This window comes from Curtobacterium sp. MWU13-2055, assembly GCF_023242305.1.
Taxonomy (GTDB): Bacteria; Actinomycetota; Actinomycetes; order Actinomycetales; family Microbacteriaceae; genus Curtobacterium.
In genome coordinates this window covers 280063-335871 of record NZ_JALLIO010000002.1, presented here as the reverse complement: position 1 = coordinate 335871, position 55809 = coordinate 280063, and the positions used below count along the sequence as shown (strand labels likewise).

The 55809-nt window shown below is 70.9% G+C and carries 57 protein-coding genes, 2 tRNA genes and 1 pseudogene (1 of these 60 only partly in view); 36 read left to right on the top strand and 24 right to left on the bottom strand.

Annotation, left to right across the window (positions count from 1 at the left end; genetic code table 11):
• Positions 1-169: 169 nt before the first annotated feature.
• Both M4960_RS06315 and M4960_RS06310 read left to right on the top strand, forming a co-directional pair.
• Entirely contained in the window at positions 170-1369 is a 1200-nt protein-coding gene (locus tag M4960_RS06315) for an LCP family protein (RefSeq protein ID WP_248703775.1), read from the top strand.
• A gap of 457 nt (positions 1370-1826) precedes the next feature.
• Positions 1827-1915 (top strand) — tRNA-Ser (locus M4960_RS06310).
• Between the two features lie 233 nt (positions 1916-2148).
• Here M4960_RS06310 and M4960_RS06305 read toward each other — a convergent pair.
• Positions 2149-3345, bottom strand: coding sequence for an MFS transporter (locus M4960_RS06305; protein ID WP_248703774.1), 1197 nt, complete (start codon positions 3343-3345; stop codon positions 2149-2151).
• 171 nt (positions 3346-3516) lie between these two features.
• Here M4960_RS06305 and M4960_RS06300 point away from each other — a divergent pair, with 171 nt between their 5' ends.
• Positions 3517-3966 (top strand): MarR family winged helix-turn-helix transcriptional regulator, encoded by a 450-nt coding sequence (locus M4960_RS06300; RefSeq protein ID WP_111084650.1) that lies wholly within the window; start codon positions 3517-3519, stop codon positions 3964-3966.
• A gap of 64 nt (positions 3967-4030) precedes the next feature.
• On the opposite strand, the gene M4960_RS06295 is transcribed toward M4960_RS06300, so the two are convergent.
• The gene (locus tag M4960_RS06295) at positions 4031-5026 is read right to left on the bottom strand and encodes a LacI family DNA-binding transcriptional regulator (protein WP_123291869.1); all 996 of its coding nucleotides are present in this window, start codon (positions 5024-5026) and stop codon (positions 4031-4033) included.
• Positions 5027-5124: 98 nt separating this feature from the next.
• Between M4960_RS06295 and M4960_RS06290 the strand changes: the two genes are divergently transcribed.
• From M4960_RS06290 to M4960_RS06270, 5 genes are all read left to right on the top strand, one after another.
• Positions 5125-6345: a Gfo/Idh/MocA family protein gene (locus M4960_RS06290; protein ID WP_248703773.1), complete on the top strand. Its 1221-nt coding sequence runs from the start codon at positions 5125-5127 to the stop codon at positions 6343-6345.
• Positions 6342-7346 (top strand): sugar phosphate isomerase/epimerase, encoded by a 1005-nt coding sequence (locus tag M4960_RS06285; protein ID WP_248703772.1) that lies wholly within the window; start codon positions 6342-6344, stop codon positions 7344-7346. The genes M4960_RS06290 and M4960_RS06285 overlap by 4 nt, the downstream gene beginning before the upstream one ends.
• A 172-nt stretch (positions 7347-7518) precedes the next feature.
• Positions 7519-8511: a MoxR family ATPase gene (locus M4960_RS06280; RefSeq protein ID WP_235035938.1), complete on the top strand. Its 993-nt coding sequence runs from the start codon at positions 7519-7521 to the stop codon at positions 8509-8511.
• A complete protein-coding gene (locus M4960_RS06275) occupies positions 8511-9842 on the top strand; it encodes a DUF58 domain-containing protein (RefSeq protein WP_123673877.1) in 1332 nt (443 codons plus the stop codon). The genes M4960_RS06280 and M4960_RS06275 overlap by 1 nt, the downstream gene beginning before the upstream one ends.
• The gene (locus M4960_RS06270; RefSeq protein WP_248703771.1) at positions 9839-12184 is read left to right on the top strand and encodes a DUF3488 and transglutaminase-like domain-containing protein; all 2346 of its coding nucleotides are present in this window, start codon (positions 9839-9841) and stop codon (positions 12182-12184) included. Before M4960_RS06275 ends, M4960_RS06270 begins: the two co-directional genes overlap by 4 nt.
• Before the next feature lie 131 nt (positions 12185-12315).
• On the opposite strand, the gene M4960_RS06265 is transcribed toward M4960_RS06270, so the two are convergent.
• Together M4960_RS06265 and M4960_RS06260 are read right to left on the bottom strand one after the other, a co-directional pair.
• Positions 12316-12924, bottom strand: coding sequence for a TetR/AcrR family transcriptional regulator (locus tag M4960_RS06265; RefSeq protein ID WP_159573171.1), 609 nt, complete (start codon positions 12922-12924; stop codon positions 12316-12318).
• A gap of 258 nt (positions 12925-13182) precedes the next feature.
• On the bottom strand, positions 13183-13968 hold the full coding sequence (locus tag M4960_RS06260) for a trimeric intracellular cation channel family protein (RefSeq protein ID WP_123291876.1): 786 nt from the start codon (positions 13966-13968) through the stop codon (positions 13183-13185).
• Positions 13969-14037: 69 nt separating this feature from the next.
• Between M4960_RS06260 and efeU the strand changes: the two genes are divergently transcribed.
• From efeU to efeB, 3 genes are read left to right on the top strand one after another with little or no spacing between them, the layout of a single operon-like run.
• On the top strand, positions 14038-15633 hold the full coding sequence (gene efeU / locus M4960_RS06255; protein WP_248703770.1) for an iron uptake transporter permease EfeU: 1596 nt from the start codon (positions 14038-14040) through the stop codon (positions 15631-15633).
• Positions 15620-16840 (top strand): iron uptake system protein EfeO, encoded by a 1221-nt coding sequence (gene efeO / locus M4960_RS06250; protein WP_248703769.1) that lies wholly within the window; start codon positions 15620-15622, stop codon positions 16838-16840. The genes efeU and efeO overlap by 14 nt, the downstream gene beginning before the upstream one ends.
• Entirely contained in the window at positions 16837-18138 is a 1302-nt protein-coding gene (efeB, locus tag M4960_RS06245; RefSeq protein WP_248703768.1) for an iron uptake transporter deferrochelatase/peroxidase subunit, read from the top strand. Before efeO ends, efeB begins: the two co-directional genes overlap by 4 nt.
• Positions 18139-18467: 329 nt before the next feature.
• Here efeB and M4960_RS06240 read toward each other — a convergent pair whose 3' ends face one another.
• The 3 genes from M4960_RS06240 to M4960_RS06230 all read right to left on the bottom strand — a co-directional run bounded on the left by M4960_RS06240 (position 18468) and on the right by M4960_RS06230 (position 23002).
• Positions 18468-20816 (bottom strand): bifunctional UDP-sugar hydrolase/5'-nucleotidase, encoded by a 2349-nt coding sequence (locus M4960_RS06240; protein WP_248703767.1) that lies wholly within the window; start codon positions 20814-20816, stop codon positions 18468-18470.
• Positions 20817-20924: 108 nt separating this feature from the next.
• Positions 20925-21848 (bottom strand): sugar phosphate isomerase/epimerase, encoded by a 924-nt coding sequence (locus M4960_RS06235; RefSeq protein WP_248703766.1) that lies wholly within the window; start codon positions 21846-21848, stop codon positions 20925-20927.
• Complete coding sequence (locus M4960_RS06230) at positions 21845-23002, bottom strand: Gfo/Idh/MocA family protein (protein ID WP_173169152.1); 1158 nt, start codon at positions 23000-23002, stop codon at positions 21845-21847. Before M4960_RS06230 ends, M4960_RS06235 begins: the two co-directional genes overlap by 4 nt.
• Before the next feature lie 76 nt (positions 23003-23078).
• Between M4960_RS06230 and M4960_RS06225 the strand changes: the two genes are divergently transcribed.
• The 7 genes from M4960_RS06225 to M4960_RS06195 all read left to right on the top strand — a co-directional run bounded on the left by M4960_RS06225 (position 23079) and on the right by M4960_RS06195 (position 28601).
• Positions 23079-24500, top strand: a complete 1422-nt coding sequence (locus M4960_RS06225) for a glucose-6-phosphate dehydrogenase (protein WP_123291881.1) — start codon at positions 23079-23081, stop codon at positions 24498-24500.
• Between the two features lie 28 nt (positions 24501-24528).
• Positions 24529-25314 carry a dienelactone hydrolase family protein gene (locus M4960_RS06220; RefSeq protein ID WP_123291882.1) on the top strand — a complete coding sequence of 262 codons (786 nt, stop codon included), beginning with the start codon at positions 24529-24531 and terminating at the stop codon, positions 25312-25314.
• 110 nt (positions 25315-25424) lie between these two features.
• Positions 25425-25497, top strand: a tRNA-Arg gene (locus M4960_RS06215).
• Between the two features lie 474 nt (positions 25498-25971).
• Complete coding sequence (locus tag M4960_RS06210; RefSeq protein ID WP_248703765.1) at positions 25972-26154, top strand: hypothetical protein; 183 nt, start codon at positions 25972-25974, stop codon at positions 26152-26154.
• 173 nt (positions 26155-26327) lie between these two features.
• Positions 26328-26786, top strand: a complete 459-nt coding sequence (locus M4960_RS06205; RefSeq protein ID WP_248703764.1) for a hypothetical protein — start codon at positions 26328-26330, stop codon at positions 26784-26786.
• A gap of 174 nt (positions 26787-26960) precedes the next feature.
• Entirely contained in the window at positions 26961-27830 is an 870-nt protein-coding gene (locus tag M4960_RS06200) for a hypothetical protein (RefSeq protein WP_248703763.1), read from the top strand.
• 441 nt (positions 27831-28271) lie between these two features.
• Positions 28272-28601: a hypothetical protein gene (locus M4960_RS06195; protein ID WP_248703762.1), complete on the top strand. Its 330-nt coding sequence runs from the start codon at positions 28272-28274 to the stop codon at positions 28599-28601.
• 8 nt (positions 28602-28609) lie between these two features.
• On the opposite strand, the gene M4960_RS06190 is transcribed toward M4960_RS06195, so the two are convergent.
• The 3 genes from M4960_RS06190 to M4960_RS06180 form a co-directional block, all read right to left on the bottom strand.
• Positions 28610-28972 carry a hypothetical protein gene (locus tag M4960_RS06190; protein WP_248703761.1) on the bottom strand — a complete coding sequence of 121 codons (363 nt, stop codon included), beginning with the start codon at positions 28970-28972 and terminating at the stop codon, positions 28610-28612.
• Positions 28969-29334, bottom strand: coding sequence for a hypothetical protein (locus tag M4960_RS06185; protein WP_248703760.1), 366 nt, complete (start codon positions 29332-29334; stop codon positions 28969-28971). The genes M4960_RS06190 and M4960_RS06185 overlap by 4 nt, the downstream gene beginning before the upstream one ends.
• Positions 29335-29706: 372 nt before the next feature.
• A complete protein-coding gene (locus M4960_RS06180; RefSeq protein WP_248703759.1) occupies positions 29707-29928 on the bottom strand; it encodes a hypothetical protein in 222 nt (73 codons plus the stop codon).
• 240 nt (positions 29929-30168) lie between these two features.
• Here M4960_RS06180 and M4960_RS06175 point away from each other — a divergent pair, with 240 nt between their 5' ends.
• From M4960_RS06175 to M4960_RS06165, 3 genes are all read left to right on the top strand, one after another.
• The gene (locus M4960_RS06175) at positions 30169-30405 is read left to right on the top strand and encodes a hypothetical protein (RefSeq protein ID WP_248703758.1); all 237 of its coding nucleotides are present in this window, start codon (positions 30169-30171) and stop codon (positions 30403-30405) included.
• Between the two features lie 21 nt (positions 30406-30426).
• Positions 30427-30621, top strand: a complete 195-nt coding sequence (locus M4960_RS06170; protein ID WP_248703757.1) for a hypothetical protein — start codon at positions 30427-30429, stop codon at positions 30619-30621.
• Positions 30622-30690: 69 nt separating this feature from the next.
• A complete protein-coding gene (locus M4960_RS06165; protein ID WP_248703756.1) occupies positions 30691-31152 on the top strand; it encodes a hypothetical protein in 462 nt (153 codons plus the stop codon).
• A 212-nt stretch (positions 31153-31364) separates the two neighbouring features.
• On the opposite strand, the gene M4960_RS06160 is transcribed toward M4960_RS06165, so the two are convergent.
• Positions 31365-31694, bottom strand: coding sequence for a hypothetical protein (locus M4960_RS06160; RefSeq protein WP_248703755.1), 330 nt, complete (start codon positions 31692-31694; stop codon positions 31365-31367).
• A 218-nt stretch (positions 31695-31912) separates the two neighbouring features.
• Entirely contained in the window at positions 31913-32074 is a 162-nt protein-coding gene (locus tag M4960_RS06155) for a hypothetical protein (protein WP_248703754.1), read from the bottom strand.
• 42 nt (positions 32075-32116) lie between these two features.
• Between M4960_RS06155 and M4960_RS06150 the strand changes: the two genes are divergently transcribed.
• Complete coding sequence (locus M4960_RS06150; protein ID WP_248703753.1) at positions 32117-32491, top strand: HIT family protein; 375 nt, start codon at positions 32117-32119, stop codon at positions 32489-32491.
• A 40-nt stretch (positions 32492-32531) separates the two neighbouring features.
• Here the strand turns inward: M4960_RS06150 and M4960_RS06145 are convergent, their stop codons facing one another.
• The 7 genes and pseudogenes from M4960_RS06145 to M4960_RS06115 all read right to left on the bottom strand — a co-directional run bounded on the left by M4960_RS06145 (position 32532) and on the right by M4960_RS06115 (position 40922).
• Positions 32532-32840 carry a DUF4190 domain-containing protein gene (locus tag M4960_RS06145; RefSeq protein ID WP_248703752.1) on the bottom strand — a complete coding sequence of 103 codons (309 nt, stop codon included), beginning with the start codon at positions 32838-32840 and terminating at the stop codon, positions 32532-32534.
• A gap of 207 nt (positions 32841-33047) precedes the next feature.
• On the bottom strand, positions 33048-35174 hold the full coding sequence (locus tag M4960_RS19640; protein ID WP_248703751.1) for an acyltransferase family protein: 2127 nt from the start codon (positions 35172-35174) through the stop codon (positions 33048-33050).
• A gap of 241 nt (positions 35175-35415) precedes the next feature.
• Positions 35416-36508 (bottom strand): annotated as a pseudogene (locus M4960_RS06135) (alkene reductase).
• A 41-nt stretch (positions 36509-36549) separates the two neighbouring features.
• Positions 36550-36762: a hypothetical protein gene (locus M4960_RS06130; protein WP_173169183.1), complete on the bottom strand. Its 213-nt coding sequence runs from the start codon at positions 36760-36762 to the stop codon at positions 36550-36552.
• Between the two features lie 51 nt (positions 36763-36813).
• Positions 36814-37254: a MarR family winged helix-turn-helix transcriptional regulator gene (locus M4960_RS06125; RefSeq protein WP_111086213.1), complete on the bottom strand. Its 441-nt coding sequence runs from the start codon at positions 37252-37254 to the stop codon at positions 36814-36816.
• Positions 37255-37541: 287 nt separating this feature from the next.
• Positions 37542-40208 (bottom strand): MMPL family transporter, encoded by a 2667-nt coding sequence (locus M4960_RS06120; protein ID WP_248703750.1) that lies wholly within the window; start codon positions 40206-40208, stop codon positions 37542-37544.
• Positions 40209-40283: 75 nt separating this feature from the next.
• Positions 40284-40922 (bottom strand): TetR/AcrR family transcriptional regulator, encoded by a 639-nt coding sequence (locus tag M4960_RS06115; RefSeq protein WP_181437610.1) that lies wholly within the window; start codon positions 40920-40922, stop codon positions 40284-40286.
• A 184-nt stretch (positions 40923-41106) separates the two neighbouring features.
• Here M4960_RS06115 and M4960_RS06110 point away from each other — a divergent pair, with 184 nt between their 5' ends.
• The 6 genes from M4960_RS06110 to M4960_RS06085 all read left to right on the top strand — a co-directional run bounded on the left by M4960_RS06110 (position 41107) and on the right by M4960_RS06085 (position 46054).
• Positions 41107-42588: a mannitol dehydrogenase family protein gene (locus M4960_RS06110; protein WP_248703749.1), complete on the top strand. Its 1482-nt coding sequence runs from the start codon at positions 41107-41109 to the stop codon at positions 42586-42588.
• A gap of 107 nt (positions 42589-42695) precedes the next feature.
• Complete coding sequence (locus M4960_RS06105; RefSeq protein WP_248703748.1) at positions 42696-43403, top strand: YafY family protein; 708 nt, start codon at positions 42696-42698, stop codon at positions 43401-43403.
• A 107-nt stretch (positions 43404-43510) separates the two neighbouring features.
• Entirely contained in the window at positions 43511-43882 is a 372-nt protein-coding gene (locus M4960_RS06100; RefSeq protein WP_248703747.1) for a VOC family protein, read from the top strand.
• Between the two features lie 38 nt (positions 43883-43920).
• On the top strand, positions 43921-44649 hold the full coding sequence (locus tag M4960_RS06095) for an alpha/beta fold hydrolase (protein ID WP_248703746.1): 729 nt from the start codon (positions 43921-43923) through the stop codon (positions 44647-44649).
• Complete coding sequence (locus tag M4960_RS06090; protein ID WP_248703745.1) at positions 44646-45497, top strand: MBL fold metallo-hydrolase; 852 nt, start codon at positions 44646-44648, stop codon at positions 45495-45497. The genes M4960_RS06095 and M4960_RS06090 overlap by 4 nt, the downstream gene beginning before the upstream one ends.
• Positions 45494-46054 (top strand): TetR/AcrR family transcriptional regulator, encoded by a 561-nt coding sequence (locus tag M4960_RS06085; RefSeq protein WP_248703744.1) that lies wholly within the window; start codon positions 45494-45496, stop codon positions 46052-46054. Before M4960_RS06090 ends, M4960_RS06085 begins: the two co-directional genes overlap by 4 nt.
• A 109-nt stretch (positions 46055-46163) precedes the next feature.
• On the opposite strand, the gene M4960_RS06080 is transcribed toward M4960_RS06085, so the two are convergent.
• Both M4960_RS06080 and M4960_RS06075 read right to left on the bottom strand, forming a co-directional pair.
• Complete coding sequence (locus M4960_RS06080; RefSeq protein WP_248703743.1) at positions 46164-46730, bottom strand: GNAT family N-acetyltransferase; 567 nt, start codon at positions 46728-46730, stop codon at positions 46164-46166.
• A 9-nt stretch (positions 46731-46739) separates the two neighbouring features.
• Complete coding sequence (locus tag M4960_RS06075) at positions 46740-47735, bottom strand: alpha/beta hydrolase (protein WP_248703742.1); 996 nt, start codon at positions 47733-47735, stop codon at positions 46740-46742.
• 113 nt (positions 47736-47848) lie between these two features.
• Here M4960_RS06075 and M4960_RS06070 point away from each other — a divergent pair, with 113 nt between their 5' ends.
• Genes M4960_RS06070 through M4960_RS06055 form a run of 4 tightly spaced genes read left to right on the top strand, consistent with a single transcriptional unit; the run spans position 47849 to position 51559 of the window.
• Entirely contained in the window at positions 47849-48760 is a 912-nt protein-coding gene (locus M4960_RS06070) for an ABC transporter ATP-binding protein (protein ID WP_131880578.1), read from the top strand.
• Positions 48757-49623 (top strand): ABC transporter permease subunit, encoded by an 867-nt coding sequence (locus M4960_RS06065; RefSeq protein ID WP_131880580.1) that lies wholly within the window; start codon positions 48757-48759, stop codon positions 49621-49623. Before M4960_RS06070 ends, M4960_RS06065 begins: the two co-directional genes overlap by 4 nt.
• The gene (locus M4960_RS06060) at positions 49620-50906 is read left to right on the top strand and encodes a sensor histidine kinase (protein ID WP_248703741.1); all 1287 of its coding nucleotides are present in this window, start codon (positions 49620-49622) and stop codon (positions 50904-50906) included. The genes M4960_RS06065 and M4960_RS06060 overlap by 4 nt, the downstream gene beginning before the upstream one ends.
• Positions 50903-51559, top strand: coding sequence for a response regulator transcription factor (locus M4960_RS06055; RefSeq protein WP_248703740.1), 657 nt, complete (start codon positions 50903-50905; stop codon positions 51557-51559). Before M4960_RS06060 ends, M4960_RS06055 begins: the two co-directional genes overlap by 4 nt.
• 27 nt (positions 51560-51586) lie before the next feature.
• On the opposite strand, the gene M4960_RS06050 is transcribed toward M4960_RS06055, so the two are convergent.
• Positions 51587-51778 (bottom strand): hypothetical protein, encoded by a 192-nt coding sequence (locus M4960_RS06050; RefSeq protein WP_146249808.1) that lies wholly within the window; start codon positions 51776-51778, stop codon positions 51587-51589.
• A 224-nt stretch (positions 51779-52002) separates the two neighbouring features.
• Here M4960_RS06050 and M4960_RS06045 point away from each other — a divergent pair, with 224 nt between their 5' ends.
• The gene (locus M4960_RS06045) at positions 52003-52863 is read left to right on the top strand and encodes a pentapeptide repeat-containing protein (protein WP_248703739.1); all 861 of its coding nucleotides are present in this window, start codon (positions 52003-52005) and stop codon (positions 52861-52863) included.
• A 14-nt stretch (positions 52864-52877) separates the two neighbouring features.
• Here the strand turns inward: M4960_RS06045 and M4960_RS06040 are convergent, their stop codons facing one another.
• Complete coding sequence (locus M4960_RS06040; RefSeq protein WP_248703738.1) at positions 52878-53807, bottom strand: NADP-dependent oxidoreductase; 930 nt, start codon at positions 53805-53807, stop codon at positions 52878-52880.
• Between the two features lie 92 nt (positions 53808-53899).
• On the opposite strand from M4960_RS06040, the gene M4960_RS06035 reads away from it, so the two are divergent.
• Positions 53900-54406 carry a MarR family winged helix-turn-helix transcriptional regulator gene (locus M4960_RS06035; RefSeq protein WP_131880603.1) on the top strand — a complete coding sequence of 169 codons (507 nt, stop codon included), beginning with the start codon at positions 53900-53902 and terminating at the stop codon, positions 54404-54406.
• Entirely contained in the window at positions 54403-54651 is a 249-nt protein-coding gene (locus M4960_RS06030; RefSeq protein ID WP_123291903.1) for a hypothetical protein, read from the top strand. The genes M4960_RS06035 and M4960_RS06030 overlap by 4 nt, the downstream gene beginning before the upstream one ends.
• 4 nt (positions 54652-54655) lie before the next feature.
• On the opposite strand, the gene M4960_RS06025 is transcribed toward M4960_RS06030, so the two are convergent.
• Positions 54656-54895, bottom strand: a complete 240-nt coding sequence (locus tag M4960_RS06025) for a hypothetical protein (protein WP_123291904.1) — start codon at positions 54893-54895, stop codon at positions 54656-54658.
• Positions 54896-54957: 62 nt separating this feature from the next.
• Between M4960_RS06025 and M4960_RS06020 the strand changes: the two genes are divergently transcribed.
• Positions 54958-55809 carry the 5' portion of a phosphotransferase gene (locus tag M4960_RS06020; protein WP_248703737.1) on the top strand. The gene runs 105 nt beyond the window's last position, so the window shows 852 of its 957 coding nt (coding positions 1-852); it begins with the start codon at positions 54958-54960; the stop codon falls past the right edge of the window.

Here is a 55809-nt window from a genome sequence, read left to right as displayed (position 1 = left end):
GTGGCAGCCTTGACCGGTTGCCACCCCGGCGCGTCCACCGACGACAGGAGAGCCCGTGAACGACGTCCGCGATCGCTCCCACCGTCTCAATCGAGCCGACGGGATCGCACGGCACGGACGTCTCCGTCGGTCCGGACCCTTCCGGACCGTCGCTGCGCTGGTCGCGAGCGTGGCCGCAGTCGCGCTCGTCAGCACCGCTTCGGTCGCCGCGATCGCCGCGAAGCAGGTGACCGACGACCTCGGTGACGGCGTGCAGATCGAGGGGCAGCCCGCGCCGCGGTCGAACGGCACCAAGGCCCCGTCGCTCAGCGCGTACAAGGGCGGCTTCAACATGCTCGTCGTCGGGACGGACAACGACCCGGACCAGTCCGCGGAGTTCGGGGAGCGCGACGCGACGCTCAACGACGTCAACATCCTGCTCCACGTCTCGGCGGACCACACCAACGCGACCGCGGTGAGCATCCCCCGCGACCTCGTCACCCCGATCCCCGCGTGCAAGAAGACCGACGGCTCCGGGACCGCGTCGGCCATGGCCGCGCAGCCGATCAACACCTCGTTCAGCGACGGCGGGCTGAACTGCGTGACCCAGACCGTGCAGGGGCTCACCGGCCTGGACATCCAGTACTCGGCCGCGGTCTCGTTCAACGGCGTCATCGAGATGTCGAACGCGATCGGTGGTGTGCCGGTCTGTGTGGCGCAGCCGATCGAGGACCCCTACACCGGGCTCGACCTGCCCGCCGGTACCTCGACCCTGCAGGGCGACGAAGCACTCGCGTTCCTCCGGACCCGGCACGGCGTCGGTGACGGTTCCGACCTCGGCCGGATCTCGAGCCAGCAGGTGTTCCTGTCGTCGCTGCTCCGGACCGTGAAGTCGAACGACACCCTCACGTCGCCGACCACCCTGTACAAGCTGGCCCGTGCCGCGGCGTCGAACATGCAGCTGTCCCAGAGCCTGAACGACATCGGGACGATGGTGCAGATGGGTCGGGCGCTGCAGGACCTCCCGCTGTCGCAGGTGAACTTCGTGCAGTACCCGGGCACGACCGGCGGGACCGGGGTCTACGAGGGCAAGGTCCAGCCGACGACGTACCTGGCCGACCAGTTGTTCGCGAAGATCAAGGCGGACCAGTCGTTCTCCCTGGGGGAGGACAGCACGGGCATCGGGTCCGAGGCGAACGCGGCGCCGTCGGCAGCGACCTCGGCGCCGGCGGCTGCTGCGCCGTCGGCTCCGGCGTCCTCACCCGCGGCTGCTGCGCCGTCGTCGCCTGCCGCCGCTGCTCCGACGGCATCCGCGACGCCGGAGACCATCGACGGGCTCGAGGGGCAGTCCGCCGACCAGGAAACGTGCTCCAAGGCCTTCGGCTACTGACCCGGCGGCTCAGGCCCCCGCCCCGCGTCTCGCGAAAGCGACAGTCTGCCGCCGAACATCCGCGGCACACTGTCGCGCTGACGGCACAGACCGCGGGCCGTGCCGGAACACTGTCGCTTTCGCGTACTGGTCGGCCGCCATGCCCGGACGCAGAAACGGGGGCGCGGTGGTGGACCGCGCCCCCGGAAGCCGCTCCCCGAGCGGGCGCCAGACAACCGGGCGCGCCGGGCCCGGCTCGGAGAGCGACGTCGGTGCTGTGTCGCGACTACGGGGACGAGCCCCGGAACGTGATCGCCGCGTCTCGATGATGCTATTCACCGGGGTACGTCGGGACAACCCTGAGGTGTCCCCACTTCGGGGGACCCGCGTTCTGCGACCGTGCCACGCGCGGGGTTCGGTCGGGTCGAGAGTGGCCCGGTCCTCCTGTATGGTGGTCGGAGCGCTCGCGAGAGTGCTTGGAGACGTCGCATAGTCCGGCCGAGTGCACCACCCTGCTAAGGTGGAGTCCCCTTTAGGGGACCGAGGGTTCAAATCCCTCCGTCTCCGCACTCCACGAAACCCCGGTCCGATCGGACCGGGGTTTCGTCGTCCCTGCGCCCCACTGGATCAGCCGCGCTTCCTGGTGTTCACATTTGGCGAGTGTTCAACCAACGTGAACACGGCGAACTATTGAACAGTGGTGTGCTCGAGCGAACCCCGGTCAGACCGCGGTACGTCGGATCGAGGCACTCACGGAGGGTTTCCTCCGCGGCGCCGACCGGTGAAGCGACGGGTGGCCATCAGGCCGTCGCGACACTCCCTGTCGAGGTCAGCTCGCCGGCCCCGCGCGAACGCCCACGCCGCACCGCACCCATGGCGACGAGCGTCAGGGCCACGGCGGCCAGGGTGATCCCGGCGCCCGCCCAGATCGGCGACGTGTAGCCGAGCCCGGCGGCGATGGTGAGCCCACCGATCCAGGCACCGAGCGCGTTGCCGAGGTTGAACGCGGCGATGTTCGCCCCGCTCGCCAGGGTCGGCGCGTGGTCTGCGTACTGCATCACGCGCGTCTGCAGGGCCGGCACGGTCGCGAACCCGAAGGCGCCCATGAGCACGAGTGCGATGACGGTCAGCACGGGCGAGGTCGCGACGAGGGCGAACAGCCCGAGCACCACGGTGAGGGCGACGAGCACGACGAGCAGGGTCCGGTCGATCGAGCGTGCGGCGAGCTTGCCGCCGACGAAGTTCCCGACGAACAGCCCGACGCCGAACACCACGAGCAGCCACGGCACCGCTGACGACGGGAACCCGGACACCGAGGTCAGCGTGTACGCGATGTAGGTGAACGCCCCGAACATCCCGCCGTAGCCGAGCACGGTCACGCCGAGCGACAGCCACACCTGGCCGGAGCGGAAGACCCCGAGCTCGCGGGCCAGTGACGGGGTCTCGGTCTGACGGACGGCGGGGACGAGCACGAGGACGCCGAGCAGGGCGACGACACCGATCGCGACGATGGCCCAGAAGGTCGAACGCCAGCCGAGCGCCTGGCCGAGGAACGTGCCGAACGGCACCCCGAGCACGTTCGACGCTGTCAGCCCCGTGAACATCAGGGCGACCGCGGAGGCGCGCTTCGAGCGCTCGACCATGTTCGCGGCGACGACGGAGCCGATGCCGAAGAACGCTCCGTGGCAGAGTGCCGCGATGACGCGTCCGGACATCATCACCTCGTAGGTCGGTGCGATCGCCGACAGCGTGTTGCCGATGATGAACAGCACGAGCAGCCCGAGCAGGACGGGCTTGCGGGGGAGTCGGGTGGTGGCGGCGGTCAGGCCGAGGGCGCCGACGATGACGGCGAGTGCGTAGCCGGTGACGAGCCAGCCGGCCGTGGTCTCGGTGACGCCGTAGTCGGCGGCGACCTCGGGCAGCAGGCCGGTGATGACGAACTCGGTCAGTCCGATGCCGAATCCGCCGAGTGCGAGGGCGATGAGTCCCGCGGGCACGGGGGTTCCTTCCGTTGTGCGGTGGCGCTGTGCCGCGTACGCTGGTTGTTGCAGACGCGCGGTATCGATAGTTGCACACGCGGGGTATCCGCGCAAGCAACTGCACGCGCCCGCAACGACCGCGGCGACCGACCGCAGCGACCGACCGCGCAGCCGACCAGAAGGAGCCCGATGTCCGTCGACGACACCTCCACCGCTGTCCGCGCCCACGGCTGGCGCACCCTGGCGGCACTGCACGGCCTGATCGAGACGCGACTCGAGCGCGCGCTGCGCGACGTCGACCTGTCCGTGGTCGAGTACACCGTGCTCGATGCCCTGCGCCGGCAGGACGGCTTCCACATGCGCATGCAGCAGCTCGCCCGCGCAGCGGCCCTCAGTCCGAGTGCCACGACCCGGCTGGTCAACCGACTCGAGGAACGTGCGCTGCTCACCCGCGTGCTCTGCGCCGACGACCGCCGCGGGCTCTACACGGAGCTCACCCACGCCGGTCAGCGGCTGCTCGACGCGGCCACGCCGATCCACGCCGCTGCGCTCGAGGGGGCGCTCGCCGAAGCGCGCGAGGTCCCGGAACTCGAGGAACTCGCGGTCGCGGTCGACCGGCTCGAGGGTGCCACGGTCTGATCCGTCGGCCGGGAGGCCCGGATCACCGCCGCCCCGCGCGCTGCGGTCGCGGGGTGGTGGCGTCTCAGGCCCGCGGCGGCGCCGTCGTGGACCGCACGACGAGCGACGGCGGCACCAGGACCCGGCTCGGAGCGGGTCGTTCGGCCGCGCCGACGAGCTCCACGAGCCGGTTCGCCGCGAGCCGCCCGACCTCGTCGTTGTGCGGGTCGACCGTGGTCAGGCGCAGCAGTGGTGAGGCGGCGAGCGGGGTCTCGTCGTTGCCGACCACCGAGACGTCCTCGGGGACCCGGAGTCCGGCTTCGCGCACGGCGGCGATCGCGCCCATCGCCATGACGTCGTTCGCGGCGAACACCGCCGTCAGGTCCGGGTGGTCCCGCAGTGCGCGGCGGGTGCCCTCGTACCCGGTCGTCTCGGACGTCGGGCCGTCGCCGTAGACCAGCGGCGCGATGCCGGACGCGACCATCCGCGCGACGGTGCCCTCGCGGCGGACCGCAGCCGGGCCTCCCGAGCCGGTGACGTGGACGATGCGGCGGTGACCGAGTCCGATCAGGTGATCCGCTGCCAACCGGCCGCCGGCGGCCTCGTCCGAGGCGACGACGTCGAGCCCGCCGGGTACGTCGGCGCGGGCGCCCGCGACGACGACGGGGGTGTCGGCCGGCACGACGAGGTCGGGGAAGCCCTCGGCGGCGAGGACGACGCCGTCGACCCGCAGTGAGACGAGGTCGTCGAACGGCGAGGAGTCGAGGTGGGCGTTCGCACGGGTGTCCGCCAGGGTGAGCCGCAGGCCGTGCGGTGCGAGCGCGTCGCGGATGCCGTCGAGCAGGGGGACGAACCACGGGTTGCGGAAGTCGTCGACGATGACCCCGACGGTGCGGGTCCGGGTGCCGGCGAGGATCGCGGCGGCGCGGTTGGGGCGGTAGCCGAGCTCGGCGGCGGCCGCGAGTACGGCCGAGCGGCGTGCGTCGGAGACACCCGGGTCGTCGCGGAGCACCATCGAGACGAGTGACTTCGAGACGCCGGCACGGGTCGCGACGTCGATGATCGTCGGGGGTCGTGACACGCGGCTCCTTGACAGGACATGGGGTGGTCGGGCTACAGTCTACCGACACGTTCTGGAACGTTCCAGAATCGGCACCGGACTTCTCGAAGGAGAGAACCATGAGCGACAGCATCGGCGTCGCCGTCATCGGGGCGGGCATGGCGGGCAAGGCCCACATGGCCGCGTGGCGGAACGCACCCTCACTCTTCGCCCCGACGCTGCCGCCCGTGCGGCTCGTGTCGATCGGCGACGTGTACGAGCCCCTCGCGGCCGAGGCTGCGCAGCGCTTCGGCTACGCCCGCCACGACACGGACTGGCGAGCCATCGCCGAGGCCGACGACATCGACGTCGTGAGCGTCGTCGTCGCGAACAAGCTCCACCGCGAGATCGTCGAGGGGCTGCTGGCCGCCGGTAAGCACGTCCTGTGCGAGAAGCCGCTGTCGGACTCGCTCGAGGACGCGCGGGCGATGGCCGCCGCGGCCACCGAGGCATCGCAGCGCGGGCTCGTCGCCCGCGTCGGGTTCACCTACCGCCGCGCCCCGGGCCTCGCCGCGATCAAGCAGCTCGTCGAGGACGGCACGCTCGGCCGCGTCCTGCACGTCTCCGCCCGCTACTGGACCGACTACGGCTCGTCGCCCGACGTGCCCTTCTCGTGGCGCTTCGCGGGTGCCCCCGGCACCGGAGCCCTCGCCGACGTCGGCTCACACCTGGCGTACGTGGCCGAGTTCCTGGCCGGCGAGGTGCAGAGCGTCAACGGCGGCATGTTCACGACCGCCATCACGAAGCGCCCGATCGCCGCCGGGTTCGCCCTGCGCGGCCAGGCCGTCCCGCTGACCGGTGAGTTCGCCGACGTCGAGAACGACGACTACGCCACCTTCAACGCACGCTTCGGCGACGGCTCCGTGGTGGGCTCGCTCGAGGTGTCCCGGGTCGCCACGGCGCACCCGAACGGCCTGGTCATCGAGGTCTTCTGCGAGAACGGTGCAGCGCGCTGGGACCAGGAGCGCGCGTCGGAGATCGGCCTCGCGCTGCAGTCCGACGGCTCCCGCCTCGGTGGGTACCGCCAGGTCGTCCTCGGCCCGGACCACCCCTACGTCGCCGGAGGCATGGCGATGGACGCGCCCGGTGTCGGCTGGGGACAGAACCAGATGTTCGAGTACCAGGCACGCGCGTTCCTCGACGAGGTCGCCGGCGTCGCGGACCCGCTGCCGGCCAACGCCACGTTCGACGACGGCGTGCACAACATGGAGATCCTCGACGCGGTGGCACGGTCCGCCGGGGCCGGTGGGGCCTCCCTCGACGTGCCGTCCGTCCGCACCACCGAAGGAGCGCACGCATGAAGCTCGGTCTGTACAACGCGATCTTCCACGACCGGCCGCTCGCCGAGGCCCTGACGGCCATCGCGGGCAACGGCCTGACCGGCATCGAGCTGAACACCGGCGGCTTCCTGCCGCCGGTGCACGTGCCGGACATCGACGCGATCCTCGAGGACGACGCAGCACGTGACGCCTTCCTCGCGCAGTTCGAGGGCACCGGGGTGTCCATGGCCGGCCTGAACTGCAACGGCAACCCGCTGCACCCGGACCGTGCGATCGGCCAGGCCCACGCGGAGGACATCCGGCGCAGCATCCGCCTCGCCGCCCGCCTCGGCCAGGACCGCGTCGTCACGATGTCCGGGCTGCCGGCGGGCGAGCCCGGCGGCACCCGACCGAACTGGATCGTGAACGCCTGGAACTCCGCCGCGCTCGACGTCATCGAGTACCAGTGGAGCGTCGCGGTGCCGTTCTGGCAGGAGATCGACGCCCTGGCGCGGGAGCACGGGGTCAAGGTCGCACTCGAGCTGCACCCGCAGAACGTGGTGTTCAACCCGGCGACGATCCGCGAGTTCGTGCAACGTGGTGGCCTGACGAACATCGGCGTCGAACTCGACGCGAGTCACCTGTTCTGGCAGCAGATGGACCCGGTGGCGGTCGTCCGCGACCTCGGCGACCTGGTCTTCCACGCCGCCGCGAAGGACGTCCGGATCAACCCGCACGCGGCGATCAACGGCGTGCTCGACAACTCGTTCCGTCGGCTGTCGCCGGACGAGCCGCGCACGAACCTCGGCGGCGATGAGTGGGCCAACGAGTGGCCGAGGCCGTCCGCGTGGGACTTCGTCGCGCTCGGCAAGGGCCACGACGAGGCGTACTGGTCGGCGTTCCTCGAGGCCCTGCGCGAGGTGGACCCGGACATGTGGGTCAACATCGAGCACGAGGACACCGAGCTCGGTCGCGAAGAAGGGGTCGCAGTCGCCGCGAAGGTCCTGCTCGCAGCCGACACGGCGCTCACGACGCGCGCGTGAGTCGCGTCTGAGACGCACCACGCGATCCGGACGGGAGGCCCGTGGGACGTGCGCTGATCGGCGCACGTCCCACGGGCCTCCCGTCCAGTGCGCATCGGTGACACGCCCACCGGGCGCTGTCACCGGACCGATGTAGCATGCACGACACCTGTCCCGAGACGAGGAGCCCTGCGTGCCGGAGCCGACCGACCCCGCCTTCCCCCTCGAGCGCATCCGAGAGGTCGGCGACGCCATCGTCGCGTCCGTCTCGACGGTCATCGACGGCAAGACCGAGGCGATCCGCACCGCCCTCACCGTGATGCTGGCCGAGGGGCACCTGCTCGTCGAGGACGTCCCCGGCGTCGGCAAGACGGTCCTGGCGAAGGCACTCGGCGCCTCGGTGGGCGGCTCGGTGAACCGCATCCAGTTCACGTCCGACATGCTGCCGTCGGACGTCACCGGGGTGAACATCTTCGACCAGTCCTCGGGCACGTTCCGGTTCTCACCGGGGCCGGTGTTCGCGAACGTCGTCATCGGTGACGAGATCAACCGCACCAGCCCGAAGACCCAGTCCGCCCTGCTCGAGGCGATGGCGGAGTCGCAGGTCACGGTCGACGGCGTGACCCGGCTGCTCGACCGCCCCTTCATGATCGTGGCGACGCAGAACCCGATCGACATGGAGGGCACCTACCCGTTGCCCGAGGCCCAGCGTGACCGTTTCATGGCGCGCATCACGATGGGGTACCCGAGCGTCGACGCCGAACGGCAGATGCTCGCGAACCGCGGCGGCGGCGACCCGCTGTCGCACCTGCGACCGATCGTCGACGTGACCACGCTGCGCGGGATCATCGAGGCCGTGGCGAACGTCCACATCGCCCCCGACGTCGAGGCGTACGTCATCGCGATCGTCCGCTCCACCCGCACCCACCCCGACCTGGTGCTCGGCGCCAGCCCCCGCGCCACGCTGCACCTGGCCCAGGCAGCCCGTGCCCACGCGGCGTTGCTCGGCCGGCCGTTCGTCACGCCGGACGACGTCGCCGCCCTGGCACCGATCGTGCTCGCCCACCGGCTCGTGCCGGTGGCGCGCGGACTCGGTGGCACGGGCGAGGACACCGTGCGCGAGATCGTCGTCCGCATCGTCTCCGACACCGCCGTGCCGTTCACGGCGACCCCCGTCCGCTCCTGATGCCCGGCCGATCGGCACCGTCGTCGCTACTGCGGCGAACCGGTGCCGCGCGCTCGACGCTCGGGCGCTTCGGCCGCCGTGGGCTGTCCCTGCTCCGGCGCACGCCGTTCCCCCGTCCGACCGTGCGCGGCTGGACCGTCATCGCGATCGGCATCGGGCTGATCGGGGGCGGACTCGTGGGCACCACCAGCGTCGCCGTCTCGGCCGGGCTGCTGCTGCTCGTGCTCGTCGTGCTCGGCATCGTGATGGCGTTCGTGGTCGCCGCACCGCTCCGGGGCAGCCGGAGCACGGCCCGCGCGATCGTGCAGGTCGGCGAGGTGTACCGCGAGCGGATCACCCTCGGCAGCACCAGTCTGCCGATCGGCCCGCGGTCGACCCTGCTCGTCCGCGAACAGCTCGAGGACGCCTTCGCGAGTGCGTCCGAGGCGGAGACCTACGCGCTCGTCGGCCCGGGCCTGCCGCCAGCGGTGCTCGACGTCGAGGCGCTAGCGATGCACCGCGGCCGCACGCTCGTCGGACCCGTCACCATCCGGGTCGAGGACCCCTTCGGCCTGCTCCGGATCGACCGCCCGGTGGTGCCGGCAGAAGAGGTCGTCGTCGTCCCCGCGAGCGCACCCCTCGCCGCGATCGACACCGGTGCCCTCGCCGGGGCCGTCTCCGCCGACGAAGGACGGGTCGGGCAGGGCGGGTCCGCCGACGACAGCGAACTCCGGCCGTACCGTCCCGGCGACCCCATCCGTCGGGTGCACTGGGCGCAGAGTGCTCGCCGCGGCGAACTGCACGTCCGGCAGACCACGCAGGCGCAACCACCCGAGGCCGTCATCGCGCTCGACGTCCGGCGCGAGTCCTACCAGGGCCTCGGGCGTGAGGACCTGGCCGAGCTGTCCGATCTGGGCGGTGACCAGGCCTTCGAACACGCGGTCGTCGTCGCCGCCAGTGTCGCCCGCGCCCTCGCCGCCCGGACCTCGCGCGTCGTGCTCGTGAGCGACGGGCCGTCGGGCAGCACCCGGCACGCCGGTGACGTCGGCGGCCTCACCGACGTGCTCGTCGGACTCGCGGACGTCCGGCTCCGCAGCGACGCCCGTCCGGTCACCGAGGTCCTGCCCGAGGTGCGTGGGCGGGACGTGCACGGCATGACCGCGGTGGTCACCGGCAACTGCACCGCCGAGCAAGCGGCTGAACTCGTGACGGCGACGAGCGGATCGAGCCGCGGGATCATGGCGACGATCGTGCCGCCGGACCCGGTGGTCCGCGGGATCCTCGACCGCGGTGGTTGGCGCACCCTCGTGGTGCCGGTCGCCGGGGCGACCGCGTCCGGAGCCGCACGGTGAGCGGCGCCGCTGCGTCGTCGCGCCGGCCCGTCGACGTGCGCGAGGTCCTGGACCGCGACGACGACACCCGTGACACCCCGAGCACCTGGGTCGTCGCGCTCGCCCCGGTGCCCGTGCTCATCGCCGCGCTCGCGATCCGCCCGCTCGTGCAGGGCACCGCCTGGTGGGTGTCCGGCGTCGTGGTCGTCGCGGTGCTCGTGGCCGTCATGCTCGCGGTGCGTCGCCGGGCCCCCGGGGTCCGGTTCGTGGCACTCGTCGCCACCCTCGTGCTGTGCTCGTGCGCCGCCGCCCTGGTCAACGACGTGCAACCCCTCGGCTGGCTCGACGCCGACGGAGCGCTGGGCGAGACGCTCGCCGCCATCCGCCTGAACCCCGCGCCGTTGCCGCAGACCGACGCGATCCGACTGGTCGTGACCGTGTCGATCGCCTGGGTGGCGGGCGTCTCGTTGTTCCTCGCCGCGATCGCCCGGATCCCGTCGCTCGCCGCCGCGCCGGCACTCGTCATCCTCATCGTCCCGGGGATCATCACCGGACAGCCGGCGGGCACCGCGCTCGTGATCACCACAGCCGTCGCCTTCCTCGCCCTGCTGTGGCTGTCGGTCCGACCCGTGCAGCGAGCGGTCCCGGCCGCGGTCGTCGGTGCGATCGGGCTCGTCGTCGCGATCGGCCTGCCCGCGATCGTGCCGCTCAACGCGAGCTGGCTGTCCGGCGTCACCGGGGCCATCCAGTCGCCGATCCAACCCGGGCGACCCGGCACCCTGCTCGAGCTCGGCAACGACCTGCGGCAGCCGAGTGAACTCGAGGTGCTCCGCTACCGGTCGTCCGACGGCCAGCCCGAGTACCTCAAGCTCGCCGACCTGGACGAGTTCGGCACCGGGGACTGGGTGCCGACGGTGACGAACGCCGCCGAGGCCGACACCGCCGACCAACAGCAGTGGGCCGAGGGCGTGAACCCCCGCCTGGCGACGCGCGGCGACGTCACGGTCCGGATCACCGGGCTGTCGAGCACGTACCTACCGGTGCCGTCCGGGGCGGTGTCGATCGAGTCGCGTTCCACCAACCTCGACCTGTCGCAGTGGCGCTGGATGGGGTCCTCGAGCACCGTGCGGTCCACCGGTCCGGCCACGCCGCGCGGTGCGACCTACGAGGTCTACGGTGCCTCGACCTTCGCGAACGCTTACCTCGACGCCGTCGCGGCCTCGGGTGTCCTGTCCCGTGCCGACGGCCGGGGGTTCCGCGAGCCGAGCGGCGACCAGCTGCAGACCGACCTGACGCTGCCGAAGGACCTGCCCGCGAACATCACGTCGACCGCGGAGCGGGTGGCCGGGGCCGCGTCCGACGACTACGCCCAGGCCCGCGCCCTCGAGCAGTGGTTCCGCAGCGACCTGTTCACCTACTCCGAGACGGCCCCCGTCGAGCAGGGCTACGACGGCGACAGCATGGACGTCGTCTCGACCTTCCTGCAGGTGCGCGAGGGCTACTGCGTCCACTTCTCGTCGGCGATGGCCGTGATGGCCCGGACGCTCGGCATCCCGTCTCGCATCGCGGTGGGGTACCGGGCCGGGGCGGCGCAGCCCGACGGTGAGTACGCGGTGTCGAACCGGCAGCTGCACTCCTGGCCCGAGCTGTACATCAAGGGGGCCGGCTGGGTCGCGTTCGAGCCCACGCCGGACTCCGACGCGGCAGCGCAGCCCTCGACCGAACCCACGGAGACCCCGACCGCCGCGACGCCCGAGTCCCCGCTGCCCGCGCCCGAGCAGTCCGCCCCTGCCGAGTCCTCGGCGACGCCGACCCCCTCGGCGTCGGCGCAGCCCGGTGCGGCCGGTGCCTCGGGCGGCAGCGGTCCGGCCGGCCTGCTGTTCGGCGCGGCACTCGTCCTCGCGTTGCTCATCGCCCCCGGACTCGTCCGAGCGCTCCGACGGCGGTCGCGGTTGTCGGCCGTCGCCGCTGGTCGCTCACCCGCGGTGAACGCCTGGCGTGAGGCCCTCGACGACGTCGCCGACCACGGATACGCCCCGGGGCTGGCACCACCCGGTGACGCAGCGGCTGCGGCCCGGACCGCGCGGGCCGTCCTCGGACGACTCCGTCCGGTGCTGCCGGCCTCGGCGCTCCCGCACCTCGACGCCGTGGTCGACGCCGTCGACCGTGAACGGTTCGCGGCTGACGGGGTCGCAGCGGTCGACGGCGAGGCGCTCGTGCAGCACGTGCAGCAGGCGCGGGAGGCGCTCGACACCTCGGTCTCCGGTGGACGGGTGCTGCGGTCGCGCCTGCTGCCGCCGAGCCTGCTGCCGTCGTCCGCGTGGTCGCACGAGGGCCGTCGGCGCTCCCGTCGCCCTGCCTGACCCCGGAGTCTCGGCTGGTGCGAGGTTGGCCACTCGGTGCGGCGCAACAAGCTCGCACCGAGTGGTCAACGCCGCACCACGCCGCAGCACCACGCCAGAGCGCCACGCCGCAGCACCATGCCGCCGCCCGGTCAGCGGCGGCGGACGACCGCCTCGACCAGGGCGGCGATGACCTCGCCGGGGTCGACCCCCGGCAGCGCGGGCCCGTCGAACACGACCCCGACGTTGGCGGCGACGAGCGCCGTGGCGAAGGCGTCGAGCGGCATGCCGGCGTCGACCTCCGGGTGCGCCCCGAACCACAGTCGCACCAGCTCGTGCACGCCGTCCTGCAGCACCCGTCGCTGCCGCACGAACTCGGGCAGCAGGTCGGTGTGTCGGATCGCGTAGGCACGGAACTCCGACAGCAGGGCGAACTGCGCGCGCTGGTCGTGCCGTCCGAAGGCCGCTCGCACGACGTCCGCGATGTCCGCCGCGGCGATGTCGGCGCGGATGAGCTCCTGCAGCGACCCGAGCACCAGGTTCGTCCCGCGCTGCATGACCTGCGCGAGCAGGTCCTCCTTCGACGAGAAGTTCGAGTAGACCGCGCCCTTGCTGAACCCGGCACGGGCGGCGACCTCGTCGAGACGTGCTCCGTGCACGCCTTGTTCGGCGAAGACGGCAGCGCCGGCGATGAGGAGACGTTCTCGGACCTCGGCCCGTGGTGTCCGCGGCGTGGGGGAGTCGGAGACGTCGTCGTTCATCGTTCCTGCCGGGGCGGGGCACCGGGGCTGGAACCCGGGCGGGCGAGCTGGGGGCGGGCGAGCTGGGGGCGGGCGAGCTTGGGGTGGGAGACCTGCCGCGCCGCGCGTCTGATCACGCGCGGCATCAGCGAAGCCCCCATCACCACGTCTGCGCGGAACCGCCGCGTTCGGGTCGCGTCGGTTCGGTGCGGACGACATGAGCCGGGTCGATACCCGACGGTAGGGATGCTACGCCGGAGCACTGACAGATGACACCCCTCAGTCGTCGAACGAGGAATCCGTTGCCGTGTCGTGTTCTTCGCGGACACTGCCCGCTCCCGTGCGCCGTCCGGGGCGTCGGAGCAGCCGGAGTGCGTCGGGTCGCAGGCTCCGCCCGCGCCGCAGCAGCGAGCCGAGCGTCGACTTCGGCTGCCAGTCACGACCGTTGGGCAGTCCCCAGCCGCGGCGGACCGCACCCCAGCGCAGCCCGAGCGACAGCGCGATCGCGGCCACGATCCCGATCGACGGCGACCCGAGGGCGGACGCGACGACCATGACGACCGACGCCGCGACGGCCACAGTGGCGTACAGCGCGTTCCCGCCGAACACCGCTGGCACTCGGCGGAGCAGCAGGTCCCGCATCGCGCCGCCGCCGACCGCGGTGATCGTGCCCATGATGATCGCGGCGGGCCACTCCAAGCCGGCGTCGTAGGTGCGCTGCACCCCGACCACCGCCCAGAACCCGATCACCGCGGCGTCGAGCACGGTGAACAACCGGTCCCAGGTGATCTCGGAGAACGACACGAAGAAGGCGATGAGTGCCCCGGCCAAGGCGACCGGCACGTAGAGCGGGTCGACGAGTGCGACCGGGGGGCCGTTCTGCAGCAGGGTGTCGCGCAGCATGCCGCCGCCGAGCCCCGAGACGAAGCCGACGACCAGGAACCCGAACAGGTCGAAGTCCATCGCGCGGGCGATCGATCCACCGAGGAGGGCGGACGCGAACACCCCGGCGAGGTCGAGCACGTTCGTGACCGACGCCAGGCCATCGACGGACAGCAGGTTCATGAGAACCATCAAACCCCACGCCGAACGACTGGCGGGCCGAACGGCGGTTAGGTTAGCCTCACCTACGTCATGCTCGCCACTCTCGTCATCGGCCTCCGTGAAGGCCTCGAAGCGACGCTCATCGTCGGCATCATCGCCGCGTTCCTGCGTCGCAACCGTGTCCCCCTCGCCCCCATGTGGTTCGGCGTCGGGGTCGCCGTCGTGCTCAGCATCGGCGTCGGGTTCGGCCTGCAGGTCGTCGAGCAGGCCCTGCCGCAGGCGCAGCAGGAGGGCATGGAGGCGATCATCGGCATCGTCGCCGTGGTCTTCGTCACCGGCATGATCGTCTGGATGCGCACCCACGCGCGCACCCTGACCAAGGAACTCGAGGCGAGCGCGACCGAGGCGCTCGGCCGCGGCACCGCGTGGGCACTGGCCGGCATGGCCTTCCTCGCCGTGCTCAAGGAGGGCTTCGAGACCGCGGTCTTCCTCCTCGCGACCTTCCAGGCGTCGTCGGACACCGGTCTCGCCGCCCTCGGCGCGGTCATCGGCATCGCGGGCGCCGTCGTCATCGGCTACGGCATCTACACCGGCGGCGTCCGGCTGAACCTGTCGAAGTTCTTCACCGGCACCGGCGTCTTCCTGGTGTTCGTCGCCGGCGGGCTCGTGCTGACGGTGCTCCGGCGCGCGCACGAGGCCGGGTGGATCGTCATCGGGCAGCAGCGGACCGTCGACCTGTCCTGGCTCGCCCCGAACGGGTCGGTGCAGGGTGCGCTCGTCACGGGCGTGCTCGGCATCCCGCCGGACCCCCGGGTGATCGAGGTGCTCGGCTGGGTCCTCTACGTGGTGCCGGTCCTCGCCCTGACGCTCTGGCCCCGCGCCTGGCGTCGGTCGTCGGCACGCGTCCCGATGGTCCGCGCCACCGTCGCCGGAGCCCTCGCGGTGGCCGCAGCCGCGCTGGCGATCGCCGTCCCGACGGGCGGCGTCGACCTGCCCGGCTCCGCCACCGTCCGCGGCGACGCCACGTCCGTCTCGGCGGACATCCACGGTGCGTCCGGCGTCCTCCGCGTCGCCGGCACCACCACCGGCCAGGAGGCACGGCTCACGTTGCCGACGTCGGCCCACCGCCGCGTGACCCGCGCGGGCGTGGCCGCCGACCGGTGGCGGATCCGCACGTCGGCCACCGCCGCGGACCGCCCGGCGACGCTGACGCTCGACGACCTCGTCGACCTGTTCGGCCGGATCCCGGTCGGCGTCTCGCCGTCGACGAACCCCGGCCCGTTCACCGCCCGCTGGGCGGTGCGCGACACCGTGACCCTGTGGACGGTCCGTGGTGGGGTCCTGGACGCCACCCGCGACGAACGCACCGTGCTGACGCTGAGCGGTGGGGGCCTCCCGTCCGCCCGCACCACGACCCTGGACCGCTCCGTGTGGTCCGTCCCCGACTCCCGCGTCGAGCGGTCCGCCACTGCGGTGGCGGCCGCGGACACGCGGGCTGCCGAGCTGCTGCTCTGGAAGGCCTGGTTGCCGATCGCCCTCGGCGTCGCAGCGGCCGCCCAGGCGCTGCTCGCGCTCCGTGACCGCCGTCGTCGGACCGTACCCGTGAACCCCACCCCCGAAACCGTCCCGACACGCGGCCCACCCGCCGGGGACCCTGCAAGGAGCAACGACTATGCCGTTCGGTAAGCCCGTTCGACCCCTGATCACCCTCGGCGCCCTCGGCGTCGTCACCGCCCTCGCACTGACCGGTTGCGCGAGCTCCGACGGTGCCTCCGACAGCTCCACCGACGCCGCGAAGGTCTCGCGCGTCACCATCACCCTGACGAACGACGGCTCGGACCAGTGCAAGGTCTCCGAGACGAAGGTCCCCGCCGGGCCGGTCACGTTCTCGGTGAAGAACGAGTCCTCGACCGCCATCACCGAGGTCGAACTGCTGCAGGACCAGCGGATCCTGGGCGAGAAGGAGAACCTCGCACCCGGCCTCGACGCCGTGCAGTTCACCGCGACCCTGACCGGTGGGGAGTACCAGGTGTACTGCCCCGGAGCCGACACCGAGCTCACCGACTTCACGGTCACGGGCAAGGTCACCTCGACCGCGAACAGCAGCGCCGCCACCCTGCTCGACGAGGGCACGAAGGGCTACGCCGACTACGTCGACGGCCAGGTCACCGACATGGTCGCCGCGGTCGAACTCCTGCAGAAGGACATCGACGCCGGCGACCTCGACGCCGCGAAGACCGACTACGCGAACGCCCGCCCGTTCTACGAGCACGTCGAGAGCGACGTCGACGGCTTCGTCAAGAAGGGCCACAAGGCGACCGACAACGCCGGCAACCTCGACTACCTGATCGACATGCGCGCCTCGAACCTCGACCCGGCCGTCGGCTGGAGCGGGTTCCACGCCGTCGAGAAGGACCTGTTCCAGGCGGGCGAGATCACCGCGTCGACCAAGAAGACCGCGGCCGACCTGACCGAGAACGTGCAGCTGCTCGCGAAGCTCGTCCCGACGCTCGACTACAAGCCCGAGGACCTGGCGAACGGCGCCGCCGGCCTGCTCGAGGAGGTCCAGTCGAACAAGGTCACCGGTGAGGAAGAGGCGTACAGCCACATCGACCTCGTCGACCTCGCCGCCAACGTCGAGGGTGCCCGTCAGGCCTTCGCGTACCTCAAGCCGGGCCTGACGAAGCTCGACCCGACCCTGACGAAGCAGATCGCGAAGCAGTTCGACGCGACGAACACGATGATGGACGGCTACCGCAACGCCGACGACCTCGGCGGCTTCGACACGTGGGACGCAGCGACCAAGAAGTCCGACGCGAACCGCATCTCGCAGCAGATCCAGGCCCTGCAGGACCCGCTGTCCCGCCTCGCCGAGAAGGTCGCCACCGCGTGACGCAGCCCGACGACGACCGCGCAGCCCGCACCGGGGTCTCCCGGCGCGGGCTGTTCGGCGCGGGACTCGCCGCGGCCGGAGCCGGAGCGGGCGCCGCGGTCGGCATCGGCGGCGCGACGGCCGCGACGGGGGTCAACCCGTTCACGGCGGCCGCCAACGGTGACGAGTCCATCGACCTGTCCCAGAGCCACCCGTTCTACGCGACCGCCGCACGGCAGCCGCAGGGCGGGGTGCAGACCACCCCCCAGCGGTACTGCGTCTTCATGACCTTCGACCTGTCCACCAGCGTCGCGACCGAGCTGCAGGTGCTCCTCGCCCGCTGGTCCGCGGCGATCGCGCAGCTGCAGGCGGGCAAGACCGTCGGCAGCGTCGAGCCCGCGCACGGTGACGGCGTCGGCGCGGACACCGGTGAGGCGCTCGACCTCGGCCCGGCGTCCCTGACGGTCACGGTGGGGTTCGGCCCCGGCGTGTTCGACGAGCGCTTCGGTCTGGCCGACAAGCGTCCGGCTGATCTCGCCGACGTGCCTCGGCTGCCGAGCGACAACCTGCAGGCCGGACTGACCGGCGGCGACCTGTCGTTGCAGGCCTGCGCCGACGACCCGCAGGTGGCGTACCACGCGGTCCGCGACCTGGCCCGGATGGCGCGGGGGACGGCGACCGTGCGGTGGACCGTGCTCGGCTTCGGTCGTGCGTCGGCCGGCCCGCACCAGACGACGCCGCGCAACCTCATGGGCTTCAAGGACGGCACCAGGAACATCACGACGGACGAGGACCACGACCGCTTCGTGTGGGTCGACGACCCGGGCGACGGCGCGGAGTGGATGACCGGCGGGACCTACCAGGTGGTACGGAAGATCCGGATGAACATCGAGATCTGGGACGCCGACGTCGTCAGCGACCAGCAGCGCGTGTTCGGTCGGACCAAGATCGAGGGCGCACCGTTGTCCGGTGGGACCGAGCACACGACGCCGGACTTCGCGGCGACCGACGGCGACGGTGCCACGAAGATCGACGCGACGTCCCACATCGCCCTGGCCGCCCACGAGGCGAACGGCGGCGTGAAGATCCTGCGTCGTCCGTACAACTACACCGACGGCCTCAACGAGTACGGCCAGCTCGATGCCGGGCTGCTGTTCCTGGCCTACATGAACGACCCGGAGCACTTCACCCGGCTGCAGCGGAAGCTCGGCGCCTCGGACCGCTTGAACGAGTACGTCTCGCACATCGGGTCCGCGGTGTTCGCGATCCCGCCGGCACCGCGCAAGGGGTCGTACATCGGCGAGCAGCTGTTCCGCTGACGGTGTCCGGAGCGCGCTGACGCCGCTGGGGGAGAGGGCGCCCTCCGCCGTTTCCCTGGAGGCGGAGGGCACCCGCGCCGCGGGGTCTCGTCGAACGGAACCACCGCCGACCTGAGAGGCGACCCGGCGCGACGCGTCGCGATGCGACAGCCCCGAGAGTACCCCGCCGGTCCCCGGATCCGCAGTGCGAGCGCTGCTATGGGACAGGGAGCGCGGCAGCGGATCCGCGCGCGGTGCGCGCCGGACGCGATCCGTGCCTCCCGGCGCGACGGAACGGGCCGTCTCACGGTGGTGAGACGGCCCGTTCGTGTCGGACGGGAGGCCCGGTGTCAGTCCGTCTGGACGCTCGCGTCGGTCCGTGCGCGCTTCCGGCGCACGGCGACGAGTGCGGTGATTCCCGCCAGCAGGAGCAGGCCCGCTGCGATCCCCGGCGCCGTCAGGTCCGCGCCCGTGTAGGCGAGGTCGCCGCCGGCGTTCGTGGAGTCGGCGGGGTCACCCGCCAGGTCCGTGCCGGTGCCGGTGCCCGTTCCCGGAGCGTTGCCGTTGCCGGCACCCGGGGCGTCCCCGTTGCCCGCGCCCGGGTCAGCCGGGTCCGTGGGGTCGGTCGGGTCCGTGGGCTCGGTCGGGTCCGTCGGGTCGACGGCCGCGGCGAGCGGGATGGTCACGGCGAGCGTGATCGTCTGGCCGCCCGGCAGGGTGACGACGAGCGGCTCGTCCGTCGTCGCGGCGGCACGTGCAGCCGTCCGGACCGTCGCTGCGTCGGCAGACGACTCGATGGTCGGCACGGCGAAGGTCAGCGTCGCGCGACCCTGCTCGTCGTTCGTGTCGACGATCGTCGGGTCGATCTCGGCGGTGGCGAGCTCGACGTCACCGGCGCTCACCGACACGGTGCCGGCTGCAGCGGGGTCGTCGCTGCTGAACACGAGCGACGACAGGTCGATCGTGACCTCGTCGCCGGGCTGGAACCCGCCCTCGGGGGTCGGCGTGACCGTGGTGCCGACGGCACGCTGGTCGGACGGCGGGGTGACCGTCGGGTTGTCCAGGAAGTAGTCCACCTGCGCCTGCAGGTCGACCTGGCCCGAGTCGGCGATGTTCGCGCCGGTCGCGAAGGCGGCGAAGTTGTCGCCACCGGTCGACAGGAACGAGTTGACCGTCACCTTGAGGGTGTCGTCGAGGGCGATCGACTCGCCGTTCAAGGTCATGCCGGTGATGCGCTCGCCACGGCCCTTCGCGGGGTCGTAGGTGTACGCGAAGCCGTCCGAGACGCCGAGCTTGAGGAACGGACGCGGCAGGCCGTCCGGCTGCCACTGCTGCTCGAGGGCGTCCTTGATCTGCTGGCCGGTCATGTCCTCGGTGACGAGGGTGTTCGCGAACGGCTGGACGAGCGCGGCCTCCTTGTAGGTCACGGTGCCGTCCGGGTCGCCGGCGCCGCTCGACGCGTAGACCATGTCCGTGCGCAGCCCGCCGGGGTTCATGAAGGCGATCTGCGAGCCGTTGCGCTCGGTCGCGGAGCGCTGCACTTCGGCGATGTAGTTGCCCAGGACGGACTCGCCGCCGCGGTTCTCGGTCGTGCGGTCCGACTGCACCGCACGACGCAGGTCGCCGGTGATCTCGCCGAGCTTCTTGCTGCCCTCGACGTCGGCGACGGCCTTCGCAGCCGTCACGATGTCGGCCACCGCGTCCACCGAGGTGGAGTCGGCCGGCACACGGGTCTCACCGTTGACCGACTTGACCTCGGACGTGATGCCGGTGAGCTGCTTGTCGGCGTCGACGGTGAGCTGCAGGTGTCCGAAGTTCACGCCGTAGGAACCGGTCTGGATCACCGGGCGGGTCGTGCCGTCGGGACCCGCGATCTGGTGGTTGTAGGTCGCGTGGGTGTGTGCGGAGACGATCGCGGACACCTTCGACGAGACGCCCGAGGTGATCGTGCCGAACACGCCGGACCCGGTCGCGTCGGCGAGGGCGTTCGTGGGAGCACCCTCGTGCACCAGCAGGACGAGCACGTCGGCCTCGCCGTTGCTGTCGACACCGTCGGTGAGCTGGTCGGCGTACTTGTTGACCTGGCTGACGATCGGGGCCATCGCGAGGCCCTCGACACCGCCGGGGCTGACGAGCCCCGGGATGAGGTCCTCGGTGGTCGCGCCGATGAAGCCGACCTTCACGCCGCCCTTCTCCACGATGGAGTACGGCTCGAACGCGGGGTCGGTCGTGCCCTGCTTGACGATGTTCGCCGAGACGTAGGGCCAGTCGGCCCGGTCCTCGATGCGCCCGGTCAGGTCGTCCTGGCCCTTGTCGAGCTCGTGGTTGCCGATCGCGCTGACGTCGAGGTCCATGGCGTTGAGCACATCGATCGTCGGGGCGTCCTGCTGGATCAGCGAGGTGAACGTCGAGGCACCGACGTTGTCGCCGACGCTGGCGAAGATCGTGTTCGGGTTGGCCTCGCGGTACGACTGCACGACACCGGCGAGCTTGGCGGCACCGGCGGCCTTGTCGACGGCGGTGCCCTCGGACTCGATGCGGCCGTGGAAGTCGTTGACGTCGATGATGTCGATCGTCGTGTCGCCCTCGGCGGCGACGGCGGTGGAGGGGACGGACAGTGCGACGAGCACACCCGCGGTGGCGAAGGCCGCGCCGCTGGTGATGCGCCGTCGGCGGCGCGGAGAGGAGTGGAGGTTCATCGTCGGAGAACCTATGAGGACGCACAGCCGACCCGCCAGTGTCGGGTCGAAGTCGTCACACGACGTTCACATGAGCAACACCCGTCGTGCTGCGTGCTCGACGTGCCGTCACTCCGCGGCGATGAGGGGGCGGAGCGTGCGGTGGGCGATGCGCAGCCCTTCGAGGACCTTCTCGTCCGTGCCGCCCCAGAGCGGGTCCTCGTGCTCGACCGACAGGGTGCCGTCGAACCCCGCTTCGTACAGGCGGTCGACGACGTGCGGCCAGTCCACGACCCCACGGCCCGGCACCCGGAAGCGCCACCAGCCCATGTCCCACGGGTCGTCGCCCTTGTCGACCTTGCCGAAGAACCCGTACGCGTCGCGCTTCCGGGGGAACAGCTCGAGGTCCTTCGCCTGCGCGTGCACGATGTGCTCGGCGAACGGCAGGATCGTCTCGACCGGGTCGATGCCGATCCAGGTCAGGTGCGACGGGTCCCAGTTCAGACCGAAGCCGAGGCCGGTGACCCAGCCCCAGAGCTCGGGGGAGTACGCCAGGTTGCCGGGGTAGCCGTCCGGGTGCCAGCCCTCCATCACGCAGTTCTCGATGATCAACCGCACGCCGCGCTCGCCGGCGTAGTCGACGAGCTCGGGGAGGACCCGGTTCCCTTCTGCCATGTTCTCCCGCACCGACTTGCTGTTGTCGCGGCCGATGAACGTGCCGACGTACGGCACGCCGAGCACCTGCGCGGCATCGATCGCGTGCTTGAGGTGGGTGCGGACCTCCTCGCGCCGGGCGAGGTCCTGGTGCAGGTTGTTCTCGTAGTACGCGAGCGCCGAGATCTCGAGGCCGGTGCGGTCGAGCAGGTCACGGGTCGCAGCGGCGTCCTCGTCGGTGAACGTCGCCACCGGCAGGTGCGCCGCCTCGAAGTCGCGGCCACCGGTGCCGGGCCACACGCCGACCTCGAGCCGCTCGTAGCCCTGACCAGTCGCGAACTCGGCGATCCGATCGAGCGACCAGCCGGGCAGGCAGGCCGTCAGCATGCCGAGCTTCACCGGATCTCCCGCCACGTGGTCTCGGCCGCGCTGGTGATCACGGCGTCGATGATGTCGGCGGAACGTGCGCCGTCCGCGAAGGTCGGCAGGCCGTCGGGGGCCACACCGGTGCGGACCGCGGTGTAGGTGTCGGCGACGAACGCGGCGAAGGCGTCGAGGTAGCCCTGCGGGTGCCCGGACGGCACGATCGCCAGACGCCGCTGGTCCGGGTACCCCTGCGACGGGTCGCGCACGACGATCTGCGCACCACGCTCGTTGCCGAACCACGCGGACTCGGGCTGTTCCTGGTCGAAGGCGGCGCTGCCCCGGGTGCCGTCGACCTCGAACCACAGGCGGTTCTTCCGACCGGACGCCACCTGCGAGATCACCACGTTGCCGATTCGCCCGGTGCCGGTGCGGAACGTCGCGACCGCGGTGTCCTCGGTGGTGACCTCGGCCCGTTCCGCGGCGTCGGCGACCGGGTCGGGGTCCGGCGAGCCGGAGAACGACGGCCCCGAGGCCGCGGGGCGGGTCGGGTAGACGATGTCGGTCGCCGCGGACACCGAGGCGAAGCGCTCGCCGGTGACGAACTCGACCAGGTCGCACCAGTGCGAGCCGATGTCGGCGAACGCGCGGGACAACCCGCTCGAGGTCGGGTCGACCCGCCAGCTCGAGGCGTCCTCGTCGAGCATCCAGTCCTGCAGGTAGTGGCCGTGCACGGCGAGGAGTCGACCGAGGTCGCCGTCGGCGATGCGCGCGCGGATCTCACGGATCATCGGGTGGTAGCGGTACACGAACGGCACCGTGGCGACGACACCGGCGTCCGCCGCCGCGGCGACGAGTTCGGCGGCCTGTGCCGGGTCGATCGCGAGGGGCTTCTCGCACACCACGTGGATGCCCGCGGCGATGACCGCCATCGCCTGCGGGTGGTGCTGGTCGTTCGGCGTGCAGATGTGCACGACGTCGGGGGCGTCCGCGATGACGTCGTCGAGCGAGGCGTACCCACGAGGCAGGTCGAGTTGCGCCGCGACCTGCTCGGAGCGCGATGCGTTCCGGCCGAGCACCCCGAGCACCTCGGCACCGGCGGCCCGGGCCGCGCGGGCGTGGACCCCCGCGATCATGCCGGTGCCGATCACGACGACGCGGAGGCGTCGTCCTTCGTACCCACTGCTCATGGTGCTCCCTCGCGCCGAACTGTCACCACCGTAGCGGCCCGGCCGTCCACCGGGGCCGATGAGTACGGTCGGAGGCATGTCGAGCCTCCAGACCAGCCTGCTCATCCTCGGAGCCAGCGGCGACCTGTCCAAGCGCCTGCTCCTGCCGGGTCTCGCGACCCTGCTCGAGGTCAAGGACGACTGGGACGTCCAGCTCATCGGGGCGGGTGTCGAGGACCTCTCCGACGCCGACTGGAAGGCGCAGGTGCGCGAGTCCTTCGAGAACGCGCAGGCGTCCAAGAACGAGGGCGACGAAGGCGCGGAGGGCGAGTCGTCGCTGTCGGAGCGGCTGCAGGCCGTGATCGACGCGTCCTCGTACCGCAAGGCCGACGTCACGAGCGCCGACGACCTGCGCGCGCTGCTCGGAGCCTGCGACCACGACCCCGCGATCTACTTCGCGCTGCCCCCGGCCGTGACCGAGAAGAGCTGCGAACAGCTCGCCCACCTCGACCTGCCGAAGCGCACCCGCCTGGCGCTCGAGAAGCCGTTCGGTACCGACGCCGCCAGCGCCGAGCACCTGAACGACCTGCTGCACTCGTTCATCCCCGAGGAGCGCATCCACCGGGTCGACCACTTCCTCGGCCGTTCGACGGTGCTCAACCTGATCGGGCTGCGCTTCGCGAACCGCATCATCGAGCCCCTGCTGTCCTCGCAGCACGTCGAACGCGTCGACATCGTGTACGACGAGACCCTCGGGCTCGAGGGTCGCGCCCGCTACTACGACAAGGCCGGCGCCCTCACCGACATGATCCAGAGCCACCTGCTGCAGGTCATGGCGGTCGTGGCGATGGAGGCGCCGGCGTCGATCGACGCCGACGACCTGCGGACCCAGAAGGAACTCGTGCTGCGTGCCGTGCGGCCGTGGGGCGGCGACGTCGTCGCCGCCGGTAAGCGTGCCCGGTACACCGCGGGCACGGTCGGCGACCGCAAGCTGCCGTCGTACGCCGACGAGGACGGCGTCGACCCCTCGCTCGGTACCGAGACCCTCGCCCAGCTGACACTGGAGATCGCGAACTGGCGATGGGCCGGCGTCCCCTTCACGCTGCGTTCCGGCAAGGCGCTCGCGAAGCAGCGCCGCGAGATCGTCATCACGTTCAAGGACTCCCCGCAGGTGCCGGTCGGCCTGTCCGGTGCCGCCCACCCGGACCGGCTCCGGATCTGGATCGCCCCGGACGAGATGCAGCTCGAGCTGAACGTCAACGGCCCCGGCGACCCGTACACGATCGACCGCACGAGTCTCGAGACGACGTTCAACCCCGGACGGCTCAGTGCCTACGGCGAGGTCCTGGCCGGTGTGCTCGAGGGCGATGCGACGCTGTCGGTCCGCGGTGACAGTGCCGTGCAGGGCTGGAAGGTCGTCGGACCGTTCCTCGAGGCGTGGAAGGCCGGCACGACGCCGCTCGACGAGTACCCGGCCGGGTCGAGCGGTCCTGAGGACTGGGACAACATCGACGCCTGAGCCGGACGGCGGCGTAGCGTCGGACGACGTGACCACCATCGACGACGTCCTGCAGACCGTTCCCGAACCCGCCGGCGCCGACATCCGTGTCGAGCCCGTCCACTACGACCACGAGGGCACCGACCTGCTCGGCGTGCTCGCGAAGGACGCGGCCGTCGCCGGTCCCCGCCCGGCCGTCCTGGTCGTGCACGACTGGCACGGCGTGAACGAGCACGTCGAGGCGCGCGTGACGATGCTCGCCCGCCTCGGCTACGTCGCCTTCGGTGCGGACATCTACGGTGCCGGCGTGCGGCCCGGTGACGACACCGCCGGCCAGGTCGCCGGGTCGTACTACCAGGACCTGCCGTTGCTCCGGGCACGTGCGACCGCCGGCCTCGAGCGGCTGCGGCAGGACCCCGACGTCGACCCTGCCCGCATCGTCGTCATCGGCTACTGCTTCGGCGGCTCCACCGCGATCGAGCTCGCACGCACCGGCGCGGACCTGGTCGGAGCGGTGTCGTTCCACGGCGGCCTCATCACGCACGACCCCGCCGACGCCTCGGCGATCCGGGCGAAGCTGCTCGTGCTGACCGGGGGAGCGGACCCGGTCGTGCCCGACGACGCCGTGCACGCCTGGCAGGACGAGATGCGCACCGAGCCCGGCGTCGACTGGCAGGTCGTCACCTACGCCGGGGCCATGCACGCGTTCGCCGTGCCGGGGACCGACGCGCCCGACCACGGCGCCCAGTACCAGGAGCGCGCCGACCGCCGATCGTGGCAGGCGCTGCGGGTGTTCCTGGCCGAGGTCTTCGACGAGGAGGCCGCGGCGCTGTGACGTCGGGGGCTCGGCTGTCGCCTCGCGACACGCCGGGTGGAGCGCCCGGGCGGCCTCGATTGGCGCCCGGGCCGGAGCTGTTGTAGAGTCTTCCACGGCCGCAAGGCCACGCGCTCGTAGCTCAATGGATAGAGCATCTGACTACGGATCAGAAGGTTGGGGGTTCGAGTCCCTTCGAGCGCACAGGAGTAGCAGGGAAATGCAGCCCCGGTGCATCCCCGCAGTAAAAACACCGAACAGCAGACGCCCCGCAGCTCCGGCTCGGGGCGTTCTGCGTTTTAGCCTTGCCGGACCCGATACCGGTGAGCGGGATGCTTGATTCCGCCGAAGTAGCATTTTCGAGGGCTGGTGGGCACGTCGGCGCTCGCTCAAACGATCCCCACCTGGCCGAGCGCAAGTGGGCTGTCCCCGAGTACCAGAGTTCGCGGTCGCTCAGTCGGACGTCGCCGTGTACCTGGAGCTCTCGTGGCAGGGGCGGCTGCAGCGTGCGTGGGTGCTGCGTTCGTCGATGACGTGGCGCAAGCTCGTGCCGCGGCGGGACTGATGGCGCGTCGGCGCCGCGACCGGTGGGCGCTCGGGCCCGCGTTCTCGCCCCCCGAGGCAGCACGCGGCGGCCCGGACTGCGACGTTGTGTCGCCCCACCCATTGCTCGCGTGGGTGCAGTTCCGTGACCGGATCCTCGAGGTCGGGACGCACGTCATCGCGTACACGCAGCGTGTGGTGCTCGTCGAGTGGGGGTTCTCGCAGGCCGCAGAGTGCGCGTGGGTGTGGGTGTGGCGCGATGCGATCCGCTCCCATAAACAGGGGTGGGTGCTCCGCGGTGCCCCGGCCGTAGAGTGAGTCTCACCATGAGGACCATCGTTGCCGTTGCTGCCAGCCTTGCGCTCGTCCTGGCAGTCGCCGGCTGCTCGTCGGACCCCGGGAGCGACGCGACGACCGCCAGCAGCGCGGATGGCGGCACTACGACGCCGACGCGGACGCCTACCGAAACCTCGTCGCCCGTGATGGTGGTCGTGCCCGATGCGTCCGTCGGCCTTACCAGCGAGGTCACGAAGATGGACGAGCTCGGCCTCAAGCCGGTCATGCTCGACGCCACCGGCGCCGACGTCACGTACTACTTCCTCTCGGACGACTTCGGCTCCGCGTCCGTCTTCGTGTCGCAGAAGCCGGAGGCGGGGACCGAGGTCGAGGACGGTGCCACCGTCACCGTGAGGGTCCGCGACCCGAAGGTGGTCATCTCGGCGGACTTCTCCGGCCCGGGTGGCACGATCACCAGCCTCGACGGCTCCTCGATCAGCCAGGTGACGGATGCGCCGCAGCACTGGGAGAAGGAAGTGCCGTACGGCGACACGACCGATTACACGTTCACGAACCCGTACGCGGCGGGGACCCTGACCTGCAATGTGACGCAGGAGGGTGAAGTCGTGCAGACCAACACCGCGTCCGGTCCGTTCGCCTCCACCAACTGCTGACCAGCGCCCCCTTAAGGTCGGAGCTAGCGTCATCCCCTGCGCGGAGCGCGCGGTACTCGTCGAGTAAGGCTTCTCGTAGGCAGCAGAGTGCGCCTGGGTGTGGCTCGTCGCGGTTCGATCCCTTGAAGATGGGACGCCGGCGGCTAAAGATTCCGCCGTAGAGTGATGCTCACTATGACTCTGAACCCGCCGGCCGCCCTCCTAGGTGCCCCCACGCGGCAGTACAGTGCCAACCAACTGAAGCGTGTAAGTAGGGCGATCCGCCAGGGCGCGACGAGTGACAGCACGGACCCGACATACGACGACGTCATGGTCTGGTACAACGATCTCGCGAGCTGGGTTCAGGCTGAGATTCGTGGCGTGGACTGGGGAGACCTCCTGCCGGGCCGAGATCCGGTAATCGTGTCACGCTCCAAGACGATCGACACCCTGAGGCAGAAGCTCCAGCGGTACCCGACTCATCACATCGGCACCGTTCAGGACATCGCGGGCGTCCGGTTCGAGGCGGAGATGACTCTCGACGAGCAGGACGCCGTGGTGGACATCCTCCTAGATCACTTCGGGCAGGACGATGACGTTGTCCACGACATGCGTGCAGATCCTCACAGCGGATACCGCGCTGTACATCTGTGGCTCCGTTTTGAGGGCGTTGGCCGCGCCGAGGTACAGGTACGGACGCATCTTCAAGGCCAATGGGCGAACCTCTTCGAGCGGGCGGCGGACGTGATCGGACGCGGCATCCGTTACGACGAGATGCCAGCAGAAGCGCAAGCTCGTCTCCTCGTTGAACGGCTCATCACGCTGTCGTCGCCAGGCGTTGCCAACATCGAACGAACTCGAAACTGGATCGCTGTACAAGACCTGCACGCCGATGATGTGAGACGAGGCCTAGTTGCCCCAGGCGTCCGTGCAATCCCATCGGTTGTCGCAGACGTGGAAGAGATCCGTGAGACGCTACGTTCTACGGAGGAGTCGTACGTGGTATCCATGAACGAACTACAGATCATGTTCGACGACGCGCAACGAGCGAAGGAGGCCCGCTGATGCCAGGGTTCGTGATCGAGTACAACCGACGACTCGGTACTCGACGGGTTACGGAGTTCGCCGGGGCAGACGGTTCCCGTGCCGCCTTGCTTCATCGTCTGCAACTCGAGCGTGAACGTGTGGACCCTGACATCGAGATCGTCTCGTTGAACGGGGCGTCTCTCGATCAGGTGCAAGAGACGCATTCACGGTACTTCCGCGGGTCAGAACTCTCTGCAGCGAGCTGAAACGACGACAGACCCCCGCAAGGTTCGCTCTGGAACCTTGTGGGGGTCTCGTCATGCTTGGCCGTCGCGGCGGAGGCGGTGGAACTCCTCCAGAGGGATCGTGCGTTCCATGTCGGGCCAGTCGGGTAGTTCGTCGCGGCTGATGCCGGCGGCGGCGATTGGCTGCACGCGCAGGTCGGCGGCGTGCTCGCGAGGCTCCGGTAGCGTTCAGAGCGTGATCAGCTTGGACGGAGCAACGCTTCTGGCGACGATCTTCCCGATCGTCATCGTCCTTCTCGTGTTTGAGCGACGCAGGCCGAAGATCCCCCGTCCCGTCGACGCATGGGTCCGTTTCTTGATTCGCTTTGCCGACTGGGCCGTCGCCACCGGTGCGATCTTCGGCTTGAGCGCGACCGCGCTGTGCATCGTCGCGGTCGCTAGCGGGGTCCCGCTGCAGGGGGTCAGTGCCGTTTGGGTCACCCTGTGCGGGAGCCTTCTCGGGATCGCCGGTATGGGAGCGGTGGGTGCTGGCCTGTCCGAGCGCATGTTCGATCCCTGGGAGTAGCTGCAAGCTCATGCTGCGTGACCTCTGGACTGTGCGGCTGCTGCCGCGTTGCTGTGTGTGAGCGCGTACCGGGCGATGGCCGCCTCGGTCTCGCTGTCCTGCCCGGCGAGCCGCTCCTGCTCCTGCTGGTCGCCCCGGTCGACGAGCTGCTGCAGTCGGCGCTCCATCCGCGCCCGGTCGACGTCGGAGAGCTCCCCGCGGACCTTCCGCCAGAAGTCCCGCCGCACGTAGTCGTGCGCGAACCGCATCTCGTGGTCCTCGCGCGACCAGGGCCGCTCAGCCCCGAGGTCCCCTGGGCCGGCGTGCTCCCGCTGCAGAACGACCGGGTCGATCGACGCGACGAAGTTGTCCCACGCCGCGTCGCCGGTCATGGTTCCCCCCGCGGCATCGGCCGCCCGACCGGGCCGACGGTCGGCGCCCGAGGAACGTCGATCACGCCGGCCCCGCCGGCCTCGATCGCGGCCGCGGTCTCCGCGAACTCGGCGCGGGCCCGTACCAGCCCCTCGGCAGCCGCCCGGGGCAGCGGATCCCGCTTCGGCCAGGACGCATCGATCAGCCCGCGAGCCTTCGCCGACCTGACGTCCTCCTCGATCGCCGTCGGCGTCTGCCGGGTGTCGACCCGGATCTGCTCGAGCGGCACGTCGAGGGACAGGTAGTCGCGGGGCGACGGCTTCCGGAAGTGGTTCCGGACCGCCTTCCAGGCGATGTCGAAGTCGGTGTCCGCGAGTTCCATCAGCCAGACCTCGGCGGTGATCGCGGTGAGCGTGCGGTTGTCGTAGCCGCCGGAGATGAGGCTGAGGAGTCGGCGGACTTCGGGTTCGTTCAGGAGGTGATGTCCTGTCGGGTGTCGGCGAGTGGGTCTGCGGCCGTGGCGAAGCCGAGAAGTTCGGCTTCGCGCTGCTGGACGCGGGACGGTGGTGCTGCGCGGCCGTGACGGACTCCAGCTCCACGATCATGTAGCTCAAGACGGCCCCGTCCTGCAGCTCCTTCGCGCTCCACGCACCCGCGAGGGTCCACAGGCCGATCGCCGCGAGACGGTCACAGCGGGGGATGCCGAGCACCTTCCGCGAGGACGGGAGTCCGTCGTCGACCTTGAACCATGGCATCAGGCGGTCCCTCCTTCCTTTCGTCTTCGCGCCTCGTCGGCGCTGATCTCGCGCCAGCTGGCGTTGTCGTCGTAGAGCATCCACGCCTGCCGGAGCGTGCCGAGCTCGGTGCGGAGCCATCGGCGGGCGGGGAACTCGAGCGGGTCGGCCCAGCGGGGACGCCCCAGCCTGGGACGCTTCAGCCGCCGTGCGCCGCGTCGACGGGGTGATCCGTCTTCCACAGGTGGCAGTCGGGGCAGAGCAGGTGCACGTTGGACAGCACGGTGAGCCCACCCTGCGACGGTTCTTCCAGTGATCCCGCTGCACGACTACCCCGCGCCAGCTCCGTTGGCACCGTTCCTTGTCCCGCTTGAGGACCATCGCGTGGGCCCGGACCTCGTCGGCGGCTGAAGGAAGCGTCGCCTTCGGGCCGATCTTCGGTTCACCTGCGGATAGCTGGGAACTGCCTGTAAGCTGGCCTCATGGTAAACGAAGCCGCGCGCGAGCGCCTCAACACCCTGCAGAACATCGTCACCGACCTCCACGACAACCTCCCGACGGTCGTGAACTCGCGATTCGAAAACCAGATCGAGGACGCGAACCTCGAGCGGATCGCCGACGCCCTTGTGCTGATCACCGAGGAGCTCCGCGACCTCTCGGCTGAGGTCCGCGACGGCGGCGGCATCACCGGGGGCGGCATCGAGGTCCCGTTCGTCTGACTTAGCCGCTACGGTGTGCACATGGCTGCGAGGGACCTCTACGAGGCGATCAACCAGGTGCAGGACGAGGTGCGTTTCCTGAACGACGCCGGGCGCCGGATGGACGAAGACGCGATGAGAGGGATCATCTACGCGCTCGGCAAGCTCACGAACATCGTCGAAGCGCTCGTGCGCGATGAGGATGTGCCCACCGTCAAGGGGCAACGCATCGAGTAGCGCGCTCACGACGCATCACCCCAGTCGAAGACGAGGCCCTGTGCGTAGTCCATCGGTACGCTGCTCCTCATGGACAGCGGGTGGGCAGTCGTCATCGGTGCTGCGATCGCGCTCGCGGGCGCGCTCATCACGCCCCTGGTGATCGAGCCGAGACGAGAGCGGGCTCGGCGAGCCCGGGAGGCCCGGGACGAGATCGCGCGTTTGGTCCCAGAATTCTTCCGATACAGCCTCGGCCACGAGGAGCAGGTCGCGGGCCGGCAGACGGAAGTGCTGACTAGGATCCGCTTCCTCGTTGCCCAGAAGGATGATCCGATCATGCGGGTGCTGGCCGGCCCGTCTGTTGTAGTCAAGGCGGATCGTCCCGCAGCTATCGCTAACGCAACAGGGGTGATTGCGCGCTGGCTCGAAGGCACATACGACGCGAAGCGGGCGCTCGTGACGTACGAGCTCGCTCGACAGATCGATCCCCACGGGGACTTCATCACCGACTGGGCTGCGAAGCGCGGTGCGGAGGCTGAAGAGCCCGCCTGAAGCTGATCTGGACGGATCCCGGACGTCGTGCTTCCTCGCCTGCTTTCCTCGGGCGGCCGGGGCCGTAGTGCGAGTCGAGGCCGAGGCGCTTCCGAGCGCGGTGCACGGTCAAAGCGGAGCGGCCGAGCTCGGCCGCGATGGTGGTGTCTCGAGCGCCGGCGGCGTGCAGTTCGGCGACCCGGCGGAGTTCGCCGGTGGTGACCGCCCGGCCGTCATGCGTTGCCGTCCAGCAGGAGTACGAGGTCGGCGAGCGTCATCGTGACGAACTGCTCGCCCGCGGCGGAGACACTGCGGCGCTTGTGGACGACAATGCCGATGCGGTCGTCGTCGTTGCCGCGCTCGCGCTCGGCCTCGGCGAGCCAGGAGCCGAGCGACATCGACTGGTGGTTCTTGCACTCGAGGACGACGCGCTCGCCGCGGATGGTGCGGACGCCGCCGATGTCGCCGCGGTCGTCGCGGCCGTCCTTGGGCCGCATGCCGATGCGGTCGTCGAGCTCGTCGAGCTCGTCGCGGAGGTAGTTCGCACCGCTGCGCTCGAACATCTGCCACGCCTCCCACAATTTCGTCAGCCTCAGCTCCAGGCCGCGGTGTGCTTCTGGCCGGCGCGTGTGCCCGTCGATGACGTGCTTCGTGACGTAGCGGACGAACGACTCGGCGTCGCTAACGACGCGCTTCGCCTCGATGTGTCTGAACAGACGAAGGGCCCCGACGGATTCCGCCGGGGCCCTTCGTCGTTGGTGGTTCGTGCGCGAGTCGTGTTTCACCGACGCTGAAGCCCGAGCAGCGCGATCCCCAGCACGACCAGCGCCACGACGACGAGCACGACGACGACGAGCAGGGGAAGCAGGTCGATCGACGCGGTGTCGTCGTGGCAGTCGACGGTCTCGACGGCACAGGAGGCGAGGGCGGTCGTCGTGGTCATGGTCATCGTCCGAGTGAAGCACGGCGAGGTTGGATGGAGAACATGACGACGACGTCCGTGTTCGAACAGGTTCCACGAGCGCAGTGGGTCGCGGACGACGAGTTCGTCTTCGTGATCCTCGATGCGCACCCGGTGTCACCTGGTCACACGCTCGTCATCCCGAAGCGGCGGATCACCAGCTGGTTCGATGCGACCGAGGGAGAGCTCGCCGCGATGACCCGGATGGTGGCGCTGCTGAAGGGCCGGCTCGACGAGCAGCACCACCCCGACGGCTACAACGTCGGGTTCAACGACGGATCCGCCGCTGGCCAGACCGTCTTCCACGCCCACCTGCACGTCATCCCGCGCTTCGACGGCGACGTTCCGGCGCCGGCGGGAGGGGTGCGGCACGCCGTCGTCGGGCGCGGCCACTACTGATCGCGGTGGCCAGTGGCCAGTGGAAGGACGGGGCGACGAGTCAGCCCCAGAGGTGGATCGTCGAGTCGACGACGCCGGACAGCGCGAGGGCTCCGGGGACGAGCACGCCGAACAGCGTGAGCGTCGCGCCGATCAGGATGGCCGCGAACGCCAGTCCGTCACCGCGCTCGCCGGTCCGTCGGACCTCGTGCCGCGCGATGAACCCGACGACGACGCCGCCGATCGGGGCGACGAAGGCGAGCCCGATCGCCACGACGGCGAGCAGGCTCAGCGGCGCGAGTCCGGGCGTCCCGTCCGTGCTCGGGGCGGAGGCGGCCGGCGCGGAACGCTCGGGGGCGAGGTCGGTCACGGGTGTCTTCCGTTCAGTCGGCGCACGTGGCGAGTTGCGGGCGTGCGAGGTCCGCTCAAGAGTAGAGCGACGGCGTCCGGAACGGAGGCCCGCATTCGGGGTCCAGCTGCCCGGTCGGGTGACTTCGTGAGCAGAAATGGTCGGGTTCATCGACGGGACTCGACCATTTGTGCTCACGAAGCGCACGCGCTCGCGAAGCGCACGCGCTCAGCGCCCGAGCGCCGTGAGCTGCTTCTGCAACCCGCGCTCGAGGTACGGCTCCAGAGACGTCGCCCACGTCGCCGTGATGTGCGTGGTGTCCCGGTAGACCAGCACGCCGCCGATCACCGCGGGGCAGGTCGTCTCGGTGCAGTAGTAGTCGGTCAGGTCGATCACCCCGGCTCGTCCTCCGGCGGCCTTGAACGCCCGCACGGCCTCGATCGAGGAGTCGGTCTGGGCGAGCGCCTCGGAGCGGGGCCGGTCGCACGACGCGTTCGTCGGCCCGGACATCTTGCTCACGCAGGCGATGACGTCGGGCCGGGGGACCGGGTTGTCGCGGACCGCGATGACGGGGAGTTCGTCGCCGGCGGCCTGCTCCCAGGCGTCGACGAGGCCGTTGCGGGTCGCGATGTCGCGTGAGGCACCGGCTGGCAGGCTGACGGGCATCTGCGTGGCGGAGTGGGTGACGACCAGGGCGTCGGCGTCGCGGTGGGCGCGGACGTAGTCGATGGCCGCGTGCTTCCACGCGTTGCAGCCGCGCAGCGCGCCGGCGTTCACCGAGTTCTGCTGCGCCGTGGTGAGGTAGCAGCCGCCGATGCCGGCCATGTCGATGCGCCACCCGTTGTCGTCGGCGATCTTCTCGTAGGCGCCGAGCAGGGCGTTGCTGTGCGAGTCGCCGATGACGATCAGGTGCTTCGACCAGCCGGTCGCCTTGCCGAGCACGCAGGTGCGGAAGGTGCCGTTCCAGCACTCGGGACGGTTCGCGTCGTCGTCCTCGGCCGCGGCGGGGGCCGGGATCCGCGTGTCGACGAGGGCCGGGTCGACGCAGGGGTCGGCGGAGCTTATCCGTGCGGCTGCTCCGATGCAGGACTCGTCGTCCTGTGCCCGTTCGGTCGCGAGCCGCTTCGTGAGCTGCTCGGTGGCGCCTTCGGCGTGGACCTCCTGCACGTAGACGGCGGTCAGGGTCGAGGCGCCGAGGGTCACGACCGTGAAGGTGCAGATGACGCCGAGGGCGACGACCCCGCGGGGCCGCAGGTCGCGCAGCCAGGTCGAGAAGCGGACGGGTTCCTCGAACCAGATGGTCGTGACGGCTGCCAGTCCGACCGACACCAGGAGGACCGAGGTGCTGGTCGCCCAGTCGAGCGGGCGTCCGAGCATGATCGGCAGGATCACGACGAGCGGCCAGTGCCAGAGGTACAGCGCGTACGAGATCCGTCCGGTGAACGCGACCGGTCCGAGCGCGCCGATCGACTCGAACACGGTGCGTCCGCCGAACAGCACCACGAGGGTCGCGCCGGCGACGGGGAGCAGCGCGGCGATCCCGGGGAACGGCGTCTCCGCCCCGATGACGAACAGGGACAGGACGAGGGCCACGGCGCCGATGCTCGTCAGGATCATGCGCACCCGCCGGGCGACCTCGGTGCGGACCTCGGGCAGGTGCACGGTCGCGGCGAGGCCGCCGAGTGCGAACTCCCACGCGCGGGTGCCGGTGGAGAAGTACGCGACGCCGGGGTTCGTGCTGGTCTGCACGATGCTCCACACCAGGGACAGCACGACGACCGCGCCGAGCAGCAGGCGTGCGGTGGTCAGCGTCGAGAGGCGCCCGCGCACGGCGACGGCCAACCCGATCAGCAGGAGCGGCAGGACGATGTAGAACTGCTCCTCGACCGACAGTGACCAGAAGTGCTGGAACGGTGAGGGGTCGTCCGCCGAGGCCAGGTAGTCGACCGAGTTCGCCGCCAGCTCCCAGTTCTGCAGGTAGACCGTCGACGCGATGAGCTCGCGGCCGTACTGCCCCCACAGTGCGCTCGGCACGGCGACGAGCACCGCTGCGCCGGTGGTGGTGATGGTGAGGAACGCGGCCGGCAGCAGGCGTTTGGCCCGGCGTGACCAGAACCGGCCGAGGTGGATCGTGCCGGTGGCGACCTGTTCGCGCAGCAGCAGCCCGGTGATGAGGAACCCGGAGATCACGAAGAAGACGTCGACCCCGACGAACCCGCCCCGCAGGGCGTGCGGCCACAGGTGGTACACGACGACGGCCAGCACCGCGAACGCGCGGAGACCCTGGATGTCCCACCGCGTCGTGTCGCGCGCGCGGTGCGCGGGGCCCCGCTCGCCCGGCGTTGCAGTGTTCACTGCGACGATCCTACGAGAAGCGCGTCACGCCCTGGGACGGCAAGCGAGAAGACGGGAGGCCCGTGGCGGTCTCGCCACGGGCCTCCCGTCGGTCGTTCGCTCGCCCCCACCCCGTGGGGTTCCGAGATCTCGGAACCTCGCGGGCATGCGCCGTCCTGATCGGAACCTCGACGGAACGTACGCGGGGTGTCGTGGAACCTCGACGCACAGGGCGCCGCGTGTCGTGGATCCGCGCGCAGCGTCAGACGCTCGCGCGCACCTCGGCCAGCGACGGGTAGTCGGTGTAGCCCTCGGCGGTCGCGCCGTAGAAGAGCTCGGGACGGGGCTCGTTGAGCTCCGCATCCTGCTCCCAGCGGTGCGCGAGGTCCGGGTTCGCGATCGCCGGACGGCCGACGGCGATCGCGTCGGCGATGTCCTGGTCGTGGACGACGGTGATCGCTTCCTCACGCGTCGTCATCGCGCTGAAGCCCGAGTTGACGATGAAGGGTGCGCCCGCGGTGCGGCGGACGTGCTGCACCAGGTCACCGGTCGGCTCGGCGTGCAGGACGTCGATGAAGGCGAGTCCGAGCGGCGCGAGGCCCTCGGCGATCGCGGTGTAGGTCGCGCGGACGTCGGCCGCGTCGTCCTCGATGACGCCCTGGATGCCGTGCTCGGGCGACAGGCGGATGCCGGTGCGGTCTGCGCCGACGGCCTCGGCGACGGCGGTCGTGACCTCGATCGCGAAGCGGGCGCGGTTCTCGGGGGAGCCGCCGTACTGGTCGGTGCGGGTGTTCGAAACCGGGGACATGAAATCGTGCACCAGGTAGCCGTTGGCGCCGTGGACCTCGACGCCGTCGAGTCCGGCGGCGATGGCGTTGCGGGCAGCCTGCGCGAAGCCCTGCACGGCGTCCTGCACCTCGGAGGTGGTCAGCTCGTGGGGGGACGGGCATGTCGGCCTTGCCGGTCGCGGTGTGGGTCTGACCGGGAGCGGCGATGGCGCTCGGGGCGACGATGCGCGGCGTCTGCGAGATGTCGGGGTGCGAGACACGGCCACCGTGCATGAGCTGCATCACGATGGTGCCGCCCTCGGCGTGCACGGCGTCGGCGACGCGGCGCCAGCCGGCGATCTGCTCGTCGGTCTCGATGCCGGGCTGCCCGGGGTAGGAGCGGCCTTCCTGCACGGGCCAGGTGCCCTCGGTGATGATCATGCCGAGGCCCGCACGCTGACGGTAGTGCTCGACGAGCAGGTCGTTCGGGATGCCGTGCTCACCGGCGCGGGTGCGCGTGAGCGGGGCCATGACGACGCGGTTCGACAGGCGCAGGGCGCCGAAGGAGGTGGGTTCGAAGAGCTTCACGAGGGAGTGGAACGTCGTGTTGCTCGGTGCAATTCCCGCCGTCAGTCGCGCGGGCAGACCAGGGTCGACGAACGGACCTGGCCCTCGGGGCGGATCACCTGGTGCAGGGAGAGGGGCTTGCCGCAGATCGGGCACCCGCGGTCCACCGATCGGTCGTCGACCCCCTCGGGGTGTCCGGCACCGATCTGCGACGGTCCCATCTTGTTGATGAGCGTCGTGTTCCACCGTTCGTACCACTTGCCGAAGCGCCCCACGGTGCGTCCTTTCGTTCGTGCACGAACCATTATGGCACCATCGGCCCTGGATCACACCTGGTCGACCCGCTCCAACAGTTCCGTCAGGTCGTCCTTGAGTGCTTCGAGGCGTTCCAACGGCCACCCGAGCCGGTCCGCGACCGCCAGGGGGACCGCTCGCGCGCGGTCGCGCAGTGCCCGCCCGGCCGTGGTGAGCGAGACCTCGAGTTGCCGTTCGTCGGCGGCGCTGCGGGTCCGGCGGACGTAGCCGGAGGCCTCGAGCCGCTTGAGCAACGGGCTGAGGGTGGCCGAGTCGAGCCGCAGTTCGCCGGCGATCTCGCGCACCGACCGGGGGTCCTGCTCCCAGAGTGCGAGCATCACGAGGTACTGCGGATGCGTCAGGCCCATCGGCTCGAGCAGGTCGCGGTACAGCCCGATGACGCTCCGGCTCGTGGCCGCGAGGGCGAAGCAGAGCTGCCGGTCGAGCGCGAGTGGGTCGGGTGCGGAGGTCATGCGCCCACGATACCGTTCGCCCACGAAGTGTTCCGGGGGCGCGGCGAGTGGTGCGGGTCGGTGTGGGTCGGTGCGACAAGTTCGACGTCGTACGACATCGATCTTGTCGCACCGGCGCGGCCGCAACAGTTGCAGGCGCGGGCTGGCGACATCCTCGGTGTCGTACGACATCGAGGATGTCGATCTGGGTCGCGGGTCGGCGTCGGCCGGGCGGGGTGGGCGCACGCACGGGAGGCCCGGTGCCGGTCTCGTGGACCGGCCCCGGGCCTCCAGGCTGGGGGCGTCGACTACGCGCGGTGCGCGGGCGGGTGCCCCGAGTCGTGCGCGTTGGCGTCCGGCGCAACGGGGAGGGCGTGCGACCCCGTGTGGGTCTCCTCGTTGCCGGGCTGACCGGGCTGGCCGGCGACCGGGTGCGACCGCTCGAGCTTCGCGCCCTCGACGTCGACGTCCGGCACGATCCGGTCGAGCCACTTCGGGAACCACCACGCGCTCTGGGCGAGCAGGTGCATCGCGGCCGGGATCAGCAGCATGCGGACGACGAACGCGTCGATGAGCACACCGAACGCCAGCCCGAAGCCGATCGGCTTGATGGTGGAGGAGTCCGAGAAGATGAAGCCCGCGAACACCGAGATCATGATGATCGCCGCTGCCGTGACCACCGCGCGACCGGCGTGCAGCCCGCGCTGGACCGCGACCTTCGCCGAGGCGCCGTGGGCGTAGGCCTCACGCATGCCGGACACCAGGAACAGCTGGTAGTCCATCGCCAGGCCGAACAGGATGCCGATCTCGATGATGGGCAGGAAGCTCAGGATCGGCGCCGGGTCGTGCACGCCGAACACGGAGCCGAGCCAGCCCCACTGGTAGATCGCGGTCAGGCCACCGAACGACGCCATCACGGACAGGATGAAGCCCGCCGTCGCCGTGATCGGGACCAGGAAGGACCGGAACACGATGATCAAGATGATGAGCGACAGGCCGACGACCACCACGAGGTAGAGCGGCAGGACGTTCGACAGCTTCTCGGACACGTCGATGTTGGCGGACGCGTTGCCCGCGACACCGAGCGTGACCGTGCCGTCGTCGGTCGTGACGGTCTGCTCGCGCAGGTCCTTGACCAGGTTCTCGGTGGAGATGCTGTCGGGACCGCCGCCGGGCTTCACCTGGAACGCGATGATGTCGCGGTCCGACGAGGTACCGATCGGCAGAACGGCCTTGACGTCGTCGTTCTTCGCCAGGGCTTCACCGATGGTGACCTCGGTCGCGGTGACGTCCGACTTGCTGATCGACTCGGGCAACGTCGCGACGACGAGCAGCGGGCCGTTCTGGCCGGCACCGAACTCCTCGTCGAGGGCCTTGTACGCCTTGTACTGGCTCGAGTCGACAGACTCGGACGCACCGGTCGGCAGGCCGAGGCGCATCTGCGTCGCCGGGAGCGCGATGACACCGAGCACGGCAACACCGGCGACGAGTGTGACGATCGCGCGCCAGGTCTTCATCGGCTTGTTCGGCACCCGGGTCGAGCCGGTGTTGCCGATCTTCGCGCGCTCCTTCTTCCGCAGGATCCGCATCCCGATCAGGGACAGCAGCGCCGGGGTGAACGAGGTGGCGATGAGGATCGCGAAGAACACCGCGACCGCACCGACCGTGCCCATCAGCCCGAGGAACGGGATGCCGGTGATGTTCAGCGCGAGCAGCGCGACGATGACGGTCGCACCGGCGAACACCACGGCGTTGCCCGAGGTGCCGTTCGCGAGGCCGATGGACTCGTGCACCTGCATGCCCTGCTTCAGCTGGGTGCGGTGTCGGTTCAGGATGAAGAGCGAGTAGTCGATGCCGACCGCCAGGCCCAACATCACCCCCAGCACCGGCGTGACCGAGATGAACTCGACCAGGCCGGAGAACGACAGCGAGGCAAGTGACGCCACGCCGACGCCGAGCACGGCGCTGACGAGCGGGATCGCCGCACCGATGACGGTGCGGAGCATCAGGAAGAGCACGAGCGCGGCGATGATGACGCCGACGATCTCGCCCGGGCCGAGGATCGACGGCACGCCCTGCGCGATGTCGTTCGACACGTAGACGTTCACGCCGCTGATGTCGGCCGAGTCGGCGTCGTCCGCGATGGCGGTCTTCGTGTCGGCGGGGACCTCGTAGGTCGACTTCGTGAACTGGACCGTGCCGATGGCGGCGCTGCCGTTCGACGACACGAAGCGGACGTCCTTCGACAGGTCGAGGAGCTTCGAGCCCTGCTCCAGCTCGTCGGCGCTGTCGTCGAGCTTCTTCGTGTTGGCGTCGATCGTCTTCTGCGCGTCGGCGATCTGCTGCTCACCGGCGTCGATCTGCGCCTGCTGGGCGTCGATCTGGGCCTGCGCCTGCTGGAGCTGCGCCGCTGCGGCCTGCGCCTGCGCTGCGGGGAGCGCTGCGCCGGCGGCCTCGCCCTGGGCCTTCTGGGCGTCGAGCTGCGCCTGGGCGTCCTCGATCTGCTGCTTGCCGGAGGTCAGCTGCGCCTTCTGGGCGTCGAGCTGGTCCTGGCCGGTCTCGAGCTTCGCGCGGCCGTCGGTGATCTCCTTGCGGCCGTCGACGATCTTCTGGCGCTGCTCGTCGAGCTGGTCCTGGGTGTCGAAGCCGCTCGTCGCGCCCTTGACGCCGTCGAGCTTCTCGACCTTGGTCAGGAAGTCCGCGACCTCCGACTTCTGCGCGTCGGTGAACGCCTTGCCGTTCTTCGTCTCGAAGACGATCGTGCCGTTGCCGCCGTTCGCCGACGGGAACTTGTCGGCGAGCTCGTCCTGCACCTGACTGGTCTTGGTGTTCGGGATCGAGATCGCCGATGAGATCGTGCCCGAGAACAGGCTGTAGGTGACGCCGGCGACGGCCATGATCACCACCCAGGTGATGATCACGAGCCAGTGGCGTCGTGCGGAGAACCGTCCGAGACGGTAGAGGAGACCGGCCATGCGGTTGCCCCGTTCCTTTCGTTGCAGGTGCTGTGTGGAGCGGGGTGCGCCGGTGGACCCCTGGGGAGGGAAGTGTCAGTCGGTGGGCATGTAGCCGCTGCGGACGCTGTGCACGAGTCGTGCCAGCAGGGCGTCCCAGTCGGCGACGGACTGCTCGTCGATCGCGGGGCCGGAGGTGGCCAGCCAGTGTTCCGCGATCACGACGATGCCGCTCATGAGCGACTCGACGAGCAGGGCGGCGTCGAGGGGATCCGCCGCCGGGTAGCGGCGTGCGACCTCGTCGCGGAGTCGTTCGGTGACCCGTGAGAACGCCGTCTGGGTGAGGACCGCGGCCTTCGGGTCGTCCTTGCCCGGGTCGCCGAGGATCCGGTACATGCTCGAGATCGCGGCTGCCAGGTCGGCTCCGCGTGCGGCGGACTCGAGCTCGTCGAACATCGAGGCCCGGCTGCCGTCACCGATCGGCGTCCGCGCCATGTCAGCGAGGAACCGGTCGATGATCACGGACAGCTCCTGCTCGCACACGGCCAGCAGGACCTCGTCGAGCGACGCGAAGTGGTTGAACACCGTCCGCCGCGCGATGTCGGCCCGTGCTGCCAGGTCGTCGACGCTGAACTCACGGCCGCCGCGTTCATCGACCAGATCACGTGCGGCCTGCAGGATCGCCGCACGGTGCTTCGCCTTGAGGGCGGCGCGGCGGTCGGTCGTGAGGGTCACGAATGAGAACACTAGGTGCATCGATGCACTCGGTGCAACGACTACGAGTGCATCCTCAGGTTCGCACCCCGCGGTGGAAACTCGGTTCTGAACAGATGTGCGCATGGTTGACTGCACCCAGCACGACCGCCGGTGCGACCGCCGGCAAGACCGCCAGAACGACCGCCGTACGAAGGAGTACCCGATGCCCGTCCGCCTGTCCCCGGCCACCCTCGACGAGATCGCCGCGAGCGGCGTCGCCGTCCCGACCTACGACCGCAGCGGGATCACCGCCGGCATCGTGCACTTCGGCGTCGGCGGCTTCCACCGCGCGCACCAGGCGATGGTGATCGACCGGCTGCTCCAGCAGGGCGAGGGGCGCGAGTACGGCATCTGCGGCGTCGGTGTCCTCGAGCAGGACCGCCGGATGGCCACGGCGATGGCGGAGCAGGGCGGCCTCTACACGCTCGTCCTCAAGCACCCCGACGGCACCCGCGAGTCCCGCGTCGTCGGCAGCATCGTCGACTACCTGCTCGCCGTCGACGACCCGGACGCCGTCGTCGAGAAGATGGCGCACCCCGACACCAAGATCGTCAGCCTGACCATCACCGAGGGCGGCTACAACTTCGACCACGTCACCGGCGAGTTCGTCGCGGACGAGCCCGGCGTCGCGGCCGACCTGCGCGGCGACGGACCACCCCGCACGGTGTTCGGCCTGGTCGTCGAAGCCCTGCGTCGACGGCGTGACCGCGGCGAGCAGCCGTTCACCGTGATGTCCTGCGACAACATCCAGGGCAACGGCCACGTCGCCCGCGACATGTTCACCGCCTACGCACGCCTGCAGGACCCGGCGTTCGCCGACTGGATGGACGAGCACGTGTCGTTCCCGAACTCGATGGTCGACCGCATCACACCGGTCACCGCCGACGAGGACCGCGCCTGGGTCCGCGACGAGCTCGGCATCGAGGACGCCTGGCCCGTCGTCGCCGAACCGTTCTTCCAGTGGGTGCTCGAGGACGACCACCCGGCCGGACGTCCGCCGTACCAGGACGCCGAGGTGCAGATCGTCGAGGACGTCGAGCCGTACGAGCTGATGAAGCTCCGGTTGCTCAACGCCTCGCACCAGGGCCTGTGCTACTTCGGGTACCTGTCCGGGTACCGCTACGCGCACGAGGCCACGCAGGACCCGGCGATCGCCACGTTCCTGCGCCGCTACATGGACGAAGAGGGCTCGCCGACCCTGCACCCCGTGCCCGGCATCGACCTCGAGGACTACAAGTCCACCCTCATCGAGCGCTTCCAGAACCCCGAGGTCCGCGACACCCTGGCCCGGCTCTGTGCCGAGTCGAGCGACCGGATCCCGAAGTGGCTGCTACCGGTGGTCCGCGACAACCTCGCCGCCGGCCGGCCCGTCACGCTGTCCGCCGGCATCGTCGCGTCGTGGGCGCGCTACGACGAGGGCACGGACGAGTCCGGCGAGCCGATCCAGATCGTCGACCGGCTGGCCGAACCGCTGCACCGCATCGCCCTCACCCAGCGCGACGACCGGCTCGCCTTCATCGCGAACCGGCAGGTCTTCGGCGACCTGATCGACGACGAACGGTTCGTCGCGGCGTACCGCGACGCCCTCGACGGGCTCATCGCCGACGGCGCCCACGCCACCGTCGAACGCATGTCGCGTTCCTGACGCGAGTCGCGCCCTGCCCGCGACCGGATGGCGGACGGGAGGCCCGTGGCGGCGTCGCCACGGGCCTCCCGTCCGATGCCGGTCGCGTCACGGGCTATGGTCGCGTCGTGAACCGGACCGACCGCCTGTACGCGCTCGTCGAAGAGCTCCGCGCCGCCGCGCCCGCCCTGCGGAGCGCACGCCGACTCGCCGAGCGGTTCGGGGTGAGCGTGCGCACGGTGGAGCGGGACCTGCTGACCCTGCAGCAGGCCGGCGTGCCGATCTGGGCCGAGCCGGGGCGGACCGGCGGGTACGCGATCGACGCCCGTGCGACGCTCCCGCCGCTCGGGCTGACCGTCGACGAAGCGCTCGCGGTGGCGATCGGCCTCGGCACGCTCGGCTCCAGCCCGTTCCGCGACGCGGCTCGCAGCGCTGCCCGGAAAGTCACGGCCGTGCTCGCCGAGGACGACGCCCGACGGGCAGCGCGACTCGCGAGCCGCGTGCACCTGCTCGAGTCGGGGGAGCGCACACCTGCTCCCACGGCGCTCGCCGGTGCGCTGACGGGCGGGCGCGTCGTCCGGATGCGGTACTGCGACGCAGCGGGCGCGGAGACCGACCGCGTGGTCGAACCGCTCGGCTACATCGGGAAGGGCGAGGACTGGTACCTGGTCGCGTGGTGCCGGTTGCGCGACGGCGTCCGTGCCTTCCGCGGAGACCGGGTGCTGGCGGTCGAGGAGACCGACGAACCGGCTCCGCCCCGGGTGGTCCACCTCAACGAACTCGACATCCCGCACGGTGTCCTGCGCCCCGTGCTCGGAGACCTGCTCGGGGACTGAACCGCCAGATCCGCCTTGTGGTTCGCCGAAACACCGACAGGACGGTGTCGCGGTGGTCGCGCATGCTCGACGAGTCCGGTCACGGTGGCCGGCCAGGAGGGCTTCCCATGCAGTTCGCATCCATCCGGATCATCACCGACGACCTCGACGGGATGGTGCGGTTCTACGAGCGCGTCACCGGGACCGAGGCGCGGCGGCCCGCACCCGTCTTCGCCGAGATCGTGACCGGTGGCGCCGTGCTCGCCCTCGCGACCCCGGTGACCGTGGCGATGCTCGGACCGGCCGCGCCTGAGCCCCGCACGAACGGCGGGGTGTTCCTCGAGTTCGTGGTGGACGACGTCGACGCCGCGTTCGCGGGGTTGCGTGGTGCCCTCGACGACGTGGTGCTGCCGCCGACGACGATGCCCTGGGGAAACCGATCGGCGTTGTTCCGTGACCCTGACGGCAACCTCGTGAACCTCTTCAGCCGCCCCGCTTGACCGTGTATTCTGTCAGTCACTGACAGAATCGAGTGCACATGCAGCTCCACGTCGAGACCCACGGACACGGCCCGGTCCGGGTCGGACTCGTGCACGGCATCCTCGGTTCGGCGCTGGTGTGGCGCGACCTCGTGTCCCACGCCGATCCGGACCGGTACACGTTCCTCGTGCCGGACCTGCGGGGTCACGGCGAGAGCGACCGCGCGGCGTCGTACACGCTCGCCGTGTTCGCCGACGACCTCGCCGAGACGCTGCCGCAGGGGCTCGACGCCGTCGTCGGACACTCGCTCGGCGGACGGGTGCTGTTCGACGCCGTCGACCGGTTGCGCCCGGCCCGCGCGGTGTACCTCGACCCCGGCTTCCACCTGCGGGCACCGGGGCGGGGCGTGCTCGGGCGGGCGTTCTGGGCGCTGCCCGGGCTGCAGCCGTTGCTCGTGCAGGCCTACGACCGCACCGATCCGCGGTGGGGTCCGGCGAACGTCGCCCGGGCCGAGGAGAGCCACCGGCACTGGGACCGCACGATGCTGCGCGACGTCCTGCGAGCGGTCGCAACGACACCGGTCGCTCCGGCGGCCCCGTTCGTGCCGTCGACGCTCGTGCTCACCGACGACGGTCGACACGTCGTGCCCGCGGCCGAGGTGCCGGTCTACGAGCGCCTCGGGTGGGACGTCGAACGGGTGCACGGCGTGCACCACGACCTCGCGATGGAGGACGCCGCGCGCACGATGCGGCTCCTCGACGACGTGCTCGGCGGGGCGCACGCATGAGCGTCACCACGGTGTTCGGCGGGGTGTCCAACGTCCTCGTCTCCGACGGCACGACCTCGCTGCTCGTGGACGGCTTCTTCAGTCGTCCCTCGTTCCCACGGCTGATGCTCGGCCGGCTCCGACCGGACGTCACCCGGATCGAGGACGCACTCGCACGGTTCGACGTCGACCACCTCGATGCCGTGCTCGTCTCGCACTCGCACGCCGACCACGCCCTCGACGCGCCCGTGGTCGCGGACGGGACCGGGGCCGAACTCGGCGGCTCGACGTCCACCCGGATGATCGCCACCGGGTACGGGCTCGACCGCGTGCCCTTCCGGGAGCTCCACGACCGAGAGTCGTTCGCGGTGGGAGCCTTCACGGTCACGCCGCTGCACGCCCTGCACAGCGACGGCGATGCGGTGCCGGGCGAGATCACCGAGCCGGTCACCCTGCCGGCCCGGATGCGCGACTTCCGTACCGGCGGATGCTCCTCGTTCCTGTTCGAGCACCCGGACGGATCGGTGCTGGTCCACCCGACGGCGAACTTCATCCCCGGAGCGTTCGCGGGGCTCCACGCCGACACCGTCTACCTGGGTGCGGGTGCCGCCGGTGCGAAGCCGACGGCCTGGATCGAGCAGTACTGGCAGGAGACCGTCGGCGCCCTGCATCCGAGTGTCGTCCGACCGGTGCACTGGGACGCGTTCTGGCGTCCGCTGGACCGTCCGCTCAGGCCGCTGCCGAAGAAGCTCGACCGCCTCGACGTCACGATGCGCGCGTTCGCACGCCTGGCGGACGCCGACGGTGTCGACCTCCGGCTGCCGGAGCTCTGGCAGCGCGAGACGGTCTCCACGCGGTCCGCGTCGTGACCGGGGTCCGGGCGCAAAACCGGCGGGCGACGGAGTGTGCCGTCGAGGACGCCGCGGTCGCGCTGGTCGGCGCGCGCGGGTTCGACGTCGTCACCGGGGCCGAGATCGCGACCGCGGCCGGCATCACCGAGCGCACGTTCTTCCGGTACTGCGCCGCGAAGGTCGACGCGTTCTTGTTCGTCTCGCGCGACGTCCACGACGCCGTGACCGCCGCCGTGACCGGCCCGGTGACGTTCGGTGCGTTGACCGAGGTGATCGCCGACGTGCTCGGGACCTTCGAGTGTGACCGCCCCGACGACCTCGACCGCCTGGTCCGGGTGCGCGCGCTGCTCGTCGCCGATCCGGCACTGCTGTCCGCCGTGCTCGAGCGGGACGCCGCGCAGACGCTGGAGCTGCAGTCGGCGTGGCAGGGCGCGGACCGGTTCGCGGTGCCGTTGGCGCTGCTCGCGCTGCGCGCCGCGTTCGACGAGTGGGCGGAGCGCCCCGCGGGGGAGTCGCTCAGCGTGGCGTTCCGGCGGACCTGCGCCGCGCTGCGGAGGGCGGCGACCGGCGGCTGATCGCGCGTCATGCCGTGGACGCAGCCACCCGCCCCAGCGGAGTGGCCGTGGCGGGCGTGACCCGAGCCTCCCGTCCGCTCTGGACCGCGACGAAGGATGTACCGCCGCGTCAGTCTTCCGGAAGCACGTCGTCGTCCCACGGCACCGGCGTCGTCTCGCCCGTCTCCCAGTCGTGGCGCAGGATCCCGTACCCGACCGACGCGACCGCGCGGCCGCCTTCGATCGGCCACCCCTCGCGGTAGTGCGCCTCCTTGACCCACCCGGCACGCACGAAGACCCGGCGCATCGCCGTGTTGTCCTCGCGGGTCTGGCCCTCGAAGCGGGTCACCGACGGCAGGGTGCCGAAGACGTGGTCGGTGACCGCGCGCAGTGTGGGGACGCCGAGTCCGCGGCCGCGGAACGCGCCGGCGATGCGCAGGTCGAACAGCGGGACCGGGTCTTCCAGATCCTCCAGCCGGACGAACCCGATGCGGCCGTGCTCCGTGTGGTCGACCCAGTACGAGTCGTGCTCGTCGTCGCGGTAGGAGCCGGACGCCACGGCCTCGACGGCCTCCGCACGGGTCCACGACCGCCGCACGTGGAAGGGGAAGTCCTCGGTCGACAGGAAGTCGACGAGGGCATCGTGGTCGATCCCGATCGGGTCGAGCCGGGTCAGCCGGACGGAGCGGTCGGTCATCCCGCCACGCTAGCGGGGCTGCAGCGTGGTGGCCCAGCGTCCGATCGCGTCGTACGCCTGCTCCCGCACGTCGGGCGCGGACAGCACCACGTCGTGCACGGCTCCCGGCAGCCGGCGGACCGTCACCTCGTTGCCGAGTGACAGGGCTCGGTGGGCCACCGTGTCGACGTTCAGCGCGACGTCGGCGTGTGCCATGCCGGGGTCCCACCGGGGTTGCAACATGCTCTTGTCGCTGAGCATGACCAGGACGGGGACCTGGATGTCGAGCCCGTGCTCGACCGTCTCCTGCCCCGCGAAGACCGCCGCGAGCCAACCGGGGTGCAGGGGGAACCCGCGTTCCGGCCGCCACTGCTGGTCGTACGTCCAGGAGCCCTCGCCCGCGGCCGACACGGTGCGCGTGTAGAAGCCCGGGTCGACGGCGGGCATCGGGGCGAGGGGGTTCCGCTTCGCGCCGAGCTTGATGACGGGCGCGACGATCGCCCGGCCCACTGCGGTCGCCTGGAACTCGAGCCACGGACTGTTGAGGACGACGCCGTCGACGAGTTCGGGGTGGCGCGCAGCCCACAGCGACAGCGTCAGACCGCCGGTGGAGTGCCCCATCAGCACCAGCCGCCGCTCGCCGGGGCCGGGGTGCTCGGCGGACACCGCGTCGAGCGCCGCTGCGATGTCCTCGTCGTACACCGCCAGGTCGTCGACGTTGCCCGGGGTCTGGTGGGGGCGGAGGCTCCGGCCGTACTTCCGCAGGTCCAGCGCGTGGAAGCGCGCCCCGAGCCGTTCGATCCGCTCCGCCAGCTCGGTCTGGAAGAAGTAGTCCGACCACCCGTGCACGTACAGCACGTCGGCGCCGTGCAGCGGCCCGCGCCCGTGCAGCAGCAGGTCCGTCGGGGTGTGCCGACGACGGACGAGGGTGGCGACGACCGGCCCCTCGGAGTCGGAGCCGAGCGGCAGTTCGAGTCGCTCGTAGGGCGCTCCGAGGACGTCCTCGTGCCACCGCTGGACGACCATGACCCCACCGTATCCGGCACCGCTGCGGGTGGTACCGGGGTACCACGGTCGCTCCGCGGAGATCGTCTGCGACGGCGATGTGGCGGACCCGGCCGTCTCCGTACCGTTGCCGCATGATCGAGATCCAGAACCTCTCCAAGCGCTACGGCGAGAAGGTCGCCGTCGACGACGTGTCCTTCACGGTGCGCCCCGGCGTCGTCACCGGCTTCCTCGGTCCGAACGGCGCGGGCAAGTCCACCACGATGCGCGCCGTCGTCGGACTCGACCGGCCGACCTCGGGCACCGCCCACGTCGACGGACGCCCCTACCGCGAGCTGCGCGACCCGCTCCGCCGCGTCGGGGCGCTGCTCGAGGCGAAGGCGGTCCACAAAGGACGCAGCGCCTTCGACCACCTGTCGGCGCTCGCTGCGACGCACCGGATCCCGACGGCCCGTGTGCACGAGGTCATCGGGATGACCGGCCTCGAGAACGTCGCGAAGAAGCGCGTCGGCGGGTTCTCGCTCGGCATGGGACAGCGGCTCGGGATCGCGGCGGCACTGCTCGGCGATCCGCAGACGCTGATCCTCGACGAGCCCGTCAACGGCCTCGACCCCGAGGGCGTCGTGTGGGTGCGTCGGCTCGCCCGCAGCCTGGCCGCCGAGGGACGTGCAGTGTTCATCTCGAGCCACCTGATGAGCGAGATGGCCCTGACCGCCGACCGCATCGTCGTGATGGGTCGCGGCCGGGTGCTCGCGGACATGGACATCGCGGACCTGGTCGCCGCCGCCACGGAGCGGTCGGTCACCGTGCGGACGCCGGAGCCCGAGCGGCTGCTCGACGCGATCGCCGGACCGGACGTCACCATCGGCTACGAGGGCGACGGGTCGCTGCAGGTCCGTGGCCTCGGTGCCGAGCAGATCGGCGAGGCGGCGGGTGCTGCGGGCATCGTCCTGCACCAGCTGGCCACCACCGAGGCGAGCCTGGAGCAGGCCTACCTCGAACTCACGCACGACCAGGTCGAGTACCGATCGGAGGTGGCCCGATGAGCGCGGTCACGAGCAACGCCGCGCCTCGGCACGACGGAGCCGGCAGCCACACGTCCGGCGTCCACTTCTCCGGCGTCCTGCGCTCGGAGTGGATCAAGCTCCGCTCGCTGCGGTCGACGGCGTGGAGCTTCCTGCTGGTGCTCGTCCTGCCGATCGGCATCGGTGTGCTCCTGGCGGCCTTCGCGGACAACGGCGGTCAGGGGCTCTCGGGTGACGCGGCTCGGAACGCCCTCGTCCTCTACAGCACGAGCGGCACGATGCTCTCCTCGCTGATCGTCGCGGTGATCGGCGCCCTCGTCGTCACCGGCGAGTACGGCACCGGCATGATCCGCTCCTCGTTCGCGGCGGTCCCACGGCGGTCGGTCGCACTGGCGGCGAAGGCGATCGTCCTCGCCGTGGCCGTCTTCGTCACGAGTGCCGTGAGCGTCTGGGCCACCGCGTTCACCACCCTGCCCATCGCCGCGGGACGGAACGTCGAGGCGTCGCTGGACGTGAGCGTCGCGATGCCGCTGCTGGGTGCCTCCGTCTACCTGACGCTCATCGCGCTGCTGGCCTTCGCGGTCGGTGTGGTCCTGCGCTCCACAGCCGGCGCGATCGCCGGAGTCCTCGGCCTGATGCTGGTCGCCCCGGTCGTCGTGCAGCTGGTGCAGTCGTTCACCGGAGCGGACTGGCTCGGCACGCTGACGAACCTGCTGCCGCAGAACGCCGGCCAGCCGCTCATGCAGTTCGGCACCGAGGTGACGTCGGGGTGGCACGACGGCGTCCTAGCCTTGGGTGGATGGAGCGGATTCGCGGTACTGCTGGCCTGGGTGGTCGTCGCCTCGCTGACGGCGCTCGCCCTGGTCGAGAAGCGGGACGCGTGACCCCTGCCGACCTCGCCCCCGGTGCCGTCCAGGACGGTGCCGGAGGCATCGCCCTGCCCGACGCACCCGGCCGGCTCCGGCGGTTCTGGGCACGCCACCCGGTCATGACCGACGCGCTGCTCATGGTCTTCTGGGGTGCGATCGAGGTCGTCGTCGCGTTCCGGAGTGCGTGGCAGGTCGACGGGAGCCCCGTCGCGCGGGTCACGGTCGTCGTCCTCGTGGTCATCGCCGTCTCCGGCATCCCGCTCCGGCGCACGCACCCCGCGGTGACGGCGGTGCTCGGGCTCGCGTCCGTCGTCGCGATGACGTGGACGGAAGCGGGGTACTCGCCGGTCCTCTTCACCGTGTACGCCGCGACCGTGTGGTGGTCGCGTCCCGCCGGGTGGTGGACGTCCGCGGTCGCCGTCGTGCTGGCCGCGGGGGCGACGGCGCTGCGCGTCTTCGTGGTCGCGCCGGGGTCCGGAGGACTCGCGGACGTCCTGTACCCGCAGCCCACGACGTTCCTGCTGGCAGCGGTCCTGATCGGCGTCAACGTGTCGAACCGCCGTCGCTACACCCAGGCCCTCATCGACCGCGCGCACCAGCTGGCCCGGGAGCGCGACCAGCAGGCGCAGCTCGCCACCGCCGCGGAGCGGGCCCGGATCGCGCGGGAGATGCACGACATCGTGTCGCACTCGCTCACGGTGATGGTGCGGCTGGCCGAGGGCGCGGCGGCCGGGGCGTCCGCTGGTGCACCCGCCGGTTCGGCGGGGTCCGCTGCCGCTGCCATGCGCGGTGTCGCCGACGTCGGCCGTGGCGCGATGGGCGACATGCGCCGCATGCTCGGGGTGCTCGGAGGCGACGGCGAACCCGCGCTCGCGCCGCAACCGGGCATCCACGACGTCCCGCAGCTCGTCGACCGGTTCCGCGCGCTGGGCACCCCCGTCGCCCTCGAACTGGTCGGCGTCGTCCCCGACGACGACGCCCTGCAGCTCGCCGTGTACCGGGTCGTGCAGGAGGGCCTCACCAACACCGCCCGGCACGCGCAGCGCGTCCGATCGGTCGACGTCCGCGTGGCAGCGTCCGCCACCGAGGTCACCGTGGTCGTCACCGACGACGGACGGCCAGGAGGCCCGGCTCGGCCGGGCGGATCGGCCCACGCCCCAGCGGGGTCGGGTCGAGGGCTCATCGGGATCGACGAGCGCATCCGCGCGCTGGGTGGGAAGGTGCGCGCGGGCTCCCGCGACGGCACCGACGGTTGGCAGATCCGGGCGACGATCCCGGTCAGGACGGAGGACCGGTGATCCGCGTGGCGATCGTCGACGACCAGCAGCTCATCCGGACGGGGTTCCGACTGCTGCTCGAGGCACAGCCCGACATCGAGGTCGTCGGCGAGGCCGGCGACGGCGGTGCGGGAGTTCGGCTCGTGCGTGCCCTGCGTCCGGACGTCGTGCTGATGGACGTCCGGATGCCGCACGTCGACGGCGTCACGGCGACGGCCGCGATCGTCGAACAGGTCCCCGAGACCCGGGTGCTCGTGCTGACGACCTTCGACCTGGACGAGTACGCGTTCGGTGGCCTGCGTGCCGGGGCGAGCGGGTTCCTGCTCAAGGACGTCAGCGCCGCGCAGCTCCTCGACGCCGTCCGGTCCGTGGCAGCGGGAGAGGCCGCCGTCTCACCGCGGGTGACGCAGCGGATGCTCGAGCTCTTCGGCTCCGTGCTGCCGGACGACCGGCCGGCGGGTCCGGACCCGCTGGAGCCCCTGACCCCGCGGGAGCGCGAGGTGCTGCTCGCGATCGCCCGCGGGTTGTCGAACCCCGAGATCGCCGCACACCTGGTGACGAGCGAGTCCACGGTCAAGACCCACGTCGGGCGGGTGCTCGGCAAGCTCGGGCTGCGCGACCGGGTGCACGCGGTGATCTTCGCCTACGAGCACGGTCTCGTGCCGCGGTCCTGACGGGGCGCCGATCGCGTGGTGGCGCGGTCAGCTGCGGGGTGCGCGCGAGAAGAAGAGGGTGATCGCGCCGAGGGCGATGGACGCGACGATCAGCACCCAGGCGAGCACGGGGATCAAGCCGTCCCACGGTGTGAACAGGAGCACGATGCCGATCACCAGCACGACGGCGGCGGCGATCAGCACGAGGCGGTGCGGTCTTGCCGGGTGGGTTCTGGTCACAGGTGCACCGTACGCGTCGGGACTGCGGACGGGCGCAGTCGCGCGCCGCTAGCCTGGCCGCAGTGACACGTTCTCCCGCTCTGTGACGCAGAGCCCATCCAGCGACACCGGTTCGCTCCTCGGACGAGGGGTGGTGATCTCGTGCGCCCGGAACGGGGACTCCCGACGGAGTTCCCCAGCACCCCGGCGCCCTGTCGAGACCACTCCAGAGAGACCGTTCGTCCATGTCATCGTCTTCTTCTTCATCCTCTCCTTCTTCTCCCGCCGACCGCTCGGGGCTCCGCGCTTCGTGCGGTGACTGCTTCGCCCTCTGCTGCACCGCCTTCGGGTTCCAGCGGTCCAGCGACTTCCCGATCGACAAGCCCGCCGGCACCCCGTGCCGGAACCTGGCCGACGACTTCTCCTGCACGATCCACCAGGCCCTCCGTCCACGGGGCTTCACCGGGTGCACCACCTTCGACTGCTTCGGGGCTGGCCAGTACGTCTCGCAGGTCCTGTTCGACGGCACGAGCTGGGTCGAGGAGCCGGACTCGAAGCCCGAGATGTTCCAGGCCTTCGCCGTCGCCCGGCAGCTCCACGAGATGCTCTGGTACCTGGCCGAGGCGGTGTATCGCTCGACCGCTCTGGGGTCAGCGGATGCACCGACCGTGCTCCGGCTCCGCATCCAGCAGGTCCTCGACGGTGAGTTGGCCGGCGTCCTCGCGGTGGACGTCGAGTCGCTCCGGTCCGAGGTCCGTTCCGTCCTGATCGACGTCAGCGCGGAGGCCCGAGGTGGGTACCCCGCCGCCGGCGACTCGGCCGGTGACCTGCACCCGTCGGCTGACCTGGCCGGCCGCGACCTGCGATCTCGCGTCCTGGTCGGCGCCGATCTGCGCGGTGCGGTCCTGATCGCCGCGGACCTGCGGGGAGGCGACCTGTCTGGCGTGGACCTGCTCGGGGCGGACCTGCGCGATGCCCGGCTCGGGGGAGCGGACCTGTCGAACGCGCTGTTCCTCACCCAGCCGCAGGTGAACGCCGCCCAGGGTGACGCATCCACGGTGCTGCCCGACGACCTGGACCGCCCGTCACACTGGTCGCTCCGGTGATCCGGTGATCCGGGTCAGGGCAGGACGATGACCTTGCCGACGATCCTCCCGGCTGCGCCCTCGGCGTGCAGTGCGGGCAGATCGGCGAGCGGGATGCGCCGCGTGACCTCGACCGTCAGGGCCCCGGCGTCCACGAGCGCGACGAGCTCCGTCAGGCGTTCGCGGTTCGGCAGGACGAACACAGTCGCTGCACGAACGCCTCGCGACTCGTCACCCGGCGTGGCCATGAACGCCGTCGTGCTCACGACGACCCCGCCGTCACGGACCGCTGCGACGTCCGCCGCGAACTGCTCGGGCTCGATCGGCGCCAGGTTGAGCAGCACGTCGACCTGACCGTCGAGGGCGTCGAGCAGGTCGACGTCGGTGTGGTCGATGACCTGGTCGGCACCGGCCGCGCGCACGGCATCGGCACTGCGGGGGCTGGCGGTCGCGATGACGTGTGCTCCGGCGCGCTTGGCGAGCTGGACGGCGTACTTGCCGACGACCCCGCCGGCACCCACGACGAGCAGACGCTGCCCGGCGGTGAGCCGGCCGTCGTCGAACAGGGCCTGCCATGCCGTCAGCGCGACGGACGGCAGGGCGGCGGCATCGGCCAGTGGGATGCTCGTGGGTGCTGCCACGACGGCCTCAGCGGGTGCGACGACGGACTCGGCTGCCCCGCCGTCCCGGTCCATCGGCAGGAACGCGATGACCGCGTCGCCCACGGTCAACCCGGTCACCCCCTCGCCGATCGCGTCGACCGTGCCGGAGACGTCGTAGCCGGGGATGTGCGGCAGCTGGATCGGGATCGGCAGGAAGCCGGCCCGCATGCCGTTGTCCGCAGCGTTGTACGCGGAGGCCGCGACGCGGAGCCGCACCTGACCGGCTGCCGGGGTCGGCTGCTCGACCTCGCCGTACTGGAGGACCTCGGGCCCGCCGACTTCGTGGAACTGCACTGCCTTCATGATGCTGCCCTCTCGTAGTTGCTTCGAATTCGAAGCGCTTGTCGGAGACGTTAGCACTGCTTCGAACTCGAAGCAACAGGTAGGATGGCTGCATGAGCGACACCCCCACCGCACTGACCCCGACACAGCTCGGCGCCTACTTCGCGCTGACCGAGGTGAGTGCACTCCTGCGCCCCGCGGTCGAGAAGCAGCTCCGCGACGTCGGCGGGTTGAGCACCGTGCAGTTCCAGCTCCTGGCGCGCTTGGGTGACGCTCCGGAGGGGCACCTGCGCATGACGGACCTGGCCGACGGTGTCGTGTACAGCCGCAGCGGGCTGACCTACCAGGCGCAACTGCTCGAACAGCGCGGGCTCGTCACGAGGTCCCCGTCGCCGGACGACGAGCGCAGCACCGTCGTCGCGATCACCGACGCGGGGCGCGAGGTCCTTGCCGAGGTGTTCCCCGGCCACATCGGCACCGTGCACGGACTCCTGTTCGCACCGATCACGGACGACGACGCGACCGACCTCGGCCGGATCCTCGGACGCATCAGCGAACACCTGCGAGCGAACCCACCGCGGTCGGCGTCGCGACGATCCGTGAAGGGGGCGTCCGCGTGACCGTCGGAGCGCGCGCTGCTCGGTGGATCATCGTCGGCTCGGTCGTCGTCGGACTGGCGCTCACCGTCTACGCGACGTCGTACTGGCTGTTCCCGACGTCGTTCCAACTCCAGGAGCGGTTGCCCGACGGATCGATCAACCCGCGCACGTGGGCCGACCTGCTCGTCTCGTACGTCCTCGCGCTCGGGTGCTTCGCGGTCGCCGGATGGGTGGGCGTGCAGCGGCTCCGCGCTCGCCGCCGCTGAGGCGTCAGCTGCGCGTGCGTGACCGTCGCCGCGACACGGTGTCGACGACAAGTGTGGCGACCCCGAGCGCGATCCCGATCAGGCCGAGCAGGTAACCGAACAGCATCAGGATGCCGCCGCCGATGTTCGCACCGCCCCCGGTGTCGTTCGCGAGCGACCACCCACCGATCCCGACCGACAGGAAGGCGCCCAACAGGAACACCGTGCACATCACGTGCAGGACCCTCGTGCTCTGGGAGGTCATGGCGGCTCGCTTCCGTGGGTGGACCGGTACCGGATGGTAGCGCGACCTGCGAGGGTGGAGCGATGACCCTCGAGATGCTCTGGGAACGTGCCGATCCCGCCCAGGTGCTGCGGAGCCGCTTCGGGTTCACGGACGTCGCCGCTGCCGAGGACTGGGTCATCCGGACGCTCGACCGGTGGTGGAACGTGCACGTCGTCGTGTGCGAGCGCATCGTGATGAGTGACCACAACGCGCTCGCCTGGGTGTCGACCGCTGACGGCCGGATGCTCCTGAAGTGGTCCATCGCACCGGAGGGGTTCGAGCGCTTGGCGTTCGCGGCGGACCTCACGACGTGGCTCGCGGAGCGCGGCCTGCCCGTTTCCGCCCCGGTGCCGACGCCCGACGGACGGGTGCAGGTCGAGGACGACGGGGTCTCGATGGGGCTCCAGCGCGTCATCGACGGAACACTGCTGGACGTCCGTGAACCGGCAGAGGTCCGCGCCGCCGGTGCGACGCTCGCCCGCTTCCACGACGCCCTGCGCGACAGCCCCGATCGGGCGCGCGCGGCCGGTGTACGCCCGCCGCCGACCCCGCTCGTGCAGCAGGTCGAGGACTGGCTCGACGGTGCGACGACGCACGTGCCGGACCGTGCCCGGGTGGCGCTGCGACGGTTGCTGACGGCCGCGCCGTCCGACGACCTGCCGGTCCAGATCGTGCACGGGGACTACCGGGCGGCGAACGTCCTGTGCGCTGACGCGGACGTTGTCGCCGTCATCGACTTCGAGGACCTGCGCCGCGACCACCGCATCGTCGAACTGGCGCGGTCGGCCGTCCTGCTCGGGACGCTCTTCCACGACTGGGGCCCGGTCCCCGCGGCGGTCCACCGGCAGCTGCTCGGCGGCTACCGCTCGGTGAGCGCGCTCACTGCCGACGAG

Bases quoted from the DNA above. Each gene is read 5' to 3' on its own strand.
- M4960_RS06035 (WP_131880603.1), top strand. From the start codon at position 53,900: ATGAGCGACACCCCCACCGCACTGACCCCGACACAGCTCGGCGCCTAC.
- M4960_RS06160 (WP_248703755.1), bottom strand. From the start codon at position 31,694: ATGTTCGAGCGCAGCGGTGCGAACTACCTCCGCGACGAGCTCGACGAG.
- M4960_RS06065 (WP_131880580.1), top strand. From the start codon at position 48,757: ATGAGCGCGGTCACGAGCAACGCCGCGCCTCGGCACGACGGAGCCGGC.
- M4960_RS06150 (WP_248703753.1), top strand. From the start codon at position 32,117: ATGACGACGACGTCCGTGTTCGAACAGGTTCCACGAGCGCAGTGGGTC.
- M4960_RS06175 (WP_248703758.1), top strand. From the start codon at position 30,169: ATGGTAAACGAAGCCGCGCGCGAGCGCCTCAACACCCTGCAGAACATC.
- M4960_RS06290 (WP_248703773.1), top strand. From the start codon at position 5,125: ATGAGCGACAGCATCGGCGTCGCCGTCATCGGGGCGGGCATGGCGGGC.
- efeU (WP_248703770.1), top strand. From the start codon at position 14,038: ATGCTCGCCACTCTCGTCATCGGCCTCCGTGAAGGCCTCGAAGCGACG.
- M4960_RS06080 (WP_248703743.1), bottom strand. From the start codon at position 46,730: ATGACCGACCGCTCCGTCCGGCTGACCCGGCTCGACCCGATCGGGATC.
- M4960_RS06040 (WP_248703738.1), bottom strand. From the start codon at position 53,807: ATGAAGGCAGTGCAGTTCCACGAAGTCGGCGGGCCCGAGGTCCTCCAG.
- M4960_RS06265 (WP_159573171.1), bottom strand. From the start codon at position 12,924: ATGAACGACGACGTCTCCGACTCCCCCACGCCGCGGACACCACGGGCC.
- M4960_RS06300 (WP_111084650.1), top strand. From the start codon at position 3,517: ATGTCCGTCGACGACACCTCCACCGCTGTCCGCGCCCACGGCTGGCGC.
- M4960_RS06025 (WP_123291904.1), bottom strand. From the start codon at position 54,895: ATGACCTCCCAGAGCACGAGGGTCCTGCACGTGATGTGCACGGTGTTC.
- M4960_RS06125 (WP_111086213.1), bottom strand. From the start codon at position 37,254: ATGACCTCCGCACCCGACCCACTCGCGCTCGACCGGCAGCTCTGCTTC.
- M4960_RS06075 (WP_248703742.1), bottom strand. From the start codon at position 47,735: ATGGTCGTCCAGCGGTGGCACGAGGACGTCCTCGGAGCGCCCTACGAG.
- M4960_RS06190 (WP_248703761.1), bottom strand. From the start codon at position 28,972: ATGACCGGCGACGCGGCGTGGGACAACTTCGTCGCGTCGATCGACCCG.
- M4960_RS06110 (WP_248703749.1), top strand. From the start codon at position 41,107: ATGCCCGTCCGCCTGTCCCCGGCCACCCTCGACGAGATCGCCGCGAGC.
- M4960_RS06170 (WP_248703757.1), top strand. From the start codon at position 30,427: ATGGCTGCGAGGGACCTCTACGAGGCGATCAACCAGGTGCAGGACGAG.
- M4960_RS06165 (WP_248703756.1), top strand. From the start codon at position 30,691: ATGGACAGCGGGTGGGCAGTCGTCATCGGTGCTGCGATCGCGCTCGCG.
- M4960_RS06200 (WP_248703763.1), top strand. From the start codon at position 26,961: ATGACTCTGAACCCGCCGGCCGCCCTCCTAGGTGCCCCCACGCGGCAG.
- M4960_RS06045 (WP_248703739.1), top strand. From the start codon at position 52,003: ATGTCATCGTCTTCTTCTTCATCCTCTCCTTCTTCTCCCGCCGACCGC.
- M4960_RS06185 (WP_248703760.1), bottom strand. From the start codon at position 29,334: ATGGAACTCGCGGACACCGACTTCGACATCGCCTGGAAGGCGGTCCGG.
- M4960_RS06230 (WP_173169152.1), bottom strand. From the start codon at position 23,002: ATGAGCAGTGGGTACGAAGGACGACGCCTCCGCGTCGTCGTGATCGGC.
- M4960_RS06100 (WP_248703747.1), top strand. From the start codon at position 43,511: ATGCAGTTCGCATCCATCCGGATCATCACCGACGACCTCGACGGGATG.
- M4960_RS06225 (WP_123291881.1), top strand. From the start codon at position 23,079: ATGTCGAGCCTCCAGACCAGCCTGCTCATCCTCGGAGCCAGCGGCGAC.
- M4960_RS06240 (WP_248703767.1), bottom strand. From the start codon at position 20,816: ATGAACCTCCACTCCTCTCCGCGCCGCCGACGGCGCATCACCAGCGGC.
- M4960_RS06260 (WP_123291876.1), bottom strand. From the start codon at position 13,968: ATGAACCTGCTGTCCGTCGATGGCCTGGCGTCGGTCACGAACGTGCTC.
- M4960_RS06155 (WP_248703754.1), bottom strand. From the start codon at position 32,074: ATGACCACGACGACCGCCCTCGCCTCCTGTGCCGTCGAGACCGTCGAC.
- M4960_RS06120 (WP_248703750.1), bottom strand. From the start codon at position 40,208: ATGGCCGGTCTCCTCTACCGTCTCGGACGGTTCTCCGCACGACGCCAC.
- efeO (WP_248703769.1), top strand. From the start codon at position 15,620: ATGCCGTTCGGTAAGCCCGTTCGACCCCTGATCACCCTCGGCGCCCTC.
- M4960_RS06275 (WP_123673877.1), top strand. From the start codon at position 8,511: ATGCCCGGCCGATCGGCACCGTCGTCGCTACTGCGGCGAACCGGTGCC.
- M4960_RS06070 (WP_131880578.1), top strand. From the start codon at position 47,849: ATGATCGAGATCCAGAACCTCTCCAAGCGCTACGGCGAGAAGGTCGCC.
- M4960_RS06285 (WP_248703772.1), top strand. From the start codon at position 6,342: ATGAAGCTCGGTCTGTACAACGCGATCTTCCACGACCGGCCGCTCGCC.
- M4960_RS06095 (WP_248703746.1), top strand. From the start codon at position 43,921: ATGCAGCTCCACGTCGAGACCCACGGACACGGCCCGGTCCGGGTCGGA.
- M4960_RS06090 (WP_248703745.1), top strand. From the start codon at position 44,646: ATGAGCGTCACCACGGTGTTCGGCGGGGTGTCCAACGTCCTCGTCTCC.